General features: G+C 55.2%; 45 protein-coding genes, 1 tRNA gene and 1 pseudogene (1 of these 47 cut by a window edge). 18 read left to right on the forward strand and 29 right to left on the reverse strand.

Going from position 1 to position 46,777, the window contains the following annotated elements; genetic code table 11:
* Positions 1-307, forward strand: partial view of a glycosyl hydrolase family 28-related protein gene (locus tag AC2FFH_RS13485; RefSeq protein ID WP_496844588.1) — the end only. Its footprint begins 1,982 nt before the window's first position; only the last 307 of its 2,289 coding nucleotides appear in the window; the start codon falls outside the window, past its left edge; the stop codon is at positions 305-307.
* Between the two features lie 21 nt (positions 308-328).
* Here AC2FFH_RS13485 and AC2FFH_RS13490 read toward each other — a convergent pair whose 3' ends face one another.
* A complete protein-coding gene (locus AC2FFH_RS13490) occupies positions 329-1,012 on the reverse strand; it encodes a hypothetical protein (RefSeq protein ID WP_496767389.1) in 684 nt (227 codons plus the stop codon).
* A 122-nt stretch (positions 1,013-1,134) separates the two neighbouring features.
* Between AC2FFH_RS13490 and AC2FFH_RS13495 the strand changes: the two genes are divergently transcribed.
* Both AC2FFH_RS13495 and AC2FFH_RS13500 read left to right on the forward strand, forming a co-directional pair.
* Positions 1,135-1,461 (forward strand): antibiotic biosynthesis monooxygenase family protein, encoded by a 327-nt coding sequence (locus tag AC2FFH_RS13495; protein WP_058278712.1) that lies wholly within the window; start codon positions 1,135-1,137, stop codon positions 1,459-1,461.
* Positions 1,462-1,526: 65 nt separating this feature from the next.
* Positions 1,527-1,934, forward strand: a complete 408-nt coding sequence (locus AC2FFH_RS13500) for a universal stress protein (RefSeq protein WP_496725906.1) — start codon at positions 1,527-1,529, stop codon at positions 1,932-1,934.
* Here AC2FFH_RS13500 and AC2FFH_RS13505 read toward each other — a convergent pair.
* Positions 1,919-2,422, reverse strand: coding sequence for a HugZ family pyridoxamine 5'-phosphate oxidase (locus AC2FFH_RS13505; protein WP_496844589.1), 504 nt, complete (start codon positions 2,420-2,422; stop codon positions 1,919-1,921). The two genes, AC2FFH_RS13500 and AC2FFH_RS13505, sit on opposite strands and share 16 nt — an antisense overlap.
* 114 nt (positions 2,423-2,536) lie before the next feature.
* Between AC2FFH_RS13505 and AC2FFH_RS13510 the strand changes: the two genes are divergently transcribed.
* The 3 genes from AC2FFH_RS13510 (at position 2,537) to AC2FFH_RS13520 (ending at position 3,760) form a co-directional block, all read left to right on the forward strand.
* Positions 2,537-2,968 carry an excalibur calcium-binding domain-containing protein gene (locus tag AC2FFH_RS13510; RefSeq protein ID WP_496767385.1) on the forward strand — a complete coding sequence of 144 codons (432 nt, stop codon included), beginning with the start codon at positions 2,537-2,539 and terminating at the stop codon, positions 2,966-2,968.
* A gap of 97 nt (positions 2,969-3,065) precedes the next feature.
* The gene (locus tag AC2FFH_RS13515; RefSeq protein WP_170414756.1) at positions 3,066-3,356 is read left to right on the forward strand and encodes an antibiotic biosynthesis monooxygenase family protein; all 291 of its coding nucleotides are present in this window, start codon (positions 3,066-3,068) and stop codon (positions 3,354-3,356) included.
* Between the two features lie 50 nt (positions 3,357-3,406).
* Positions 3,407-3,760: an MmcQ/YjbR family DNA-binding protein gene (locus AC2FFH_RS13520; RefSeq protein ID WP_496844590.1), complete on the forward strand. Its 354-nt coding sequence runs from the start codon at positions 3,407-3,409 to the stop codon at positions 3,758-3,760.
* Here the strand turns inward: AC2FFH_RS13520 and AC2FFH_RS13525 are convergent.
* The 4 genes from AC2FFH_RS13525 to AC2FFH_RS13540 form a co-directional block, all read right to left on the reverse strand.
* A complete protein-coding gene (locus AC2FFH_RS13525; RefSeq protein ID WP_496844591.1) occupies positions 3,757-4,464 on the reverse strand; it encodes an ORF6N domain-containing protein in 708 nt (235 codons plus the stop codon). The two genes, AC2FFH_RS13520 and AC2FFH_RS13525, sit on opposite strands and share 4 nt — an antisense overlap.
* 117 nt (positions 4,465-4,581) lie before the next feature.
* Positions 4,582-5,274: a hypothetical protein gene (locus AC2FFH_RS13530; protein ID WP_496844592.1), complete on the reverse strand. Its 693-nt coding sequence runs from the start codon at positions 5,272-5,274 to the stop codon at positions 4,582-4,584.
* Between the two features lie 51 nt (positions 5,275-5,325).
* The gene (gene uvrB, locus AC2FFH_RS13535) at positions 5,326-7,512 is read right to left on the reverse strand and encodes an excinuclease ABC subunit UvrB (protein ID WP_496767376.1); all 2,187 of its coding nucleotides are present in this window, start codon (positions 7,510-7,512) and stop codon (positions 5,326-5,328) included.
* Positions 7,513-7,592: 80 nt separating this feature from the next.
* Positions 7,593-8,072: an SRPBCC family protein gene (locus AC2FFH_RS13540; RefSeq protein ID WP_496767374.1), complete on the reverse strand. Its 480-nt coding sequence runs from the start codon at positions 8,070-8,072 to the stop codon at positions 7,593-7,595.
* A 154-nt stretch (positions 8,073-8,226) separates the two neighbouring features.
* On the opposite strand from AC2FFH_RS13540, the gene AC2FFH_RS13545 reads away from it, so the two are divergent.
* From AC2FFH_RS13545 to AC2FFH_RS13560, 4 genes are all read left to right on the forward strand, one after another.
* Complete coding sequence (locus AC2FFH_RS13545; protein ID WP_496844593.1) at positions 8,227-8,538, forward strand: ETC complex I subunit; 312 nt, start codon at positions 8,227-8,229, stop codon at positions 8,536-8,538.
* Complete coding sequence (locus AC2FFH_RS13550; RefSeq protein ID WP_496767372.1) at positions 8,539-9,015, forward strand: GNAT family N-acetyltransferase; 477 nt, start codon at positions 8,539-8,541, stop codon at positions 9,013-9,015.
* 21 nt (positions 9,016-9,036) lie between these two features.
* A tRNA-Arg gene (locus AC2FFH_RS13555) sits at positions 9,037-9,113 on the forward strand.
* A 252-nt stretch (positions 9,114-9,365) separates the two neighbouring features.
* Positions 9,366-10,793, forward strand: a complete 1,428-nt coding sequence (locus tag AC2FFH_RS13560; RefSeq protein ID WP_496767370.1) for a CAP domain-containing protein — start codon at positions 9,366-9,368, stop codon at positions 10,791-10,793.
* Positions 10,794-11,073: 280 nt separating this feature from the next.
* On the opposite strand, the gene AC2FFH_RS13565 is transcribed toward AC2FFH_RS13560, so the two are convergent.
* From AC2FFH_RS13565 to AC2FFH_RS13585, 5 genes are all read right to left on the reverse strand, one after another.
* Complete coding sequence (locus tag AC2FFH_RS13565) at positions 11,074-13,128, reverse strand: adenylate/guanylate cyclase domain-containing protein (protein ID WP_496767367.1); 2,055 nt, start codon at positions 13,126-13,128, stop codon at positions 11,074-11,076.
* Between the two features lie 377 nt (positions 13,129-13,505).
* Complete coding sequence (locus tag AC2FFH_RS13570) at positions 13,506-14,225, reverse strand: alpha/beta fold hydrolase (protein ID WP_496725917.1); 720 nt, start codon at positions 14,223-14,225, stop codon at positions 13,506-13,508.
* The gene (locus AC2FFH_RS13575; RefSeq protein WP_496767366.1) at positions 14,222-15,772 is read right to left on the reverse strand and encodes an ABC transporter permease subunit; all 1,551 of its coding nucleotides are present in this window, start codon (positions 15,770-15,772) and stop codon (positions 14,222-14,224) included. The genes AC2FFH_RS13570 and AC2FFH_RS13575 overlap by 4 nt, the downstream gene beginning before the upstream one ends.
* Positions 15,769-16,833, reverse strand: coding sequence for a quaternary amine ABC transporter ATP-binding protein (locus tag AC2FFH_RS13580; protein ID WP_496767364.1), 1,065 nt, complete (start codon positions 16,831-16,833; stop codon positions 15,769-15,771). The genes AC2FFH_RS13575 and AC2FFH_RS13580 overlap by 4 nt, the downstream gene beginning before the upstream one ends.
* Positions 16,834-16,929: 96 nt before the next feature.
* Positions 16,930-17,895, reverse strand: coding sequence for an ABC transporter substrate-binding protein (locus AC2FFH_RS13585; RefSeq protein ID WP_496767362.1), 966 nt, complete (start codon positions 17,893-17,895; stop codon positions 16,930-16,932).
* Between the two features lie 267 nt (positions 17,896-18,162).
* Between AC2FFH_RS13585 and AC2FFH_RS13590 the strand changes: the two genes are divergently transcribed.
* Entirely contained in the window at positions 18,163-19,047 is an 885-nt protein-coding gene (locus AC2FFH_RS13590) for a LysR family transcriptional regulator (RefSeq protein WP_496844594.1), read from the forward strand.
* A gap of 146 nt (positions 19,048-19,193) precedes the next feature.
* Here the strand turns inward: AC2FFH_RS13590 and cuyB are convergent, their stop codons facing one another.
* Both cuyB and cuyA read right to left on the reverse strand, forming a co-directional pair.
* Entirely contained in the window at positions 19,194-19,910 is a 717-nt protein-coding gene (gene cuyB, locus AC2FFH_RS13595) for a cysteate racemase (protein WP_496844595.1), read from the reverse strand.
* A 3-nt stretch (positions 19,911-19,913) separates the two neighbouring features.
* Positions 19,914-20,927 (reverse strand): D-cysteate sulfo-lyase, encoded by a 1,014-nt coding sequence (gene cuyA / locus AC2FFH_RS13600; protein ID WP_496767354.1) that lies wholly within the window; start codon positions 20,925-20,927, stop codon positions 19,914-19,916.
* Between the two features lie 122 nt (positions 20,928-21,049).
* On the opposite strand from cuyA, the gene AC2FFH_RS13605 reads away from it, so the two are divergent.
* Positions 21,050-21,952: a LysR family transcriptional regulator gene (locus AC2FFH_RS13605; protein WP_496844596.1), complete on the forward strand. Its 903-nt coding sequence runs from the start codon at positions 21,050-21,052 to the stop codon at positions 21,950-21,952.
* 609 nt (positions 21,953-22,561) lie between these two features.
* Here the strand turns inward: AC2FFH_RS13605 and AC2FFH_RS13610 are convergent.
* The 14 genes and pseudogenes from AC2FFH_RS13610 to AC2FFH_RS13675 form a co-directional block, all read right to left on the reverse strand.
* Positions 22,562-24,109: an adenylate/guanylate cyclase domain-containing protein gene (locus AC2FFH_RS13610; RefSeq protein WP_496767350.1), complete on the reverse strand. Its 1,548-nt coding sequence runs from the start codon at positions 24,107-24,109 to the stop codon at positions 22,562-22,564.
* A gap of 6 nt (positions 24,110-24,115) precedes the next feature.
* Positions 24,116-24,481 carry a response regulator gene (locus AC2FFH_RS13615; RefSeq protein WP_496725926.1) on the reverse strand — a complete coding sequence of 122 codons (366 nt, stop codon included), beginning with the start codon at positions 24,479-24,481 and terminating at the stop codon, positions 24,116-24,118.
* An 18-nt stretch (positions 24,482-24,499) separates the two neighbouring features.
* Entirely contained in the window at positions 24,500-27,100 is a 2,601-nt protein-coding gene (locus AC2FFH_RS13620; protein ID WP_496844597.1) for a response regulator, read from the reverse strand.
* A 101-nt stretch (positions 27,101-27,201) separates the two neighbouring features.
* Positions 27,202-27,951: a Tll0287-like domain-containing protein gene (locus AC2FFH_RS13625; protein WP_496725928.1), complete on the reverse strand. Its 750-nt coding sequence runs from the start codon at positions 27,949-27,951 to the stop codon at positions 27,202-27,204.
* Positions 27,952-28,657: 706 nt separating this feature from the next.
* A pseudogene (locus tag AC2FFH_RS13630) lies at positions 28,658-28,747 on the reverse strand (IS5/IS1182 family transposase); the annotation flags it as partial.
* Positions 28,748-28,776: 29 nt separating this feature from the next.
* Positions 28,777-30,012 (reverse strand): tyrosinase family protein, encoded by a 1,236-nt coding sequence (locus AC2FFH_RS13635; RefSeq protein WP_496844598.1) that lies wholly within the window; start codon positions 30,010-30,012, stop codon positions 28,777-28,779.
* A 101-nt stretch (positions 30,013-30,113) separates the two neighbouring features.
* On the reverse strand, positions 30,114-31,874 hold the full coding sequence (locus AC2FFH_RS13640) for a S8 family serine peptidase (protein ID WP_496767344.1): 1,761 nt from the start codon (positions 31,872-31,874) through the stop codon (positions 30,114-30,116).
* Between the two features lie 2 nt (positions 31,875-31,876).
* Entirely contained in the window at positions 31,877-32,389 is a 513-nt protein-coding gene (locus tag AC2FFH_RS13645) for a helix-hairpin-helix domain-containing protein (RefSeq protein ID WP_496844599.1), read from the reverse strand.
* Between the two features lie 171 nt (positions 32,390-32,560).
* The gene (locus tag AC2FFH_RS13650) at positions 32,561-32,962 is read right to left on the reverse strand and encodes a hypothetical protein (protein WP_496767340.1); all 402 of its coding nucleotides are present in this window, start codon (positions 32,960-32,962) and stop codon (positions 32,561-32,563) included.
* Positions 32,963-32,974: 12 nt separating this feature from the next.
* Positions 32,975-33,790, reverse strand: a complete 816-nt coding sequence (locus AC2FFH_RS13655) for a hypothetical protein (protein ID WP_496725933.1) — start codon at positions 33,788-33,790, stop codon at positions 32,975-32,977.
* The gene (locus AC2FFH_RS13660; protein WP_496725934.1) at positions 33,787-34,278 is read right to left on the reverse strand and encodes a hypothetical protein; all 492 of its coding nucleotides are present in this window, start codon (positions 34,276-34,278) and stop codon (positions 33,787-33,789) included. The genes AC2FFH_RS13655 and AC2FFH_RS13660 overlap by 4 nt, the downstream gene beginning before the upstream one ends.
* Positions 34,275-35,207, reverse strand: a complete 933-nt coding sequence (locus AC2FFH_RS13665; protein WP_496844600.1) for a hypothetical protein — start codon at positions 35,205-35,207, stop codon at positions 34,275-34,277. The genes AC2FFH_RS13660 and AC2FFH_RS13665 overlap by 4 nt, the downstream gene beginning before the upstream one ends.
* Before the next feature lie 318 nt (positions 35,208-35,525).
* Positions 35,526-36,395: an AfsR/SARP family transcriptional regulator gene (locus AC2FFH_RS13670; protein WP_496767329.1), complete on the reverse strand. Its 870-nt coding sequence runs from the start codon at positions 36,393-36,395 to the stop codon at positions 35,526-35,528.
* Positions 36,396-37,180: 785 nt separating this feature from the next.
* Positions 37,181-38,776 carry a GMC family oxidoreductase gene (locus AC2FFH_RS13675; protein ID WP_496767328.1) on the reverse strand — a complete coding sequence of 532 codons (1,596 nt, stop codon included), beginning with the start codon at positions 38,774-38,776 and terminating at the stop codon, positions 37,181-37,183.
* A 109-nt stretch (positions 38,777-38,885) separates the two neighbouring features.
* Between AC2FFH_RS13675 and AC2FFH_RS13680 the strand changes: the two genes are divergently transcribed.
* From AC2FFH_RS13680 to AC2FFH_RS13695, 4 genes are all read left to right on the forward strand, one after another.
* Positions 38,886-40,124, forward strand: a complete 1,239-nt coding sequence (locus AC2FFH_RS13680) for a TRAP transporter substrate-binding protein (RefSeq protein ID WP_496725938.1) — start codon at positions 38,886-38,888, stop codon at positions 40,122-40,124.
* A 66-nt stretch (positions 40,125-40,190) separates the two neighbouring features.
* Positions 40,191-40,856, forward strand: a complete 666-nt coding sequence (locus tag AC2FFH_RS13685; protein ID WP_496725939.1) for a TRAP transporter small permease — start codon at positions 40,191-40,193, stop codon at positions 40,854-40,856.
* Positions 40,856-42,214, forward strand: coding sequence for a TRAP transporter large permease (locus AC2FFH_RS13690; protein WP_170561336.1), 1,359 nt, complete (start codon positions 40,856-40,858; stop codon positions 42,212-42,214). The genes AC2FFH_RS13685 and AC2FFH_RS13690 overlap by 1 nt, the downstream gene beginning before the upstream one ends.
* Before the next feature lie 11 nt (positions 42,215-42,225).
* Positions 42,226-43,005 carry an IclR family transcriptional regulator gene (locus AC2FFH_RS13695; RefSeq protein WP_496739001.1) on the forward strand — a complete coding sequence of 260 codons (780 nt, stop codon included), beginning with the start codon at positions 42,226-42,228 and terminating at the stop codon, positions 43,003-43,005.
* A gap of 208 nt (positions 43,006-43,213) precedes the next feature.
* Here the strand turns inward: AC2FFH_RS13695 and AC2FFH_RS13700 are convergent, their stop codons facing one another.
* Entirely contained in the window at positions 43,214-44,131 is a 918-nt protein-coding gene (locus tag AC2FFH_RS13700; protein ID WP_496844602.1) for a DMT family transporter, read from the reverse strand.
* A gap of 75 nt (positions 44,132-44,206) precedes the next feature.
* Here AC2FFH_RS13700 and AC2FFH_RS13705 point away from each other — a divergent pair, with 75 nt between their 5' ends.
* Complete coding sequence (locus AC2FFH_RS13705) at positions 44,207-45,085, forward strand: LysR family transcriptional regulator (RefSeq protein WP_496844603.1); 879 nt, start codon at positions 44,207-44,209, stop codon at positions 45,083-45,085.
* Between the two features lie 215 nt (positions 45,086-45,300).
* Positions 45,301-45,621: an acyl-CoA thioesterase gene (locus AC2FFH_RS13710; RefSeq protein WP_496844605.1), complete on the forward strand. Its 321-nt coding sequence runs from the start codon at positions 45,301-45,303 to the stop codon at positions 45,619-45,621.
* 215 nt (positions 45,622-45,836) lie between these two features.
* Here AC2FFH_RS13710 and AC2FFH_RS13715 read toward each other — a convergent pair whose 3' ends face one another.
* Positions 45,837-46,349, reverse strand: a complete 513-nt coding sequence (locus tag AC2FFH_RS13715) for a carboxymuconolactone decarboxylase family protein (protein WP_496767320.1) — start codon at positions 46,347-46,349, stop codon at positions 45,837-45,839.
* Positions 46,350-46,777: the final 428 nt, after the last annotated feature.

Below are 46,777 nucleotides of genomic sequence, written 5' to 3' on the forward strand. Positions count from 1 at the left end.
TTTCGAAGACAACACGTTCAATGGCATCAACGCAAAGGTGGAAAACCCGTTGCGGATCCGACGCTCGCAACAATCGGCATCTTCGGTTTGGACCATTCCTGCTGACGGCCGGTTGCCCTTTGGCGGCAAGGCACGCGGATGCGATGCGGTTACGGTGTTGGGGCCGCTCAGAAATGCGGGCGGGCAGATCGTTCATGCCACGCCCTATGTCGAGCTAGAGCAGGGCGCAAATCAGGACACCATCCAAATGCGCTGGCCTTTGCCCGTCAGTGGGTCGGTGTCGGCCATCATGCGTATGGAATACTAAGCGGCCCCCATCACGGGCGTCTTAGAATGTATTCCAGATAGCCAGCCTGATGCCCGTATTCTTGCGGGCATCATTGCGTTCCAAGCCCAGAACCCATGTGGTGGGGCTGTCCTTGGTGCGGATCATGATTGAGGGCTTGATCCTCCAGTGCAGGGGGTGGTCGCTTTGGTACGCGGTTTCGATCTGCAGCAGGGGGTTAATAAGGCGCGGGGATGACAGGCCTGCAGTAAGGTCCAACTTGCGATATACCGCATCATGCGTTCGAAATTCCAGTGCAGCGTCAATGGCGATCCAGCCATTGCCCCAGCCGGTCTGAAACCCCTTGCCGTACGAGAGCGTGGCTTTGTACAAGGCCCAGGCTCGCATCTGGCGATGATGGGCACCGATTGCAATCTCGGCAGCAAAGCGCCCTGACTTTTCGAATTCGGCGACAGGCAAGCGGGCAAACACCAGAGCATGCCCATAAATGTCGCGGTGCTCTTCAACGTCCAGGCCAAGCGTTAGCTTCTCCCGCAACCCGTACTCGGCATAAAATGACCCTTTGTAGTCGTATCCGTAATCCGGTTCCTTAAACGCCGTTACGGCAGTCGATACAAAAGCTGCGCCCTTGTCCCGCAACCAAGCGCCAGACCAGGCTGGTGAGGCTGCCAACAACAAAATCAGAAGGATTGAAACCTGGCGCATGCGCGCAGCATCCGCCAGCATGGTTAACGGATCGTTAGGATTTGGCCGAATTCTGCAGGAATTCTATGCCGCTGAATGACAAAGGAAACACAAGACCTTTTCAAAACCTATGTTAAGTTTGAAACAGATAGAGGAGAATCCAGATGCCGAAGATTGCCAAAGACGCCAGCGTCCAGACAGTTATCACGACCTTTGAGATGACGCCCGGCACCTGCCAGGACTTGCTGGAAGCTCTGACGGACGCTTATGCGGAATTCATCTCGAAACAGCCCGGATTTGTCGCTGCGGGACTGCACGTGAATGACGCGCAGACGCGGATCGCGAACTATTCGCAATGGGAACGCCGCGAGGATTTTCTGGCCATGCTGCGCACCACGGAAATGCGAAACCGCAATCGGCAGATTAACGAGCTGTGCAAAAGTTTTGAGCCGGTGATGTATGAGGTGGCCGGGACTTTTGGTGGAGCCTGATCTGAATCAATGCCTAACAGCCTGAGATGGTGCAGGATTCAGGCGTGAAAACGGAGGTGCGCGTCATGTATCACAATATTCTTGTCCCCATTTCCTTTGATGCCGAAAGGGATATCTCGGGGCCGTTGAAGCTGGCCGAAATACTGGCGACATCGGATGCGCAGGTCACGTTGCTGCACGTGGTCGAACACATCCCGAGTTACGCCATTTCCTACATGCCGCCAGAGTATCTGGCCGAGGCACGCAAGGCGCTGCAGATGGAACTGGACGCGCTTGCCGAAAAACTGCCCAACGCCAATGGTGTTCTGGTCGAGGGTCATTCGGGCCGGACAATTCTTGATTGGGCGGTCGAACATAAGCCCGACCTGATCATCATGGCGTCTCACCGTCCCGGGATGCAGGATTTGTTGCTGGGTTCTACGACCAACCATGTGGTGCGCCATGCGGCCTGCGCCGTTCATGTGGTGCGCTGATCGGTCCAGATATCGGTTGGGGCAAGGCGCCATGCCTTGCCAAAGCCGCCGTTCAAAACGGCATCGGAAATGGTGAACGTGACAAACCCGAAATCGGTGAAGTCCGCATAAAGCTTGGCTTTGGGCCTCAGGCTCAGATACCGGGCGCGCAGCGCGGCGTGTTTCTCTGTCTTTCTGGCGACGAGCTGCGCGTTGGCATGCAGCGTCAGCCTTGGGTGCGTCAACGGATCGCCTGTATCACCGGGCTCACCAATCAACAGCGCACAGGCCGGATTGGTGGTCAGTGCCCGGGTATGGTCGGCCAGGGTTGAGATCAACGTGACCGGCCGCGCTCGATCATCCGTTGCAAGGGCTACGCGCGACACAGAAGGTAACGCCGTATCAGGGTGCAACACGGCCAGCGCGCCGAACGTCGCGTTTTCGATCAGGTCGCGGGCCATTTGGCAGGCTGTTTCATCAACCGGGCGATACGGGTCGGTTTTGGTCATCGGTATTTTAGCCTTGGGGGTACATCCGGATGCAACATTATCCGCATAGCGACCTATACGCGAGAGGGACATTCGGGTCTCGGTTTTGCCACAAATCCGGGTTAGGTGTCCGGTATGGCGCTCAATGATTCCGAGCAAGGCTCGAATAAGAAAAACTCAAGAGCCGCAGCGCGACATCGGCGCGCGGATGCGCAGCGCAGACGGGCGCTGTCGCCTTTTCGTATTATTATCATGATCCTTATGTTGCCCGCGACCACTGCGGCGATCGCGGTGGGTGTTTTTTTGCGGACATCAGAATTCGAAGGCCCCGATGCCCTGTTGCATCTGGTGGCCTTGGCTGGCTGCCAGGCCGCCGAAGCCTTGGTGCCGGGGCCGTACTGGGACGGTGAGCCGGGATACCACACGCGCAACGATACGGATGGAGATGGTGTGGCCTGCGGGGCGACGGCTCCTCAGTTCGCAATCCCCCAACCGGCTGCGGACCCTCAACCGGCTGCGACGGCGCCTCAACGGCAGGTGGGTTCGGCCAAGTTCGTCCGGCCCTGATCACCTCGATCCGAAACATTCGAATCTATGCTATAGTGCGCGTGACGCGCCGCTTCGGCCGTCAGTGGGGGATTTCGCCCTGAAAGGGAGGAAAGTCATGTTTGCACGTATTACGCAGTTCAAAATGAAGCCTGGCATGCGGGATGCTGCCGAGGCCAAAATGAATGAATTGAAAGACCAGATTATGGGCATGGAAGGCATGCACAGCTTTACCAATGTCATGAATGAAGACGGCACTGGATTTGTCGTCGCAGTTGTCCAAAGCGAGGAAACATCAAACGCCAACGCATCCAAAGTGGCCAAGCTTTGGGGTCATTTCGCCGAGTTTCTGGAAGGCCCACCATCGCCTGCGGGGTATGACGTCGTGGTCCACTGGGACAAGGGATAAAACCTCGCCCAGCGCTTGCCAAACCACACCCAATCGCCAAAATTGGGCTGATGACCCGCGATGAATTCAACAGCTTTTGTGCCAACCTCAAAGCCACCAGCCATGTGGTGCAATGGGGTAATGCGGATGTATGGAAAGTAGGCGGCAAGGTTTTTGCGCTCTGTGGCTGGAACGACGGCAAGGATGCTTTCACTTTCAAAGCAACCGATCTGGCTTTTGAGGTGCTGGGCAGCGAACACGGCATCCGCCCAGCGCCCTATCTGGCGTCGCGGGGCATGAAATGGCTGCAGGTCTATGACGAACGCGGAATGAGCGATGCGTCGCTGCGCGAGCATATCGTGACGTCCTACGAGTTGGTCGTGGCGAAGCTGACCAAGAAATTGCGGGCGGAATTGGGTGTTTAGCCCTTCATCGCCTGCAGCAATTCCAGCAGTTGTTTTCGGTCGCCGTCATCCGTGTAGTCACCGGTGGCCAGACGCTCGGCAATGCGCAGGCGCAGGCGTTCTTGCTGGGTGCGCACCTCTTCGCCTGCGGTCTCAGCCAGAGTTTTCATGATCATCGCCACCGCTTGTTGACGCTTGGTGGTGGGGTTGGCGATATAGTCGACAAGGCTCTGTTGCCCGGAATCGAGGATGTTTTCGGCCAGATCGCGCAGCTGATCGCCATTGGGCAGCAGCGGGGCGGGGGCGTCCTCGGGCGGCAGAATTTCCGGCACGCTGCGCGGGGTCTCGGCCAGAGCATTTGCGCCGTCGACGAAGGCTTCGGTGATCATCCGCGTGATCTTGATCGCGCGCGGGTCCTTGAACAGGGCGGATGCGATGGCCACGCCGTAATCCGTATAGACCCACGGATTGACCCGTCGCCCACCACGGCCTTTGGGTTTTGAGATCACATTCTGTGATTGCAAATCGGCGACCTCGGCATCGGTCAGCTGAAAGCGATACCCCTCGAATAGGTCCTTGTTACGCGACACGGCCTGATTGAAGGCGCTGACGGATTTTTCGTAGAACTGCGCCAGATCCTCGGCCAGCACCACGCGGGTGCCGCGCACCCGGTGAATGGCGCTTTGGACCTCATGCGTGCTGGGCAGATTTTTGGGTTTCGTCATGGCAACCGATTGGAATCACAATTTGTGATTTCAAACGTGGAGGAATGCGCGCTGGGCTGCAAGTTTGAAGCGTGGGGGAGCGCGATGGATGTATCGGAAGCTCGGTCCACGGTTGCCTTAAGAACTATCCACTAAATTGCGTCGGCTTTGCTTGCAGTAGAACCTGGCCAATTCAGGATTGCCCCGACCAAACCGAGAGTCAGGCGGCAACGAAACCCAGTCCCGCTGCCTATAGCTCCAAAGATAGGGCCAGTCGCTAGAATCACATGCGTAACCATGGGGATTTCTGTTGTCCGAATAACCTTCTCTGGCGGATCGAAAAAAAGAGTATTGCTCGAAGCCTAGTAAGTCGGCTTCTTTTGCTTGTGACGCCATTCGCTCTTTCACAATTGAGTTCTCAATTGAGGCGGGTACAAAAACGGCCAAGATAGAACCTGCAAAAGTGACCAAAACTCGTGTAATCCTTGCGGTCATGAATGCGAGAACCAGTGTTGCCATCAAGACTACTAGGGCGCCCACCAAAAAGTAGTTAAGGTTTGCGGCAACGAGATCTGGAAGCGCATAAAACCAGACGAAGGGCCACAAAAACAGTGTCAGTAGGTGCGAAAATGGATCGCCTATCGGGTTGCCAAAGCACAGTATTGCAGTAATTGAAAACGCAGATGCCAGCAAAAAAATGGATCGAACGATTGTCGGTTCTCGCTTCCCGGTAAAAACACTGAGCCATACCCAAATTGTTGTTATGCCTATGCTGAGCGCGAGAAGAAAAAACAGGCAGATGGCGACTATAGCACCCATGAGATCGAACAACTTTTAGTTAAATGTTTCGATTAAACAGCTCACAATTTGTTCGCTTTAGGGCTACTGCTTCCGCCGCTTCACATTCCCACCCCGCTGCCCCGGCCTGCCAGCCGTTGACCGTCCGCGCGATTTCACCGCGTCCTCCGAGGCTTTCTCGACCGCCCATTGGCGCGCCATGGGGTCGTCGGCGACGGCGAGGTCGACCGCTTCCAGACGTTTGATTTCATCCCGGATGTTGGCAGCCTCTTCGAATTCAAGGTTCTCGGCGGCTTTGCGCATCTGGTCGCGCAACCCGTCCAGATGGGCCTCGAGATTCGCGCCGTGCATCGGTTTGTCGATGGTGGCGGTGACGCGGTTCATGTCGACGTCGCCCTGATAGAGACCGGCCAGAACGTCCTCGACATTTTTCTTCACCGTCGCAGGCGTGATGCCGTTTTCCTCGTTATAGGCGATCTGTCTTGCGCGGCGGCGGTTGGTTTCGTTCAGGGCGCGCTCCATACTGCCGGTGACCTTGTCGGCATACATGATCACACGGCCATCGGCGTTCCGCGCGGCGCGACCGATGGTTTGAACCAGTGAGGTTTCGGATCGCAGGAAGCCTTCCTTGTCCGCGTCCAGAATGGCGACCAGCCCGCATTCGGGGATATCGAGCCCCTCGCGCAGCAGGTTGATGCCGATCAGCACGTCGAACGCCCCCAGACGCAGGTCGCGCAGGATTTCGATACGTTCCAGCGTGTCGATATCCGAGTGCATGTAGCGGACCTTGATGCCCTGTTCGTGCATGTATTCGGTCAGATCCTCGGCCATGCGTTTGGTCAGGGTGGTGACCAGCGTGCGATAGCCATCGGCGGCGACCTTGCGCACCTCGTCCAGTAGGTCGTCGACCTGCATGCCGACAGGGCGGATTTCGACCTCGGGGTCCAACAGGCCTGTTGGGCGGATCACCTGTTCGGTGAAGACACCGCCGGTCTGTTCGATCTCCCACTTCGCAGGCGTGGCGGAAACGAAGACAGATTGCGGGCGCATGGCGTCCCATTCCTCGAACTTGAGGGGGCGGTTGTCCATGCAGGACGGTAGGCGGAAGCCGTGTTCGGCCAGCGTGAACTTGCGCCGATAGTCGCCCCGATACATGCCGCCGATCTGCGGCACGGAGACGTGGGATTCGTCGGCGAAGACGATGGCATTGTCGGGGATGAATTCGAACAGCGTCGGGGGCGGCTCACCCGGTGCGCGGCCGGTCAGATAGCGCGAGTAGTTTTCGATCCCGTTGCAGACGCCAGTGGCCTCAAGCATTTCCAGATCGAAGTTGGTGCGCTGTTCCAGACGTTGGGCCTCCAGCAGCTTGCCCTCGCCCACCAGCTGATCCAGCCGGATGCGCAGTTCCTTTTTGATCCCAATGATCGCCTGGTTCATCGTCGGTTTCGGCGTCACGTAGTGCGAGTTCGCATAGACGCGCACCTGCTCCATCGACGCAGCACGTTCGCCGGTCAGCGGGTCGAATTCCGTAATGGTTTCCAGCTCCTCGCCGAAGAACGAGAACTTCCAGGCGCGATCCTCAAGGTGGGCAGGCCAGATTTCCAATGAATCGCCGCGCACGCGGAACGAGCCGCGCTGAAACGCCTGATCGTTACGGCGGTATTGCTGAGCCACCAAATCGGCCATGATCTGGCGCTGGTCGTATTCGTTGCCGACCTTCAGGTCCTGCGTCATCGCCCCGTAAGTTTCGACCGAGCCGATACCGTAGATGCACGAGACCGAGGCCACGATGATCACGTCATCGCGTTCCAGCAGCGCGCGGGTGGCCGAGTGGCGCATCCGGTCGATCTGTTCGTTGATCTGGGATTCTTTCTCGATATAGGTATCCGACCGCGCGACATAGGCCTCGGGCTGGTAATAGTCGTAGTAAGAGACGAAGTATTCGACCGAGTTTTCCGGGAAGAAGCCTTTGAATTCGCCATAAAGCTGGGCCGCCAGCGTCTTGTTGGGCGCAAGGATGATCGCAGGGCGTTGGGTTTCTTCGATCACTTTGGCCATAGTGAACGTCTTACCGGTCCCCGTCGCGCCCAGCAGAACCTGTTCTCTTTCGCCGTCAAAGATACCGCTGGTCAGTTCCTTGATCGCAGTTGGCTGATCACCAGCAGGCGCGAACTCGGTATGCATGACGAACTGCTTGCCGCCTTCGAGTTTCAGGCGCGCGCGAACGTCATCAGCGGTCAGCTGTGTCTTGTCGGAATGGGCATAGGGCATAGGCAGGCTCCGGGTCAGGCCCTTACATTTGTTCTTATTTTGTCCAACTGCAAGGCCTGATCCGGTTCAGAAACTCAGTTTCAGTAATAGGCATACTGTGCATCGGGGATTTGAACCGATTGCACCTTGTCGGCCAGCGCTTTCAGATTGCTCTCCAGAACCCGGCCCATCATCGCCTTCATCAGCGTTTGACCCATCAGCCAGCCCAGCAGGCCATATTTCATCTGGTAATCCATGCTCCAGACGACTCGCGAATGGCCATTCGCGAGGGGTTCGATGGTGATGGCCGCATGTGCTTGGGTCAAAGGCATCGCCGGCATCTCTGACAAGCGTACGCGATAGCCTTTGTTGACTTGCCAATCGGTCACTTCCTCGACCAGCGAGGTGCCGTTTTCAAAGTGGCAACGCCGTTTCGACCCGACGCCGTTTTGCCCAGTCGTCAGCGCATCCACCGAGGCGACTTGTGGCGCGAATTCGTCGATATGCATGAAACGGCTTAGAATGGCCCAAACGGATTCGGGCCGGGCGTCGATTTCCAGGCTTTTTTCGTAGTGGATCATGTTGCTGTCCTCTTTGTGGGGTTGCGCGATCAATACAGGGCGCTGATGACAGTTTTTGACATCAGAACGTGCGCGGCCGCGACAATTCCGTTCTTGTCCCAGCGCACGCTCTGACGCATAAATAATCTCAGCCAATTGAGGACGGAGAGGCGACATGCGCGCACGGATTTACAAGCCTGCCAGGAACGCAATGACTTCGGGGATGGCCAAGACCTGCAAGTGGGTTCTGGAATACGCGCCCGCGTCGTCGCGTGAGGTTGATCCGCTGATGGGCTGGACATCTTCCGACGATACGCAAACTCAAGTGCGCCTGAAGTTCGACACCAAAGAAGAGGCCCTGGATTATGCCAAAGACAATGGCATCGAAGTCCAGGTTAGCGAACCGCACAAACGCAAACCCAACCTGCGTTCGCGCGGCTATGGTGAGAATTTCGCCACCGATCGGCGCGCGCCTTGGACCCACTGAATGATCGAAATCCATGAGGCCGACCCGACCTCGGACGCGCTGCGCCCATTGATCGAGGCGCATTTCGCCCATGGCGAAACTGCCGGACCTGCGGAAAGCAACCATACCATGGATGCACAGGCTCTGGCTGCCGAGGGCATCAGGTTCTGGGCCATGTTTGACGACGGACAGCCCGTCGGCTGCGGAGCGTTAAAGGCGTTACCTGACGGAACGGCCGAGGTGAAATCTGTTCACATCGCTTTGCAGGCGCGTGGACGCGGTCTGGCGCGTCGGATGATGAACCACCTGACAGATGAGGCCCGTATCCAAGGGATGGTGGCTTTGGTTCTGGAAACAGGTGCGGAACATCTGCCGGAATACGCGGCCGCCCGTAAGCTGTATGAACGGCTTGGGTATTCCTATTGCGGTCCGATTTTTGGATATGAAAGCGACCCAAACAGCGCCTTTATGCGCTTGGCTCTTGAACCCCGGAAGTAAAAACAGCAAGAAGGGCCCAGCGGTCCCGTAGCTCAACTGGATAGAGCAGCTGACTTCTAATCAGCAGGTTGAGGGTTCGAGTCCTTCCGGGATCGCCAACCATTATCCCCATTCCCGGCACCATCGCCGCATCGATCGCCTGATCTAAGCCGCCTTTCGTGGGCAGCTATCAATGTAAACGTGGGAACCTTCTGCATCCAACGGACGCGCGTTCCGCAAAATATCGCCGTTCGCACTACCCCGTCGAGCGAAACTCTGCCGTTTAAGGCTTGCGCGCGTTTTTTCGACTGCAGTTTGTGGAAATCTGAACGAGTTTGCTTCGACGATTGCGCTGAATCAGGGGATGGACGATGTCGCAAGCCAGCACGCTTGAGCGTGAAATGCTTAATTTGATCAATGCAGAACGTGCATCGCGTGGCCTTGATTCTGTGCAACTGGAACTCCGCTTGAACGCTTCGGCCGAAGAGCATAGCCAGTGGATGCTGGAATCCGGTAACTTCTCGCACACGGGTGAGGGTGGTAGCTCGGCCACCCAGCGTATGCGCGATGCGGGTTTTGTTTTGTCCGGATCTTGGGCGACTGCCGAGAACATAGCCTGGCAAAGTCAGGGCGGAGAGCCGGGGTTTTCAGACGATGTCGTCGATTTGCACAACGCGCTTTTGAACAGCCCCAATCACCGCGCAAACATCCTGAATCCGAACTTGGCATACATCGGCATCGGGATTGAGATTGGTTCATTTGGTGGCATTCCTGCCGTCGTTGTGACCCAGAATTTTGCCCGCACCACGGCGAGTGTCCAGTTGGACACTGGCGCAGGATCGGATGCCGGCGGTTCCGATCCGATACCGGTCGTTCCCGATCCGGGCGAACCGGCAGATCCGGTTTCGACATCTTCGCAAGAGAATCTGTCATTTGGCGACGGGGATACCCTTAGAGTGACGCCGGAAGAACTGGATCAAAGTGTTATCAGCGGGTTTGGAGTGGGCAAGTCCCTCGTCATCGAAGGGGTTGAGCTTAGTCGGTCCAACATTCGCTTGACCGATAATTCGAACGTTGAATTCGATGTTGATGGTGACGGTAGGACGGATCTGACGATTTCGTTGGACGGCGGGCAGTCGGGCGGCGACTTTTTTGCCATCACCAAGGATGGAAACACCGTGGTCAGCTATGCTAAATTTCTGCCTGACCTTGCGCCCGGGGTCCGCGTCGACAGCAGCGTGATCGACGGCATCGTGAACAAATCCTTTCTCGAAGGCGATGGCGCGACGGATTTTCGGATACAGATGGTCGACCTCGGAACAGCTGACTTCAACAATGTCCTGGGCGTTTATGATATTCTAAGTAACGGCGAAATCGCGAATGTGCGCCTGCTGTTTGAAAACGCCAATGAAGCGAATGGCGCGGTAGAGCTAAGTAATTTGGCGGACGGAAACCGCCTAGGGTTCTTCATCGTTCAGGATGGTGCAGATTGGGCTAATTCACTTTCAGACAGCGATGACTTGAATTTTGTTGCCAGCAACGGTGGCATGGCAGACGTGGACGACGAATTTGATTTTGTTTTGACGGTGAACGGAAACTCTGCTGGCGTGACCACGTTTCATGCCGAAAAGGCGGCCTTGAACAGTGACGATCAGCAACACGCGCTTTCGGGTGTCGTGTCGGGTGGCCAGTCAATGACCATCGGTTTCGAGGACTTGACGGGAGGGGGCGACTCCGATTTCGAGGATGTCGTGGTCGACGTAACCAGGCTTGAGGATGACGCGCTTTCGGTGGTTTAAGTCTAATTGCCGAGTGCACGCTGATTAACGTGTTGTAATTCACTTTTGGCCCATACCGGTTACTCGGCCAAGTTTAACTATGCTGCGGTCGTGTCCCGTATTCCGGACATTCGCAGCAACTGTGCAGTCCGCGGCGTGCTGAGCTCATAAAACACGCGGCTTGTCGGACTTTCCCGAACGCGGCCCAAATCACTGCCGCTCATGCGCGCAATCAGGTGGTATCATTTCCGCAAAAAAGCCCAGGACTTGAACATCTTAATTTGATCGGATCTGACTACTACTATTTTTTGGTACTTGTAATTGCGCGCCAGTCTTCCGGTGGAGGCCTGTCTAACAGGCTCTGGGCGCGGGCCATCATGGCGACTGAGGCGGGATCTCCGTTTCGTGTTCGGTCCGCAACCTCGAATGCAGCAACAGCTTTTTCAAACCGCCCTGCCCGGTAGTGCGCAAGGCCTTGTTCATAGGTCTGTATCCAGGCAAATGATCCCTCACACCCATCTGCCATCGCTATCAGTTCGTAGACCACCAGCTCTTCAATGCGTCCGAATACGGTAAGCGTGTCCAGTTCGCGCACCACGATTGTGCCGGCAGCCTGTTGTCTCGTTTCCGGCCCAATGAGGATCAGCGTGCCATAATCTTTGTTGGCTCCTTCCAACCGGCTGGCAACATTCACAACATCGCCAATCGCGGTGTAGTTCAACCGCTGCTCTGATCCGATATTTCCGACCAGAGCCTCGCCGCTGTTCAGCCCGATCCTGACACGTAACGGATTGCCGGCATCATCTTCAATTCCGGACGCGTCCACTGCAGCGACAAGGTCCAATGCTGCGCGGCAAGCGTTTTCAGCGTGGTTCACATCCGTACGCGGCGCCCCCCAAAACGCCATCACAGCATCACCCATGAATTTGTCGATCGTCCCACCATTGTGAGCGATAGCCGTCGAGGCTGCGCTGAAGAAGGGCTCCATCAGTTGGGCAATCTTGGGGCCAAGTTTTTCGGACAGCCCAGTGAAGCCCGTGACATCGCAGAACAAAACAGAGATCTGCTTCATCTCTCCGCCTGGCTGTATCTTGATACCTTCAGCAAGCAGCATGCGCACGAGATCCGTAGGTACGTATTTTCGGAATGCCGACAAACCTGCTGCCATGCTAGCAGTGGCCGCAGAAAGATTGGCAAGCTCAGACAGTTTGGACGGTCTGCGCTCAATTTGTTCGACGTCAAAGCGCTCAATCTTACCGAGGTCTTCGGCGATGCGGGCCAACGGATTTGCCACGACTTTGCGGATCAGCCAGATCGCTAATCCGGTTGCGACAACTACCACAATGATCAAAACGTAAATCAGATTGATCAGCGTCTCGTCGATCCCCGAAAGAAAGGCCGCTTCAGGTATGACTGTGGCAACGCGCCAGCCGTAAAACCCCAAAGGCGTCAGCGCCACCGCATAAGGCACGCCGTCAATGACGACACGTTTCGTCAATGTACCAGAGGCATTTGCTTGTGGGTCAGCCAACAGCCTTTCGCCCGAGATCATTGCGACTTCATAAAGCTTGCCCTCGCCCATGCGCGCCGGAGTAACCTCATCCGCTTCGGCATCGGGGACCGCAATAACCTTTCCATCGGCATTCAAGATAAATGCCGCGCCAAATTCGCCGGGCGCAAGCGTGGCAAGAAACCGTGACAAACGATCCGTTTCGATCGCAACTGCCAGAACGCCTTGTCGCGCTCTATTGACGTCTATCGGACCGGCAAAGGCGTAAACGGTTCTGTCACTATCCGGAAGGTCGCGCGCTTCGATCCACCCAGAGGAATTGAGGCCCATGAAGTTTTTAAACCAGGCGTGTTCGCGCGGATCATAGGATGTTTCGGTAAAGGTCCGCTCTTCGAACTGTATGTCACCGGGAATGAAGATGTAGCGGTCTTTCCGCAGCATTCGGTCGCGGATTCCCTCATCGATTTCAATCATCTCAAGCCCGCCGTCACCCAGGCGATGTGACGCGAAAAAATTCCCGTCAGGCCAGCCGAAGAACATCCATGAAATATTCGGCTGCGCCTGCAATTGTGACAGAAAAACAAACTCCCGCTTGTCGGCCTGTCGCGTCGCGATGACGTTCTGAACAAAGATCGTACGAACGGCCGCCCAGGCGGCTTCGGCCGACCTGAGTGTCACGCCCACCTCGATACGGACAGTGTTTGCGATCTGGCCGTTTATTTCTGCCGCAAGCATGCGGCTATTGTCGCGCGCTGTCGTCCACCACAGGGAATGGACAATAAACGTCGACACTCCGATAGACACAGCCACCAGAATTGACACCGCAATGCCTACACTAAATCGCAATTAAATCTCCGCCGAAAAGCTACTTGTTTCAGTATTGAGTTGAGACAGCTAAGAGAGCAAAGTTTTCTTAAACCCAGACCCGAAATCTCACGCAACTGTTAGGCGGAAGCAAAGGACTGTGTTGAAGCGAGCGCCTTAACACTAAATGCCGTATCTAACCTTCGTAAATTTTCCAGACGCTTCGCACTGTTGAACATGCGGCCCTTTTCATACCTTTGCCACACCAAACCCACGACGCGCTGCGGCCGGTCAAACCGAACATTGGCTGCAGGCGTAACAGCCAGAAAGGTCGAACACTCGATGCAGACGAAACAGACTTTCGCCGTGATTGCGTCAATGACAGCTTGATTACACACAGCGTCCACATCGACACCACATCAGATCGAAAAGAAATCCTTTAATACACTGTTAAAGAGCCAAGGCTTTTCCAGATGCGCAGCATGGGCGCATTCCGGCATAACCAGAAGGTTGGCGTTGGGAATGGATTGCCACAATTGTTCGGTCTGGCTCCATGAGTAGGTTCGATCACGGTCACCCCAGACTACCAGTGTTCTGGCCTCGATGTTCTCCAGGTGCTTGACACCACTCCAATTCTCCATCGCGTCAAGCCCATTTAGCATGGTCGGCAATCTGCATTGCTCGGCGATGGCGGCACAGTCTTTGTAGCCATCGGCATATTCCCGATTTAGAAACCAGGTCGCTGCGATCCGTCTGGCGGTGGCCTGCGGTCCGTCCAATTGAGCGCGGCGTTTGGATGTACCGATGGTCTCGAACCTGCCCGGAAGGACTCCTGTGGCGCCGGTACCGTAGAGCACTAATCGCCCTATTCTCTCTGGCGCGCGCGCCTCCATTTCTTGCACGACCATCCCGCCCATCGAATGGCCGACCAGGTTAAAACGCCCGATGCCGCGCGTGCTCAGTTGGCCTAGGACCCATTCAGCATAGTCGCCAATACTGTCCAGCGCTTTCCAACAAGCATTTTCGCCAAATCCCGGCAAATCTAAGCTGATGATCTCGTGCCCGACTGCTGAATCGGCCTGCCCCTGCCATTGTCGGCTTCCGCCCATGAAGCCATGCACAAAAACGACCGGTGTCATTTGCGCCCGCCCTGCACGATACGATCAAGGATCATAGCGCAGAACAGGATCGAGAAGCCAGCGAGTATACCCTGTCCGACATTGGCATATTGCAATGCTTCTAGGACATCTTCACCCAATCCCTTGGCCCCGATCAACGAAGCCACGACGACCATTGCCAGTGACAGCATAATTGTCTGATTGATCCCGGCGCGGATTGATGGGGACGCCAGAGGAAGATCAACCTTGGTCAACAGATACCATTTGTTAGCACCAAAGCTGATTGCCGCCTCACGCACGCTTTCGGGCACACCCCGCAAGCCCAGGACGGTTAAACGCACTACTGGGGTGCCACCAAAAATCATGGTGACAACCACCGCTGCCGGTTTGCCGACACCAAAAAATGCGATTACCGGGACCATGAAGACAAAGGCAGGCATAGTCTGCATAAAATCCATGATCGGCTGGATAAAGGCGTAAAAACGTGGGCGGCGTGCGGCGAACATGCCCAAGGGAATCCCTATGACAATGGACAGACAGGCCGCCGTACCCAATAGGGCCAGCGTTGTCATCGCCCCCTCCCAAAACCCCAAAAGCCCCATATAGGCCAGAAAAGCCCCTGAATAGATGGCCGTGCGGATGCCTGCCGTGAGCCATGTCAAAAGCACGATCAGGCTGGCAATCACGATCCACGGCGTCTGAACCAGGATAACCTCAAGCGCGTCAAGAAGCGCGCGAATGCCAAAGGTCAACCCGTCGAAAAACGCCTCGCTGTTGCGTACACACCATGCGATGAAGTCTTCGACCCCTTGGATGCTGGTCAGGCGAATTGCCGGATCGGTGGGAAAATGGCTGAGCAGGGAAAAACGGCCCGGAAAGCTGTAGTGCAGCATTGCGGCGGTGACGATCAGAAACATGAAAACCGCGCTAAACACAATATGAGTGATTGGCATTGCCGACCGGATCGAACGATCCGACAGCCAATCGGAAAACCGCGCCTCAAGCGCCCAATTGGCCACTATGGATTGCACTGCTTTAACCAGCAACAAGATCACGATCCCGGTTAGAACGATCATAGGGCCTTGGGCGGCAAGCGCATCGGCTTCGGCCCGAATGCCACCGATGTTTTGTTCAAGGGATTCGACCGTGCGCTGATAGACGTCGATCTTGTCCGAGCCGCTTTCGATTGCTGCGGCAAGCTGTTTGCGGCGCAGCTCAAGTGTGCCTTCAATGGATGCTATACGCTGCATGGCGTCGGCGGCCAGTTCCCCAAACAAACCACGCGCGATCTGAACAAAGCCCAGGGTTTCAATGATCAGGAACGGCAGCGCCCAGCTCCACAATCCACGCGCGCCGAACCAGATAGGACCGAATAATCCGGCCATAATGTTGAAGGTCGGTGTGAAGCGGGATGAGGCACCGATCTTATCAAAATTCCGTATATAGTAATCCGGGCTGGTGCGGACAAAGGCACGGATGTTGTCGCGGCGTTCCTCGGCATAGGCAAGGGCAGCTTCGCTTTCTGTGTCTTCAAGTGGGTTGACGCCAAGATCGTTGAGCTCGCTCATGATACTTCTGTTCCTTCGATCACGGTGCGCAGCAAGTCGGCGCGTGTGATGATGCCAACGTCCCTGTCGCCGTCCTGCACGAGTATGGGTTTTTGGTCGTCAATCGCCATGTTGATCAGATTGCTAAGGGTTTCGCCTTCTTCGACCCGTGGAGCATCTCTGTGAACCGGTCCGTTGGCGGCGGTATATTGTTCAAGCGGTTGCATTACGGCGTGGGCATGCACGACTTTAAGCCGCGAAATCCCGGCGACAAAATCGGCAACGTAGTCATCTGCGGGATTCATAACGATATCTTCAGCGGTGCCTATCTGCACCATCTTGCCGTCGCGCATGATTGCTATCCGGTCACCGATACGAACCGCTTCATCCAAATCATGGGTGATGAAGATCGTGGTCTTTTTCAAAATTTTGGACAGGCGAATAAACTCGTCCTGCAACTGGCGCCGGATCAGAGGGTCAAGAGCCGAAAATGGCTCGTCCATCAATAGAACATCTGGGTTTGCTGCCAGGGCGCGGGCCAAGCCGACACGCTGTTGCATGCCGCCTGATAATTCATGAGCAAATTTTGATCCCCAAGCGCCCAGCTCAACGATATCGAGAATGGCTGCCGCCTGTCGCATACGCTCGTTCTTGGCGATCTGGCGGATTTCCAGAGGCATCGCCACATTGTCCAAAACCGAACGGTGCGGCATCAGGGCAAAGTTCTGGAACACCATACCGATCTTTCGGTTACGAAATTCCTGAAGCTCTTTCGGGCCAAGGGCCATGACATCGGTGCCCTCGATTTCGATTTTACCTGCCGTAGGCTCCAAAAGGCGGTTGAAATGGCGGACCAGCGTGGATTTGCCACTGCCCGACAGCCCCATAATGCAAAAGATTTCGCCACGGTTCACCGACAAGCTGACATCGGCGACGCCAACCACCGCGCCTAACTCTGCCAGAATCTCGGCCTTGCTGAGGCCTCGGTCACGGATCGCCTGCAAAGCGACTTGAGGGTTCGCGCCGAAAATCTTCCAGACATTCGAAATTTCGACAACGGTATCGGCAGGTTCAGAGGACATGCGAGACATCTCAAAGTTTGAGGGGCAAAAGCGAAAGGGGAAAGAAGCCGACACCGAATGGTATCAACGGTGTCGGCATGATTAACAGACGCCGGATCAGAGGCCCAACCAAGCGTCGACCCGGTCGGGATTGGCTTCAACCCACTCACGGGCAACCTCTGCTGGATCACGGCCCTTGCCACTGATTTCATAGGCGAAACCGCTGACGTCATCAGCAGTCAGAGCAAAGTTGGCAAAGAATTCCGCAATCGCAGGCGAGCGATCTTCAAGCGAATTTGACCATGCAATCTGAACGTTCTTCAGAGCGTCCTTGGTGGCAACCGAGGATTTGCTGTACCAATCAGGGTCATCCGACGGCTGTACCATCACGTATTTGGCCGGATCAAAGGTCGGCTCGGTCAGCATCTGGACGTCGAACATGTACCAAACCGCGTGTGGTTTATAGCAGTAGAAAGCATAACCTTCGCCTTTGGCGATACTGTCCTTGATGCGCGCGGTCTTGACGCTTTCTTCGGCACGGATCGGATCGATGAAATCAAGAAGGCCATAGTCACGGGTCTTAACCTCGTTGACATTGGCCGAAGCCCAACCGGGGGCGCCAATCCACATCTCACCCTTGCCGTTGCCATCGCTATCCATCGCTGAGGCGACGTCCGGGCGGCCCAGATCAGCAATATCGGTGATGTTCATCTTATTGCCGAAGTCCTGCGAAACGCAGAAGCCCTGGTTTCCTTCATAGGGGTTGGACGACAAGGTTACGGTACCCGCTTCGTCAACGTATTTCTTGGTGAAACTTTCCTGGTTCGGCAGCCAGACATCGGGGTGCACATCAATGTCTCCCTTGCCCTGATCCATCGCCTGGAAAATCGTCGCGTTGTTGCCCGGTACGTATTCAACCTGACCACCGATGCGCGTTTCAACCACAGCACCCAGAAGATGAGCAATCGCCTGTGCGCCAGTCCAGGAGGGCACGCCGATTTTGACCTCTTCGGCGGCGAGAGCAGGTATCGCAAACGCGCCGACTGCAGCCGCCAGACCCAGTGTTTTCAGTTTGGTTCTCATGGTAGTCTCCTCTGTTGAGATGCGCCGTGTTCCGACGTCAGTTTTTTGATCTCTTTGTGCCTCCAACTCATGGCTTTGACCGGAAAGCAATTACCTCCTCATGGCTGTTGGACAGTGGTCCGATGCAAGGCCGGGCCTTCGATTCCTGCTTGAAAGTCTAGAGCAAAGCGAATTCCGCAGGCCAATTCGAACATTTCATCAAACTATTCCAACATTGCATAGTTATGATTACACTCGTCAACCACAGCAGACAGACTGGGACGCACAATGGATTTGAATTGGCTCCGTGACTTTGAATGCCTTGCCCGAACCCTGAATTTTACCCGGGCGTCGGACGAGAGAAACATCACGCAATCGGCTTTCAGCCGAAGAATCAGAGCCTTGGAAAACTGGGTTGGACTTCCTTTGGTTAATCGTGCCACCTATCCTGTGCGTCTGACCGACGCCGGAGAACAGTTTCTGCCGGTGGCCTTGGCTGCGATTTCACAACTGTCCGAGACCCGTCAATTGTTACGGGATGCGGATCGCGGGGACAGCCGGTTCATCCGGTTTTCGGTACTTCACACAATTTCGGTCAATTATCTCGCAACGCGAATTGAAGAACTGCAGCTGCAAATCCCCGAATTGCGCACACGTGTGGTGTCTGATTCCCTCAGCACTTGCTGCGAGCTTCTTGTTGAAGGAGCGGTCGACGTTTTGCTGTGCTACTATCACCATTCAGTCTCGCCATTGATCGATGAGGCGGCATTCGAAAAAAAAGACCTACTAATAGACCGCCTTGTCCCTGTCGCCGCCGCTGAAACAACCCGGGCCAACGGGTGGGATCTTGGCAAGACAGACGGCCCGCCCATTCCACATCTGGCGTATGAGCGATCATCGTTTCTGGGAATGGTGGTTGAGAACACAGTCGAACGGCAAATGCTGAATGCCGAGACGATCTATGTCGATGGATTGGTCGAAACGATCAAGCGGCGGCTTTTGAAAGGCAGTGGATTTGCCTGGATGCCAGAAACTGCGATTTCGACCGAACTTGCCGATGGAGTACTGGTGCCGGTTGGCGACGATACGTGGTGCACCTCTTTAACCATATCTGCCCTGTCTAACCCTGACGCCTTTGATGCGACCGCACGCAAATTGTGGGACCTGCTTTAACGGAACTGCATATTACGCGCTGTTGTTTCGGCGGGCTGCGGAGGAGATGAGAATTTCAACATTGAGCCCATGACGCGCTCATGCAGCTTCGACGCAGGCGAATTCGGCGCCCGGTGAACGGTTGGAATCAAGCAGGCATTCGTTCGCTACCCAATGTCTTTGGAGCTGTCGGCCGTTGCCGCCTCGATGATAGCCTGGACCAAGAGGTCGACTGTATCGCTGACGTTGGCATCCCAAGCGACACTGTCGGAAACAAGCGAAAATTCTGAGCAGGCGATGATTTGCAGGTCCGCTCCGGCGCTGACAAGATCTTTCGAAGCTGCGAACACCGAGTCACGGGCACATGTGCAGGGACCCTTGGCCTTGATCGTACGGATGGCCGCCAGCAGGGCATCGTCTTTCGCAGGCCAGACAACAGACAGCCCGCGTTCTGAAAGAGCGGTATCGAAAAGTCGGGTGTGGCGTACCGCTGGTGAGGCAAGCATGCCGACACAACCTCCGGTTCCAAGCTTTTGTGCGGCGTGATCCGCCGCCAGCTCGACCATGTTTAGCAAGGGGATGTCCACTGCTTCTGTGATTGCCCCGGCATAGTGGTGCGCAGTGTTACAGGGCATCGCCAGAGCCTTGGCCCCGGCGGTTTGAAGCCGACGCGCCATAGTTGCCAGAGTGTCCCCTGGATCAATGCCTGTCCCCTCGATCAGGTGGGCAATCCGCGACGGGACCTGCGGATTCATATCGATCAAAAGGGGAATGTGGTCGTTGTCATCCCGCGCCGGGACGGCCTCCACCAACTTGCGTTGGAGGAGGATTGTCGCCTCGGGGCCCATGCCGCCAAGTATGCCTACAGGACGTAGCGCGCCCATGGCTTAGATATGAACCCAGCGATTTGCGTGGTCGAAGGCAAATTCGTAGCCGCCCAGGGCCGCCGCGCCACCGGTATGAAGGAATACAACCCGCTGATCCTTGAATTCTCCCTTGCGAGCAAGGTCGATTAGGCCCGCTGCGCCCTTAGCCGAATAGCAGGGGTCAAGCAGTATGCCTTCCAACTCGGCGAACATCCGGATCGCCTCAATGCCGCTTTCCGTCGGCAACCCGTAGCCTTCGCCAACATAATCGGTATTGGCCATCACGTCTTCACGCTTGACGATGCCGGCGCAGCTCAGCTTTTCTGCTGTTTTGCAGGCAAGATCATAAACCATCTGTTCCTGTTTGGCTTGCGGTGCCCGCGTGCCTATGCCCAGAACAGGAACCATGGAATTCATCGCGCACATGCCCGTGACCAGCCCGGCCTGAGTGCCTGAAGACCCTGTCGCATGTACAAGCCGATCAATCCGAAGACCCCGCTCATTAGCCTGAGACAAAAGTTCGAAGGCTGCATTTACGTAACCAAGCGCACCAGTCGGGTTTGAGCCACCGCCAGGGATAACGTAAACGTTGCGTCCTTCGGCACGCTTCTTCTCGGCGGCCTTCTGCATTTCTTCAACCATGTTGTGACCACCGGGAAACTTCTCGGTTGTGGCACCATGCAGGTGATCCAACAGGACGTTGCCGTTGGTGTTGTAGTTCCCGTCCTGATAGCCAGTCCTGTCTTCGAGTAGGATATGACAATCAAAACCCAGTTTGGCCGCGAAAGCAGCGGTCTGCCGGCCATGATTTGTCTGGGTCGCGCCTTGCGTCATCACCATGTCGGCGCCCTGTTTCTCGGCCTCGGCCATTAGGAATTCAAGCTTTCGGGTCTTGTTGCCGCCCGTTGACATGCCGGTGCAATCGTCGCGTTTGATCCAGATTTCACAACCCAACTCTTTGGAAAGCCGTTTCATCGGCTCAAGCGGTGTGGGCAGATGGGCAAGATGCAGCCGGGGAAAGCGGGCGAGATGCATAAGAAGACTCCTAATTTTGGCTTTCCTCAACATATCGGTCTAAAATTGCGGCTCCTAATGCGAAATACCGACCATATATTGCAAGAATTGCAAGTTATTGTGGGTTGCTCTATCTGTGTTCCATGCGGCTTGAATGGATAGACGATATCTTAGCTGTGCTTGATGGCGGCTCCTTGGCGCGTGCGGCAGAAAAACGGTTTCTGACGCAGTCGGCCTTTACTCGCCGGGTGCGGCTCATTGAAGACAGCATAGGCGCGGCACTGTTTGATCGCCGCCGCAAACCGGTTACCCTGTTGCCCGGCGTACGGGCGCTTGAGCCCGAGTTACGTGATCTCAGTGCAAGAATGCACAAATTGCGCCAAACCATGCAGACCGCCAGCGATCAGGCTTCGAAATCACTGGGTTTTGTCTGCCAGCATGCGCTGACCACCACAGTGTCGCCGCAGGTGGTTCTGGCGTTGAGTACGGATGGTAACGTTTTGACACGGGTGCGTTCGGGCAACCAGGATGAATGTCTGATGCATTTGATCTCCAGAGAGGTCGATTTTGCGATCATGTATGCGCTTCCGGGTGATGATGCACCCGTACCGGTTAATGCCTTTGAAACGGTGGATCTTGGAACGGACCTTTTGATCCCGGTCGCAACGCCGTACGGCCGCAACAAGGCCAATTCAGCGGTTCTTCCAACGATTAGCTACCCGTCAGAGGTCTTTTTGGGGCAGGTTTTCGCCCGGATGATCAATCCGCGCCTGCCCAAGGACACCACCGTGTCAATGGTCGCCGAAACCGCCCTGACACTGGCGGTGTTGCAACTCGTGCTAACGGATATTGGGGTTGCCTGGCTGCCGCACTCCTTGATTGTCGAACACCTTTCACAAGGGCGGTTGGTGCGGATCGACGACGTCTTACCGTCGCAACTTCTGATCATTCGCCTGGTACGTCTCCGCGAGGCGCAGTCCGAGCATGCTGAACGGGCATGGCAGCGTCTTGCCCAACATCTACAACTTCCGACAGTGGGAAACTGACGATCGAGTAGACGAAAAATTTCGTTGCGCAAGATGTACGTCAGAATACCGGGATCGTCGGCGCAACAAATGGAACTAATAAGAACGGATAATAGAGGTCGAAAAATTCGGGTGAATGGATGGCAATACATCGCTGAAAAGTACAAAAACTTGGGGTACCTGGAGCGCCCTGAACTGACGCGCAGAAATGCGGCGAATAAATGGAACTGTATCATTTTAACAGTGGGTGTTCTCCCGGCCAGGGCTAAAGGTTTGAATGTCTGAATCGTAATGGTTTGCGCCAATTCGTTCACACCGTAGAAGCCGTTAGTTTGGACTCAAAGCGGGCCTCAGGGGTGAGGAAGCATTCAGTGAAAGTGTCTCGCGTCACTGTCGGGTTGTCGTTGTGGGCGGGTAAGGCGGATCGCAGGATCAGTCATGTTCACCGCTCGAAATTCGAAGCGGGGATAATGAAGCCTAACGGTATTCAGTGGATACTGAGTATAGGGTTTTGGACCGCAATCATCCCATTTTAGCAGCACAAATTGGGCCGAACGGCGAAGTTCCAATTCGACGTTTTCAACTATCAAACCGCCGAAACGATTAGGACGCAATGCTGCATTACAAGCCTTAGGATACGAAGTAGGATGTTATCTCACCCACTCCTTTGACAAAATGAGTTTGCGCTTCCGCGTTGGGCAAATGGTCACCCAGCGCATCTTTGGTTTGGGCAGAGATGTGGATGTGCCCCGACCTGCCTGTGGCCTCGAGACGGCTGGCAAGGTTCACGGTTTCTCCCCATACATCATAAATTGACCGTTTTCGCCCGATCAGACCGGCAATGACTGGTCCGGTATGGACACCTATGCGGATTTGCAGCCCCGCGCTGCTTACTGTGCTGTCAGACATCTTCCTTAGGATGTCACGTGCAAAGCCTACTGCCGCCAGCGCGTGGTCTTCGCGTCGCACGGGGATCCCCGATGCCGCCATATAGGCGTCTCCAATTGTCTTGATTTTTTCGATGCCGTGCAGGGTTGCCAGGTCATCAAATGCAGTAAACAATTTTGACAATTCCCGGATTAAGTCACCAGCGTCCATGCGGGCAACCAGCGGAGTGAATTCTACGATATCCGCGAATATTATGGTTGCGCCAGCGAAGCGATCAGCGATGTTCGTCTCACCATCGTTTAGGCGTTTGATAACTGGCGCGGGCAGCATCGAGTGTAGCAATTTGTCTGCCCTGTCACGTTCGTATTTTATCTCATTTGCGAGCGCCAATTCCTTAGCGCGCCAGCGGCTGCGTTCCATGCAGGCATCGACGCGCGCATGCAGCAACACTGGGTCGATAGGTTTTGGCAAATAGTCCTCGGCGCCGACACTAATGCACTTGGCGATTGCGTCGGTCTCGTTAAGACCGGAAACCATGACTACGGGTATTTCGCGCCAAGACGAATCTTTTTTCATATTTTCGAGGACATCGATGCCATTCACCTCTGGCATAAGAATATCCAACAGAACAAGGTCGAAACCCTCGCGGTTTAGTGCCTCAAAAGTTTCCCTGGCCGAGCCGACGGACCGCACACTATGCCCTCTGCGCTCTAGTAACCTGGTCAGGATTTCCCGATTGGCCGCCTCGTCATCAATCACCAAGATACGTCCGGTCAGGGCTTCGCGACCGGCATCAGAGTTCGCAAGGCTGCGTTCAAGGTTGGCCGCAATTTCCTGATCCCGGTCACTGTCCTCAGCGTTATTCTGAATGTCTGCATCACTGATGGTGCTGTCGATCTGTAGCGCCAGCTTGCGCGCTTCGCTCAGGATCGCGTTTATGTCGCTGCAAGCGGAAGGCTTCAGATCTGCCTCGAAATCATCCAGAACCATTTCCGAATACCCAATGATCGCATTGATCGGAGAGCGTAAATCATGCCGTAATTTTGCCTGCGCGTCTTTGTCGGCGGTGACTTGGTGCGCACTTTTCCCTAACAGTTCGACCAACTGAACAAGGTTGCTGGCGGCGGCGCCAATCTTTTGCAAATCCTCTAGCGCAGCCTCTGGTCCTGATCTGCGTACTTCCTCGATCAGCAGATTATGAAACCCAACAATCGCTTCTGACGGCCCATTGAGGTTCTGGGAAATGCGGGTGGCTAATGCCAACTTGTCTTTTCGGGTCTCTGAAACCATGCCGCGCTACCCGTCCAGCAGTTTTTCAATAATTTCCAGCAACCCGGGCAGTTCGATCGGTTTGGTATAGAATTCGTCGCAACCGGCATCCATGGCCTTGTCACGATCACTCTGCATCGCATGGGCGGTCAAAGCGACAACTGGGATAGCGTTTGTATCTGGGTTTGCTTTTATCTGTCTGGTCGCCTCCCACCCGTCGATTACGGGCAGGCTCATGTCCATTAAAATCAGATCCGGTTTATCCGATAGGGCTTGTTCAACGCCGGCCTGACCATCGCGGGCAGATACGGTTTCGTAGCCTTTTCTCTGCAGCCGGCGCGACAGCATATCGAGGTTCATATCGTTGTCTTCCACAATAAGTATCTTTGCCATCGCCTTAATCTTTCCGACTTATGAATAATCTTGTAACTGGCGTTTCAGTGCCGCAATCAGATCACCTCGACCGGTATCTCCTTTGCGGATGACCTCATCTGAATGGGCTTTCAACCAATCCAGTTCGTCCCGCGTCAGGTCCTTGGACGTGGCTACGATAACCGGCAAATCTGCAAGCTCATCAGTTGTGCGAACCGTTTTGAGAACATCGAAACCGTCCACATTCGGCATCATAATGTCCAATACCATCAGTGTCGGTCTTTTGGATTTCAATTGGCTGAGCGCGCCGTGACCGTCTGCCGCCTCGCGTATCGTCCATCCGTTGCGCGTTAGGATGCGGCGAAACAGGTTTCGCGTTGACATATCGTCGTCAACGATCAGCACGTCCTTGTCGCGTCCGGAGGCGATAGCATCCAACGTTGCGATCAGCCGCGCTGGATCAATTGGTTTAATTAGGTGTTCGATCGCTCCGAAGGCAAGGCCCATGTCGCGATCCGCGACAATCGTGGCTAGGACAACGGGCGTTTCGCACAGCTTCGAGTCTGCCTTGAGTTCCTTCAACATAGACCAGCCGTCGCGTTCAGGCATGATAACGTCCAGAAGAATGACGTCAGGCTTTTGCGAGCGCGCGATTTCCATGCCCGCCGCTGCGTTCGATGCCAGCAAGACATCATACCCCTCCTCGCGCACGATTTTTGCCACCGCGTTCCGTGCGTCTTCTTCATCATCCACTATCAGAACGCGGCCCAAAGCAGTGTCCGGTGACGTTTCGCTGTATTCGTTAGTCGACGTAGAAATGGTATCGTAGCGGGCTGGGATTTCGAAAGAGAAGGTCGATCCAACACCCTCTTTGCTATCGACAGTAATATGCCCGCCCATCATACGCGTAAATTCCTGCGCAATGGCGAGCCCTAGCCCTGTGCCTCCGAAATTCCGCGTAGTAGACTGATCAGCTTGCACGAACGCTTGGAACAGCTTGTCGCGTTGCTGCGGCGTCATTCCGATACCTTGATCTCGCACCGCAAATCGAAAGAAATCTGTATCATTTTTCCGGAGTTTAGAGACGAGAAGCTCAATCTTACCACCTTCGGTGAACTTCGCCGCGTTGGACAACAGGTTGAAAAGGTTCTGCCGGAGCTTGGTTTTATCAGTTTCGATCTCGTCAGTGTCTGCGAGATCACAAGAGAGAACCAGTTCATTTCTGTTCTTGCTCACCAAGGGAACCACGGTCGACGCGACTTCGTCCAACAAGGGCCGCAGTGCGAAGCGTTCCGGGTACATTTCCATTTTGCCCGCTTCGATCTTGGACAGATCAAGAACGTCATTGATGAGCGAGAGCAGATGTCGCCCGGATGCCATGATCTTCTCCAGGTCATCCGTCGCAGTCTCGAATCCCATGTCCTGCGCATCCTCGGACAGCATTTCGCTATAACCGATGATCGCGTTCAAAGGAGTGCGCAACTCGTGGCTCATGGAAGCCAGGAACTGGCTTTTTGCAGAGCTGGCAGCGATCGCCTGCGCGTTGGCTTCTTCAAGTTGTTCCTGTTTGGACTTAAGGTCAGAAATATCGCTGTAAACAGCGACCGTGCCCCCGTCGGGGGTCTGGCGTTTTGACACCTGAATCCATGCGCCACCCAGCAAGACTTCTTGGCGATCTCCGTCAGGCCTGCGATGTCGTGCAAGCCGGCTGCTAATCCACTCTTCGTCAGGCACACCATCGGTATCAACCGATTTTCGTTCCAGTTGCAGCCGCAAGATATCCTCGAACCGCGTGCCCGGCCCAAGTATGTCGTCTACATGTGCAAAAATGCTGCGGAACCGGTCATTGAAGAGTATGAGTTGGTCTTCGTTGTCGAACAACGCAAATCCGTCTGGAATTGTTTCAATTGCTGTCAGAATCGTATTGCGCTGCGCACGCGCTTCTTCTTCTAGTTCGCGCCGTTTGTCCTGGCTGTCGCGAAGCGCTCTTAGCGCTTGGGACATCCGGCCCAGCTCATCAGGGCCTTCGGGCGGCAGAGTAACATCCCGTTCACCCCGGATCAGTCCTGAAATCGCGATGTTGATTGCATGCAGCGGCACAACGATCGACCTCAGAGCGCGCCACGTAAGAAGCGCTCCCAATATCACAATGACGACACACGCAATGATCGCTCGGTTCATCGCAGCCTTGGCGGCAACCGTTGCTTCATTTCTGGTTCGGTCGGCGCTTTCAGATAGGTCATCGACCAATTGCGTCAACGTCTTGTCGACGGCATCACTGGCCACTCGGGCCTGTGCCAGTAGAGTGTTTCCCAGCACCCGGTTACCATCTGTGTAAGCATCGGCTGCTTGCATAGAAGTTTCGTAGTAGGAGTTTGCCTGCTCTTGTACACTGGCTGCGGACTTTGGTGCAAAAGCGGCGAGCTGTTCGAGGCTGCTATTGAGCATCGTCCTTGCTTCGTTGGCGCGCCGCTCCGAAAGGGTCAGTAAACTGACAGAAAGATCCGTCAGCCAATACCTCATCTCGCCAAAATGACGGTCGGCCTGGCCAGCTACTTCCAGCCGGTGAAACTCAGTATTTGCGTCTTGTATGCGGGCTTGGTTACGCGCCAGATCGTAGACCATCACAATGGTGCTCACGACCAAAGCGGTTAACAATAGCGCTGACAGTGACCCAATGCGCACCGGAATAGTGTTTTCGGACACCCACTTCCAATTGTTACTCAAACCAGAATCTTGTTTCATCTAAAAAGGGTTATGCTGATTGCACCTGCCAGATCCCCAAGTTGCCCACCTTCCTTTGGGAAACCGGTCACATCCGTTTCACCCGCTGGCGATCCGTGGCATGAAAGACAGGACTCAGAGTAGTATTCGGGGATCAGCATACGGAAAGCGGGTGTTCCTGAAACGTCAGTTTCTTCGAAAAATGGCTGCCCTTCGGCCCAAGAGGAGTCCTTGAACTTTTCCTCGATGATCGCGTTTTCCCAGGAATCCGGACGGGCCATGCGATTGCGGACAAGTTCCGAGGGCGCCGTTACCTTGACCACAGCAGACGTGCCAATTTCATCTGCGAACTGTTCATTTACCAGCCGCGCAAATACGGCTGGAATAAATCCTTTAAATGCCACTCCCTCGGCATTTATTATCTCTTGGTTTGCGTCGATTACCGTGACCATAGCGTCCAGCTGCGTTTCTGTAAGTTTACGCTCTAGTGGGTCCAGCCCATCATGCAGCGGTGGTTCACCGTTAGCCTCCGAGTAGGCCTCAATAACTTTCTCGTAAAACACTTCACCGGACAGCCCTTTGTCCGTGACATCCGGATTGTTGATTAGGTCCTGACTGTTCGACACGACACTTCTACCGGCTCGCAACACCGCTGCTAGTCGGTTGCCCGTCTCAACTTCTTCTGCGGTTTCCGCCGCTACATCATCTGAACTAAGCGGACAAAATGTACTCAAAATGACCGCTGCTGTAAAAATTGGTTTTTTCAATAGACCAGCGCCCCCACGCAAAGCCAAGTGCAGTGACAATAAGCTAGGGTAGCAAAAAAACTCCAAACTGTCCTAGGAATTCGGCCCGCCCGAATTTGTACAGCCAAAATTGGATTGTAATAGGCGACGGTCGATCTGGTAACCGCGCCGCTGGTACGCCAAACAACGTTGCCCGCAAATCAGATGGTGAGCGAAATTTGGTGAACGTCTGCACCGGGTCCGAACTTACCTTGCCTCAATGTGCAAATTTGAGAATTTCAGGAGAGTAGCGCGTTGCGATGTTAATCGTGTGATCAAGTGTATTGATCTGATAGTGTGTCAATTTGCCGGGGAATTCTGGCGTCGCCCAAGTACTTCGTTCCACAAATTCTATGAAGAACGACTTCGAAAAGATTTGAAGCCAATCACCCTCAGAATCTTCATGATCGCAATGTTGAGCAAACATTTCATCGGTTACTGAATATGCAACGAAATCAAAAAAGCTAAATCGCACCGCATCGCTTTCCGGCTTGATTTCAAGAGGGTAAAGGCACTCTGCATCCCCACGCTGACGAATAAGCGGTCATAACAAAGCTGTGGGGCGTGTCCGAAGAGGCGGCAGGGTTCAACTGGAGGCTTGGACCCATGCTTTTGTTTCCATGTCGAACGTTGGCCCACGGTGCAGCATCCTGAACTCAAGACACATTCGACGTACTACGATCAATCGTCATGCCCAATAGATGACGGTTGCCGCGAGAGCGATAGCAGAAAAGAAGGTTTTGGTGCACCGGGCATAGCGGGTTGCCATTCGCCTCCAATACATAATCCAAGAACTCAATGCGGCTTTCACACGTACCGAACCAAGAGCCCTGTATTTCCCAGATTATCGCTTTGGTTGGTGAGATCCAGTGTCGCTGCAGGCGTCACGCTGCCAGGGCTTGGCCGATTGGTTTCAAACACCTCCATAGAAGTGTTCCGCCCCGGCACCGAACCCACAGGAGTATTGGGTAAATAGCCCGCAGCCGCCGGTTTCCCCGCTTGCCAGTCCGCCCAGACTTTGTCCACCATGCAGTGATGGAAGAAGAACGCCGGGTCATTTGGCGACAGTGTGATATCGGCCATTTGCCCGCCGGTCCACATATGCCCGGCGCCATGCGGGCCAAATTCAAGAACATGCCGAAAGCCGCGTCGGTCGCTCGAGTCGAATGGCGTCACGTCGTACACTCTTTCCCGCATCACACGGGCGCGGGTTACGCCTCCGCTTGGTCGTCCGCGATGTTCCCCAAATACCCTTCGCAGAAAAGGTTCATCGACTGATCCAGTCGCGGTGAAGCTTGACCATCCACTCCCAATTGGTCCTGACACGACAGGAAAGCCGATGCGGCGATTCCCCGGTCTGGTCCGATCTCCATCGCCACCCAATATGCGCTCCATCGCGCGGTTCCACATACGCACACCTCCGCGTTGCCCGGGGTCAGTGAACCAGTTCCAGTAAGGCAGCGACACGCGGTCATCATAGCGGCGCAGACGGCTTTCAAAATTCAGGATGAACTGCCTGTGCCAGGGCAGGAACCCTGCGTTTCCATGGATAGCCCTCCTTGCATGGTCAACGACGAACTGCCTGCGTTCATCCGCAGCATTCAGCGCCTGAAGCGCTCCAGCAAGTGCGGCCTGCTCCGTCGCGGTCAGCGCAGTGACATCCTTTCGCAACCGCAAGCGATTGATTGCCGCATCAAGGGCCGCAATGGTATTCTCGCCCACGATTCCATCGACAAGGAAGCTGGAATTGTGCGCTCTGACATTTGTCTGGAAAGCCCGGACAGTTCGATCTGTTTCGCGCCCGAAATCACCATCTGCGCCGAACCTAAGTTGGAAACCAAGATCGATCAGCGCTTGCTGTACCTTGCGAACAGACGCGCCTCGTGCCCCACGTCGCATGGTACGTCGACCATTCAGGACCTGGGTCAGAAAGCTATCGTTTCTGAATCGCGAATGGGTAAATTGGCGTGGCCCGGATTCTTCAAATCCACGCACTTCCGCTGGCCTGTCTCGCATAAGATTGGGATCAACCCAAAAGGTCATGGAGTGCCCCCCATGATGAGCATGGCCACCGGCCTCAGCAGTTCCCATTCGTCCGCGCCGATAGGTGCGTCTGCGATGTCCGAATGAACTTCTGTCATATTTCATCGTACCAATCCTCTGTCTCTTATGGGGTGTGAGGAACTGTGCTCAGCAACACGAAGCGCGGTTTGCGGATCGACCAGACCCGCACCCAGACGCAGACGGTCAACCAGCTTGTGCGCCGCTTGCGGGCGGGCGGTACCAATGATCATTCTGCGTAAATCGTGAATGCCTTGCCCCGGGCCAGCAGCCGATAAACAGGCTGCCAAAAGACCCGCGACAAACGGGGCAGCCTGGCTTGCGCCAGACATATGGGTATGACGTGGTCGCGGGTGGGATTCGCCAAGCGGTGTATTGCGGGCGGCCCGCACCGCCACACCAGGTGCCACAACGTCCGGCTTTGTCCGGCCATCGCGGGTGGGACCAGCCGAGGCAAAACGCGCAGGCCGAGCGCCCACCCGGCCTTGCTGCGCGGCGCCGACTACGATTGAGTGGTAGCCCGAAGCGATCGACCCGATGGTGCAGGTCTGATCGGCCTCGCCGGGGGCCAATCGGGACTGACGGCGCGGGCCAGAGCCGTCCCGCTCGATCCAGACGTCATAGCGCCCGTCGGTTACGACATCCGCGCTGATTTCCACTGTCCAGCGCCCGCCGGGTGCATTCGCGTAGACAAAAATATCGCAGTGATGATCACCCGAGTTCGGCTCAAGCGCGCGATGATAAACCCGTGCAATTTCGCGCCCAAATACGTCGCGAAGGCTGCGTGTGTCACCCAAGGGGACCGTAATCGCCTCTTGTCCTGGCGGCCGCAGACTTACACGCATCCGGTCGCGCGCCGAATAAAAAATCTCCATCTCATTGTCGGTTGGGTCGTGACGGGAAATATCCCACCCGATCCAGCGCATATGGCCCGGAGGCAGCACTCCTGCGGCATGACAATTGGCCAGGAAATAATTGCCTGCAGATTGCACAATAGCTGCATCGTCCCGCTCAGTGACAAAGGCATCAAGTGCACGTTCCACCAGGCTGGTGCCGTTCTTTGCTCCTCCCTGTCGACCGAGGCTCATGTTAATGACGCAACCTCTCCCCCGGCTCAGGCGACGAATGAAATCCACCGCTTCGATGATCCGCGCAGAATTTCCAAGATCTGAAAGCCCGCCCAGACGCGCCGCCGAGAGATGTACGAACACCAGATCAGCCTCTGGGGCCAATCCGCCTTCACCATCTGAACGCGGCGAACCGCCAGCAATATCCGCAACGTGCGTTCCATGCGCGCCCCGCCCCCGATCCGCGTCACCGGGATGGTAGTCAAGGCGTTCATAGGGCCGAGACGTTGTAAGTGCTCGGTCGATCTCTCGCCGGGTAATGACGCGACCGTATCCGTATGGCTTCGGCTGCACGCCGCGCGACGGTTCACGTTGATCCCACAATGCCAGTACCCGACTTTGACCTGCGGCGTCTCGAAAGGCCGGATGAGCAATATCAAACCCCCAATCGATCACTCCAAGCACAACACCTTGCCCACGGTGGCGCGGGTGGGCCTGACGGGTGGGCGCGCGCGTACGCGAAAACACCTCAGGCGTTGGAGGTGTCTCTCGACTTTGCCCAAAGACACGCGCTGCTTTCAGTGATTTTACCGATGGGTGCGACCAAACTTGGAAAATGTCGCCGCGCCTGAGCCGAACCGTCAGAATGTCGCCGAACCGTGTCACCGGTCTGACCCATTTCTCTGGCACTTTGGCTCCAGGGTGCAGGCGGAGGATCGCCTCGACGCTGTCGCGCCGCCGCCCGCTGCCCAGAAGTTCACGCAGCGCCGGGTCCATGGCTAGGGTTCCTCGAGGATCTGCTGTGCTTCGTTGCGCCAGCTCTTGGCCTGAGTGGGCGCATCGATATCCCGATCCAATGCCTCGACAGCGGCATCGTCCATGCCTGCGAGATGGCGCAAGTCTTTGACACCATGTTCCCGAAGCCGTTTGGCAATTTTCGGGCCTATCCCTTTAATCGTCGTCAACTGATGCTCTGACGCTCGCAAACTCTTTAATGCGTCATGAAGTGCAGTTTCGTGGGCTTTCAGGCCCGCGCTTAGTTCTTCGATCTGATCGACCGAAACACCAAGAGTCTTTGCAATCTCGTCGCGGCTCATCTCGGGCACCGCCAAAATGGCGCGGGCCACCTGGTCAACATCATCGTTTTCGATCTTGTGCTGACGAAAAAGCTGCATCACCCGCGCGAAGGCCTCTCGCGCACGAAAAGCGGTGGCCACTGCCTCGATCGTCGCGCGCGGCCTGGGCAATTTTCCCGAGCTAAAGAACCGACCTTTTGGAAGCGGTTTGGGCACTGGCGGCGACGATTTCAAAGGCCCGCCGAAGTCACCAGGTTTCAGGGGCTTGTGCCGTGCAACCGGTTTAACATCCTCCAGACGTATCAACTGACACCCGCACATGGCCGGTCCTCCTGCGTAAAAGAAAGACAGGGCGACAGCGCCGCCCTGTCTGAAAGCATTTGATAATCAATCAGGATCGGGATTGGATAAATCTCCGGGGCCACCAGCAGGTGGGTTTTGAGGATCGTCGTCGTCTGGATCTCCAACACCGTCAGGCCGTTTGTCGGGATCCAGCGCCACTGTTTCAGCGAGCCGCTGAACAAGCGCATCTACCTGAGCTGGCGTGACCGCTGTGCCACCGGGCATCTGCTCAAGCAGCCTCACGCCATTCTCCAATGCCTTGTACCATTTGGAAGCCTCTCCAAGGGCGGTGTCGCGCGCCTTGGTCACTTCGGCGTGGCTTTCTGCGATACGCTGGAGCCCCATGACACCGAGCACCCCATCACGGGAGGCCAGAAATGCCTCGGTCGTTAGATCCGGGATCAGATCGCGTGTGGCTACGATATTCAGTAGTGCTTTCTGTCGCATTTGTTCACCCCCTTAGTTCCGGCCCAAGAGAAGGGCGTACATCAGCGTGTCATCCCCGCCGCCTGACTTGCCAAACGCGCCGGAAGCCAGGATCGGCAACAGGATGTCCTGCTTCTTGAACGTGATCTCGGCATCGATCTCCTGACCAGCAAGAGCCCCTGCCGCTGCACCCGAAAGCTTGATCTTTTCGGCCTTTGGTGCACCACCTAACAGCCCCAAGAGGCTGGAAGTCTGGGCTTGCCGCTCAAGTGTCTTGACCGACTTGCGCAGCGACGAAACCTTGCCGTCTAAGTTCTTCGTGGCAGACGCTATTCGCTTGGATAGAGCGTTGTGGTTCGCCTTTCGCTCCTTCATGGCGGCTGCAAACCGTTTGTTGGTAGAAGCGATCAGCTTGTTTACCTCTGCCGATGTGGCAAAGCTCTTGCCAAAGCGCACCCGCATGCGGCGGCCATTTCGCCCACGCATTGTGGTCGAGCGTGACCCCTTGACCTTGCCCATGCGACGCCGGCGGCTGAACCTGCGAAATCGCGGGCGACGGAAGGAGCGACGGCGGCGGCGACGGCGGCGACGGCGTTCAGGAAAGTCCTCGCCGTCGCTTTCGAAGTCATCAGCCATGTCCAGCATGTCGGTGTCTTCATCATCGTCGTCGTCGAACTCGAACATTTCGTCATCGTCGTCGAAATCTTCATCATCGTCGTCGTCGAACTCGAACATTTCGTCATCATCGTCGAAATCTTCATCATCATCGTCGTCGAACTCCGCGACTTGGCTCTGAGCGAGCGCAAATCGCAAAAGATCGTCCTGTTCCATCAATCCTGATGAGCTCATGGGTCAGACCTTTCCTTCTGTTGAATGACCGTGGCGTCTATGGTCAATGGATGCGCCACCTTGTCGGAGACGTGAGGCGAAGGACGCCGCCTCGCACGCCGTCTGGGACGGCGGCGACGGTTTCCTTGGTCCACCATCACTTCGAGAACCGGGACAATCAAAGCCCTGAAACAATCAGGGTCGGGTAGGAATGTGCCGGGGCTTCCGGCACCTTGCCCGCCACAGTCTTCGCAGTCTTCGCTGTCGCCCCAACATGACGGGCACGCGCCTAAGGCACAGGCCAGCATGTCGAGCTGTGCACTCATGCTTTCGATCACCTTCTCGGATCGGGCAGCCTCTTCGCGCCAAGCATCAAGATCAATAGCTGCAGGCGTTTCGTGAGGCTGTTCTGCCTGAGCAGCCCCGGTGAGATGCGCCAGAATCTCTGCCTGGTCGATCTCACCCGAACTCGTCAGCGCCTTTAGCAGTATTTCGTTGAGCGCGGTCATGTGTTGCACCGGCAAATGGCTTCACCGGTCTCGGGGCAGGGGCCGGCACGCTCGCCGGCGTCCTCGTCAATTCCAATCATTTCCACCAAAAGCGCAAATGCATCTGCAGCGCTTTCGAAATCCTCCGCTTCGAAATCTGCGGAAAAATCATCAAGGTCGATTCCAGCGGCTTCTGCTTCGCTTAGCGCCTCGGTCAACCCTTCAATAAGCCCTGCGATTGCAACGGGTCCAGACATCGTCTCGCCCGAACGGCCTACGACTTCGCGCGAGCGCCCGCCAATGAGGCCCGCCAAAATCGACTGAATCTGTGGATTTCGTAGAATGGCTCCTGCCTGCTGACCGATCGATGCCAACCCTGCTCTGCGGCGTCCGCGTCTTCTGGGACGTGCGCGACGGACTCGACCACGCGCAGGTCTGCGCGTCATCACCGAACGCCCACGCCGCGAAGGCCGTCTGCGCCCACGTCTGGACCGCCCACGCGATCCGAGCTGCCCGGCAAGTGCGCCTACGCCCTGACCAAGCAATCCACCAACAGCACCGCCGATCGGGCCGCCGATCGCTGTGCCAACCACCGGGGCGACGGTGCGTACGACTGGTGCCGCAACCTTGAGCGCCTTGCGCCCGAACCGGGCCAGGCCCCGCCAAAAGCTCTCCAGTTCTTCGGGGCTCATGCCTTCGGTCATCTGAAAAAGAAACTCGTTGACCTCAGTGTCGTGGGCATCAGCAATCTCGGCAAAAGCCTCGCGCGCGACATCTTCCGGCGAGAAGCCTGCGTCGAAAATCGCGCCCCACTCGGCGTCGCTTTCCATTTCCTCCGGGAACGCGCTATCAGCATCGATAAACTCTGGCGCGAACTCTTCGTCAAAGAAGTCTTCAAAATCGTCTTCAGCCGGTGCATTCCAAAACCGGTTTCGTGCATCGCGGGACATGTTGATCATCCTTGCTCTCTTGCGCAGCATTTGCCGTTCTTCCCAGACATTGCATGGCGCAATCACAGGCCAATCACGACGCAATCAAGCAAACGATCACAAAAGGAGGTTTGAGAAAAAACCTTAGTGGGAGCGAAGGAGCTGGGCGGAAAAAAGGACACGGCCGCTGGCACAGGCATTCAGAGCAGGTAGATCAGCCTTTTCGGGACTGGCCTGCATCGCCTCAACACTGGCGACTTCGGGACGACGTTGTTTAGTTTGTGAGTGGGGGGCGATATCTCGCAGCAAAAGAGGCTTGGAAAGTATGCTAGGGCAGTTTCACTCGTCCAAGCGGTCTAACTCGTCTGTCAACGCTGACAACTCTAGCCGTAACTCGCTCACCAACCCGTGGAGCGCATCAACGCGCCGCAAGGCCGCTCTGATGCGCGGATCAGTTGCCGGCTCAAACCTGAAACCTGGCCTGGGCACCGGTAGATCTGCCGATTGAAGCTTTTGCGCCAAAGCCACCGTATCCGGTGACGGGACGACACCAAGCTCATCGCTCAGAACGGTTTTGAGTATGTTGAAATGCTGGATCGCGTTGCCATTCTGGCCAGACATCATGTCAATCTTCATCAGCCAGCGCGTCGCGGCCTCGTCATAGGGATTGTCGCGCTGGAACTTCTCTGCGACCCATCGAGCCTCTGCCAGTCGATTGGTTTCCAACGCGGCCTCGATCGTCTTTTTCAGAAACCTGAATATCCGCGCCTGCGTCTCGTGGCGCAACTCTTCTACCCATTCAGCTTCCACCCCTTCTGCAAAACGCCCGATCTGGATTTCACCTGCAAGAAGACTCTCAAGCGCAGTGTTCCCGCCCTGGGCCAGCATGTCGATATCAACGATATAGCCGGCATCATTGCGCAAAGTCAGTGTTCGAGGTGTTGAATCAATAAGCGCAGAAGGGTCAGTACCTGCCGTTTCCACTACTTTCTTCAGGCGCCAGACCTCGGTGTTCAACGCGCGCCGTGCTTTGTCTGGATCCTTGTCAGGCCAGATCCAGGACATCACCTGACGGCGCTCAACCGGATGCCCCGGGCGGTTCCCCAAGGCCGCAATCAGCTCTTTCGAGCGGATACTGGTAATTGGTAGGTTTTCACCACCTTGAGCTTGTATCTCTACGCGGCCGAGAACACGAACCATGCCAGACATGACAATACTCTACTTCTTATTGCCTCCGGACCTATCAACGAGGCGAAAAACCGGTGAGAGCGAAGCCATATCCAAAGGTCAAATGTCCCATTGGTTCCGGCACTCAATCTGATGCTGGTTGGGAACTGGGCTTCAAAAAACCAAGTAAAGCAAAGCTGAACGATGTTTGCGGATCGTCGTCAAAATGAGTGCAACGTTTACGGAAGCCTCAGCCCTCGATAGTCCGGACTGTTGGAAATTTTTTTATGAGACCAGTCGGAGATGGATGGGTTCCCGACACCTGCAGACCTCATTCAATTATTGTAGTCATCCCTACCGTAAAGTTTGTGCGATATCAATTTTGCAATCTGACTTCAGCGATAACTCACTCATTTCAGATACTGATCTTGTTAAGGAAACTCGAAATTCCGCAACTCGGTTTCACCAGCTTTTGTTTCAAAAACTGTTACATTCCAACCGCGCTCTTTTCCTACGGTCGCGGCCCAAAGAAATAAGTCTCAGCCGGTTGCAGACAGCCATTACCCATTGTCGTCGATCTTGAGCAGTACAGCGTGACTAACTTTCCAATCATATTGGTCAAAAGGCCGACCTTGGCATTCTCAATGCCATCTCTGTATTTCTGTCCAACAAGTAAGCCGCTTTTTGATCCGTATAGCTAAACGATTCAAAGCAGACTTTCGTTGTACCGCGATCAACGTGCGTGTTTGTGCCAATTTCTGCGACGTGTCCCAACTTGCGGAACTTACCTATGTCGGACCGGCATAACGATACGTAGTGCCCAAAACTCACTTGTTTGCGCTTAGCAACTCACTGGCTTTTTCTCCGATCATAATCGCTGGCGCATTGGTATTGCCGCTGACGATTTCCGGCATGATTGAGCAATCGGCGACGCGCAGATTTTCGATCCCTTTGACCTTCAGGTTTGGGTCCACAACAGAGCTTTCCGAGGTGCCCATCGCGCAGGTGCCTGTCGGGTGATAAATTGAGACAGAATTCGAGCGCGCCCAATTTAGAGTGCCTTCATAGTCATCGCGCGATAGATCCGAGGTTGGTCGGAACTCTTCAGAAATCTTAGAAGCCAGTGGATTATGCCGGGCGATGTCCCGCGCGATGTTCACGCCGTCGACGATCGTTGTGCAATCAGTTTCCGTCGACAAATAGTTTGGAATGATCTTGACGTAACTGGCCGGATCGGGGCCATCCAGACGCAGTTCTCCGCGGCTTTCCGGCCTCAGCTGACAGACGGACATTGTGAAGGCTGAAAACGGGTGCACGCCCTCTCCGGGGCTGTCGGCAGACCAGGGTTGAACGTGGAATTGAATGTCAGGAGTCTGAACTTCGGGGCGGGTTTTCAGAAATCCGGTGGCCAGGCTGGCCGCCATTGTCATGGGTCCGGCCCGGAATAGTGCGTATTTCAGCGCGATCCGCGCCTGATTGAACAGGCTACGCACTTCATCATTCAGCGTTGGCTCGTTGCATTTGAAAACCAGGCGTGCCTGCAAGTGATCCTGCAGCCCTTTGCCGACGCCGGGTAGCGAGTGAACGGGTTCAATGCCGTTGGCCTTCAGATGATCTGGATCTCCGATGCCTGATAACATCAAAATCTGAGGTGAGTTGATGGCACCACCGGACAAGATGATTTCGCGGCGCACTTTGATCAACTTCACTTCACCCGACCGGTCGCGATAAAGAAGTCCGGTTGCTTTTTTTCCGTCCAGTTCGACCTTGGTCACCAATGCTCGGGTAATGATGTTCAGGTTCGGCCTGTTCCTGATCGGTTTGAGGTATGCAACGGCGGCACTGCAACGACGACCATTACGAGTGGTCAGTTGAAAGTAGCCAACGCCTTCCTGATCGGCCCCGTTGTAGTCAGGATTAAACGGGTAACCCGCCTCTTGGGCGGCGGCGACCCAGGCGTCACAGATTGGTCGCTGAATGCGCATGTTGGATACCGACAGCGGGCCGCCCGTACCGTGAAACGCGTCTTCGCCGCGTTCCTGATCCTCGCTGCGTTTGAACAGAGGCAAGACGTCATCCCATCCCCAGCCAACGTTGCCCATCTGACGCCAGCGGTCATAGTCCTCTTTCTGACCGCGAACATATAAAAGCCCGTTCAACGAGGATGATCCACCAAGGACCTTTCCGCGCGGCCAATCGATCGAGCGTCCATTCAAACCCGGATCTGGTTCAGTGCGGTAACACCAATCCAATGAAGGGTTATGCATGGTTTTGAAGTATCCAACCGGTATGTGAATCCACGGGTTGGTGTCAGGTCCGCCAGCTTCCAACAATGCCACTGTTGTGCTGGGGTCAGCGCTTAGCCGATTGGCAATGACACAGCCCGAAGAGCCTGCTCCGACGACTGCATAATCCACCTCCATGACGGTCTCCTCCCAAGGTAACTGAAAAAAACACTATGCAAATTGCTGGAACTATACTAGCATTTTTTGATACAAAACGTCTCAATAATTGCGATCAGGGAGGTAAGCAATGGAGATCGGTAAGAAACTAAGCGGTGTCTCACGGCGGGATTTTTTCCGTGTAGCCGGGCGCTATGGCATGAGTTCAACGCTGCTGGCAGCGGGTGGCTTTGGCGGCGCAATGAGTTTGGCCAATTTGGCGCAAGCTGCAGAATCAACTTATGAAAAAAGGTTCTCGAAAGAACCCAAGCACACGCTGAAATTCGGTGCATCAGGTTTCAATACGCGCAACCTGCTGATCGAACGGGCAGGGGCCATCGAATTCGCCCGAGATCTGGAAGAACGCACAGACGGTGAGATTCGGATCGAGTTCATTGGCGACAACCAGATCTGCGGACAGCTGAGTTGTGTTGAGAAGACGCAGCAGGGAATCGTCGACATCTATGCGGCGTCGACCCAGAACTCTGCGGGCGGTGCGCCATATCTGAACGTGCTGGACTATGCCTATATGTTCCCCAGCAGGGCGGCCCAATATCATTTCTTCTACAGTCCCGAAAGCCAGCGCATTCTGCGAGACCCCCTCGAAAAGCGCCACGGGCTGAAGTTCCTGTTCACCCATTGTGAACTGCGCGGCCTGCAAATGGGCTCGACCTTCTCTGACAAACCTACAGTCACCAAACTGGAAGAACTGTTCGGGACAAAGAACCGTGTGACAGGGACACAGCTAGGCCGGATCGCCATGCAGCTACTGAACCTGAATCCGGTACCGGTGGCGTGGGAAGAAACCCTGGATGCCCTAAAAACCGGCCTGATTGACGGGGCGGAGACCTGGGCATCAGCCGTTGCATACGCGAACATGGCTCCGGTCGTTTCCCAATCTGTGAACCTCAAGTTCTTCTGCGGAACCGAACACACGTCGATGTCAGCCAAGGTGTTCGACGGACTAGGTGGAGAGCTGCAGGACGCCGTTATGGAATCGTCCTATTTCACACAGGCCCTTATTCAGGGTGCGAACGAAGCTGCACTGCTGAACACGGTCGGTTTCTCGGATCCGCAGCTGCCCAACACGATCTTTGCCGAAAACGGTGTTCGTGCGGCGTTCCTGGCTGACGATCAGATCAAGCTGGCCGAAGAGATGTGCGCGCCGAACTTCAATCCTGAACCATGGGCGCAGTGGCGTGAGCGACTGAACAAATGGGCAGGTGGCATCGACACCTATCAGGAAATCTACGACATCGCGCGCGAAATTCCGGCAGACACACTGCCCGAAAACGTTGAGCCCCGCCGTTGGTGGAAAGGCGCGGCCTGATCTAACATTTCGAACCGGCCCCTCGTGGGCCGGTTTCTCTAAACACCGACTGGGAGGACGGGGTTCATGTCATTTTGGGCAGATATCGGGGCAATTTTCAGCGCCTTGCTCACTCGCGATTCATTCGAAATCCAATCCGCATTGGAATCTGACGCCGCCTGGGTTGTCGGCACTGTTGCCGCTGCGCTCGGCGGTTTTCTCGTGATGCTGATCTATCGCAAAGTGCCCTTTGTTGAACGCCACTTCGAACGGTCGATCATGGTCTATTCCTATCTGGCCATTGCGTTGATCATCTTCTGGGGTGTGATTGATCGCTTTGTCTTCAACGATCAGGAACCCTGGTCCACCACCATTCCTCCGCTTCTGTTCATGATAATGGCCTGGTTTGGTGCGTCCTATAATGTCCGCTTGCGCACGCATCTTAGCTTCAGCGAGTTTCGCACCGCGATGCCACGCGGCGGTCAACTGGCGTGTTTGTTTTTGGATGCCATTTTGTGGTTCATCTTTGCAGTAATCGTCATCGTGACCACAACACGCCTCGTGGCGCTGTCGGCCTCGAACTTCCAGATCGTGCTTGGGACAGACAACATCATGCAGTGGTGGTTTCTGTTGGCCGCGCCCGTGTCCTTCTTTCTGATGGTTGGCCGAGTGTTTCAAAACCTTGCTGACGACTTGCACAACTGGAAAACCGGAGAGCCGCTGATCAAGCAGGCCGTGATAGGGGCAGACTGATGACAGACGGAACTTTAGTTACACTTATTTCGCTGGGCGTGACGTTTCTGTTCATGTTGGGCGTACCGGTACTGCTTGTCATCGGATACTGGGTGATCGGATGCTCATTCGTTCTGGGCCTGACACTCGACAACATGGGTGCAGAGCTGCTGAACGTGTTCAACAAAGGCTTCGCCCTGTTGGCGATGCCGCTGTTCATCCTGACCGGGGACCTAATCAACAAGTCGGGGATCGCGCGGCGGCTGAGTGATTTTGCCTATTCCTGTTTAGGCTGGATACGCGGCGGGCTGGCTATGGCATCGCTTGGGGCATGTGGATTGTTTGCGGCGATTTCCGGGTCGAACTCTGCAACGACCGCAACCATCGGTTCAATGCTGCACCCTGAGATGGTTAAAGGCGGCTACGACGAACGCTTTAGCGCGGCCACGGCGGCGGCGGGCGGTACGGTCGGGATCATCATCCCGCCATCCATCATCTTTATCGTCTACGGGTTCTTGATGAACCTTCCTATTTCCGAGCTGTTTGTCGCCGGTATCCTGCCTGGCGCGCTGATGGTCTTTGGCATGCAGTTTGCATGCTGGATCATTTGCCGGATCAACGGCTGGGGCCACTTGATCCCGCTGCAACTGAACCGGATCCTAAAAACCGCCTTTGGCGCCTGGCTTGGGTTCTTTGCCATCGGGCTTGTGCTTTGGGGCATTTATACTGGCAAATTCTCCCCCACCGAGGCTGCGGGCGTCACAGTTGGCTTCTGTGTGATCGCCGGATTGGTCAGTTATCCGATCAACAGAATAATGGGTGCGCGCGACGATGTTTCACCCACCGAAAAGAGCTTTGCTGAAATGTTCGTCGTAGAAGGGTTTACGATCCCTGAGATACCTTCGATCGTGATCCGTTCGGCCCAGATCACCGGCATTCTGGCCCCTCTGATTGCGATCTCGGTTGTCATGCAACAGATCTTGTCGTTGCTTGGCGCACAACAAACGATCGGAGATTTCGTGACTTCGATGGGGGGATATTACGCGGTTCTGTTCACATCGATGGTCATTGTCTTCTTCTCAGGCATGGTGCTGGAAAGCTTGCCCGTGACGATTATCCTTGCGCCGATCCTCGCACCAATTGCTGCGTCGGTGGGTGTGGACCCGATCCACTTTTCGGTGATCTTCCTTGTGGGTGCATCGATTGGGTTTATCACGCCGCCTTATGGTCTGAACCTCTATGTTGCGTCAGGTGTGACAGGCGTGCCGTACTTCCGGTTGCTGCGCTACACCGTTCCGTACCTTGTGGCTCTGCTCTCTGTATGGATTTTGGTTTCTCTGGTGCCTGATCTGGCCTTGATACTTCTGCCAAACAACTAGAGTTTAGCGGAATGGCAAACGCAGATACACGAGAGAAAGAAACCCAAATCCCGACGAACCTGCGTTTGCTATTTCTCCTTGAAGAGGTTGCAAGGCGCGGTGTCGCAGTCAAACCGTCAGACCTGATTGAATCATTGGGTCTGGCAAAACCAACGGTCCATCGGTTGCTGCAAACGGCCGAGGCCGAAGGGTTCCTTCAACGAGACCTCGATGGCCGATCGTATGGACCCGGACCACGGTTGCGAGAGCTTTCGGTAAACACGGTGTCATCGGAGCATCTTCGAACTGCTCGTCTCGCGATCCTTCGGGGCGTCGCCGACGAAATTGGCGAAACCTGCAACCTCGCCATCCCGGATCGGGAAGGAATGATTTATCTGGACCGGGTGGAAACGGAATGGCCCTTGAGGATTCAATTGCCGATTGGCACTCAGGTTCCGTTTCATTGCACTGCCAGCGGAAAGATGTACCTGTCCACGCTTCGTCAAAACACGCTGGATGGGTTTCTTTCCGCCCGTAAGCTGAACCCGAACACCCAAAAAACAATAACTGACCCAGAAGCATTGCGCGCAGAAATCTTGGGTATCGCCCAAAAAGGATACTCAACGGACGACGAGGAATTCATGCCCGGGATGACCGCAATAGCTGTCCCCGTCCTGGATAAACACAATCGGCTTGTGGCAACATTGTCTGTTCACGCGCCAACCCAGCGTCACGAAATGCAAAGTTTAGTGCAGTTTCTGTCGCTCTTGCAGTTTGGAGCAAGCAAATTATCGGGATTGCTTTCGTCATAGAAAAGCGTCGGGATTTAAGCTGCCCTTTGAAGCGACACAAATCTGATCGTTTCTTCTGCCAATTACCCTTTGGGAGATTTCGGCCCTCGGCCAAGCAACGATCTACCGTTATTGCCCCGGATGTTTGAACACGTTGAGGTCCGCTGCGACAGCCAGCAATCAATCTACGAAAAACTGTCTAGCCGCCTGTTTCTTGGCATATATAATGTCATCCTCGGTTGGTGAGTGAAACTCCGGCTATCACCAGCGCACCGCCCACCAGCATGGAAACCTCAACCGGTTCGCGCAAGATAGCCGCCCCAAGGGCTACCCCGAAGACGGGGACGAGATTGGTGAATACTGCCGTACGCTCAGGTCCAAGCGAGTGTACCCCCCGATAGTACCAAACAAATGGCACGACTGTTCCACCAATGGCCAGATAGATGATGGCCAAAGTGCAGGTGAACGTGGGCAATTGCGACAGTTGCACGGGACCGGCGAGCGGCAACCCCAATACCAGAAACACAAACCCAATTAGTGCAGCCCAGGTGGTTGCCGCCAGTGGCGAGAGGCTTCCTAAGGCTTTGCGTCCAAGAAGCGTATAGCCCACCCAACTACCCACCGCTGCCAGCATGAACAATTCTCCCTGCCCAAAACTCTGCCGGACGTCAGTCATCAGTCCGGCAACGTCCCCTCCGCTAATCACGATCACGGCCCCGGCTAGTGCCACACAAATCCCGGCAACTTGCGCAATCGGTAGGAGCCGTCGCGTAATCAGCCCCCCGGCTAGAGCCACGGCTATCGGATTGAAGGCAACAAACAGTGCCGTTCGCGAAGCTGGCATCTCAGCTAGAGCGGCAAAGAAGAACAGGTTGTAAAGGCAGACGCCGGACAGTCCCAGAAGCCCCATCAACACGCTCTGCCGCCAGGTGAGGCGGGGCAAACCACCTTCCGCTTTCCAGACAAGATAAAGCAATACCAGAGACGCCAGGCCAAACCGAGCAGTTGCCGCGACCAGAGGGGGCATTTCACCCGAAACGACGCGGCCGGCAACAAATGTGCCGCCCCACAGGAAGGCCACCATTGAGAGCCGGACGCAAAGCAAAGCGCTCTGCGACGCTATGGGATATGACAGGGCTTGGGACATGGAAACACCTAAAACATCGGATTGCCCATGCCGAATTTCAGTTATACTATGTTATAGTCAAATGAGTATTTACTTATGACTTTTGGCCAGCTTGATATTTTTGTCACTCTTGCCGAAACGCGCGGGTTTACGGCTGCTGCATTGCGACTTGGGATAAGTCAGCCCGCAGTGTCTCATGCCCTCAAGAGTCTTGAGGATGAGCTTGGCATCACGCTTTTTAATCGCACCGTCTCCCCAATCGAACTGACCCCGTTGGGCGAACGACTTCTATCCCGCGCACGCGAAATTCTTGGGCTAGCCGACGCTATGCATCAGGAGGCCTCGGAATATCGTGGAGTGCAGACCGGCAGACTGCGCATTGGGTCTTTTGGTGCAACGTCATCATTGCAGATATTGCCGCGCCTTCTCGAAGCATTTCATGCTGCCCATCCCGGTATCGAAGTACTGATTGAAGAAGCCGCTGACGATGAGATTATCCGTTGGATCGAAGACCGGCGCATTGATCTTGGTTTTGTCGTGTTACCAGATGAACGCTTCCGGACCTGGCCTGTGGCACAGGACCAGTTTGTCGCCTTGGTTGCTGCTGATAATACTTTGGCCAAGCAATCCTCAATCCGATTGGAGCAACTGTGCGAAATGCCATTCATCATGCCGGGTTCTGGTTCTGCCCGGATCATCCGTCGTCTGTTCACGCAGTCCCGTCTTAGCCCAAATGTGCGGTATCGGACATCGCAGATGCTAAGTACTTTGACCATGGTGGCACGCAATCAAGGCGTCTCGGTCGTGGCCGAGATGGCCTTGCCGCCAACGAACGGAAAAGAGGGCTGGGTCAGCAAACCGCTCAATTCAGTCAGGACACGAAAGATTGGGCTAGCGATGCATCCGCACGCAACACCATCCCCTGCGGCGGTCGCTTTTGTTGAGGTCGTAAAAGAAAGTAGAGACGATCTTTGACGACGTGTGCAAGGGAAAGAAGCGACATCTCGATTTGAACTTTTGATTCAATTCGAACATAAGAAAACACCTCTTGAACTAGAGGATTGCCCAGCACAGCGGACATCGGTGTTCCTCATTGTTGACTATCGAATGTCTGCTGTGAGCCCAGAACTGATCTTTGTCGGAGGCCTCCAGGACTGTATGATCCCCGAACTATATCTGGGAGTGAGTTGATGCCAGCGATGATTTCCTTTCGCTCTGTAGTTGACCCGTCTGACTGTGATTCTCTCGGTCACATGAACGTGTCCCGTTACTTTGCTGCTTGCTCAGACGGTGTTTTTGCCATCCAATCGGAAATGGGACTGACGGCAAATGATATGCGAGACGGTCGACGACTTTCATTTGCCGTCGTCAACGCACAAAGCGACTTTCGTGCCGAACTGTCTGCAGGTGATGCGATAAGGTTGGAGACATCTGTCATCGAGATTGGCTCCAAGTCTATGACATTTAGACATCAGCTTATCAGGTCAGAAGGAGAAACCATCGCTTTCTAGACAGTTTTCAAATGTGTTCTATTGAGCCTAGAGACCCGGAGAGCTGCTGAGATTCCAGACGAGGTCCGTTTAACAGCGGCACATTGGTTGGAACCAGAGACATAAACTTCTGAACCATCGGCACTACCGAACTTTGCATCCTTTGCTGGACTCGCATCACGTACGGTTGGGTTTTCTCAAAGCTCCGGTTCGGAGCCCCAAGCCAACCCATTTGGTCACACATCGAGCCCGTTGGCCCTGCCGAAGTCAGTATAGAATGACGTACTGGTCAACTTTGCGACGGTTTCCCCATCAATCGTTTCAGGGTCCCGAGCAACTTTGCTTATACCTGTCCCCTCAACTAGGCGGTTCACCAAGTTGAACACACCACAAACCTGTACCGCATCAAACAACGCACTCTCCGACCACCCGGCTTCATAGACTGCCCGTGCGTCCGCCTCGGTCATACGGGAAGGCGATAGCGTGAGCTTTTTTACAAAAGCCAGGACGGGCTTGAATCGTTGATCGACGGGCGCTGAATGAAGGTTTTCCATCAGCGCTTCAACCAGTTTTGGATCAATGCCGTAGGCGTGGGCAAATACAGTATGCGCATCGTGACAATAGGAGCAGGCATTCAACCCGGAAACGTATGCAGCAATTAACTCTCGTTCGGAGGCGGAAAGCTCACTCGCTCCTCGCATCACAAGGCTCTCGTACTGGCACCAGAGTGAAAGTTTGTCCGGAAACATTTGAAAGACGCTGCCAAGCGTTGCGTCCTCGGGAAGGGATGGAAATAGCCTCTTCAATTGATGACCTCTAAAAACAATGATGCCTAGGCGTACGTGTTGCCCGGATGGCCGCATGGATTTAAGTCTAACAGTATTCGCTTGATCGACAAATGACTGCTTAGTCCGGAGGCTGTGTGAAAACTCTGACCGTTCGGCGAAACATGCCGAAAACTCCTTTTATGTGCATTCTCTCGCGCTTATGAGAGACCATTCGCACAGGCGCTGAAAACGAGCGCGACGAGAGAGTTCGTGGGCCCGAGTTTTCACACAGCCTCTCCGCATAGCGGACATCGGCCCTCCTTATTGTTGACTACTTGACGACATTGCTCAGATCCATGCCGGCGCCTTTGATTACGGCTTCCAGATTGTCCAGGGCCAAGGCGATCTGC

Source organism: Ruegeria sp. YTSC003 (assembly GCF_059609785.1).

Excerpts from the sequence above, each read along its gene's own strand:
- AC2FFH_RS13515 (WP_170414756.1), top strand. The coding sequence starts at position 3,066 with ATGTTTGCACGTATTACGCAGTTCAAAATGAAGCCTGGCATGCGGGAT.
- AC2FFH_RS13710 (WP_496844605.1), top strand. The coding sequence starts at position 45,301 with ATGCCAGCGATGATTTCCTTTCGCTCTGTAGTTGACCCGTCTGACTGT.
- AC2FFH_RS13635 (WP_496844598.1), bottom strand. The coding sequence starts at position 30,012 with ATGACCTTTTGGGTTGATCCCAATCTTATGCGAGACAGGCCAGCGGAA.
- AC2FFH_RS13585 (WP_496767362.1), bottom strand. The coding sequence starts at position 17,895 with ATGAGAACCAAACTGAAAACACTGGGTCTGGCGGCTGCAGTCGGCGCG.
- AC2FFH_RS13540 (WP_496767374.1), bottom strand. The coding sequence starts at position 8,072 with ATGATCCACTACGAAAAAAGCCTGGAAATCGACGCCCGGCCCGAATCC.
- AC2FFH_RS13675 (WP_496767328.1), bottom strand. The coding sequence starts at position 38,776 with ATGGAGGTGGATTATGCAGTCGTCGGAGCAGGCTCTTCGGGCTGTGTC.
- AC2FFH_RS13655 (WP_496725933.1), bottom strand. The coding sequence starts at position 33,790 with ATGAGCTCATCAGGATTGATGGAACAGGACGATCTTTTGCGATTTGCG.
- AC2FFH_RS13695 (WP_496739001.1), top strand. The coding sequence starts at position 42,226 with ATGGCAAACGCAGATACACGAGAGAAAGAAACCCAAATCCCGACGAAC.
- uvrB (WP_496767376.1), bottom strand. The coding sequence starts at position 7,512 with ATGCCCTATGCCCATTCCGACAAGACACAGCTGACCGCTGATGACGTT.
- AC2FFH_RS13670 (WP_496767329.1), bottom strand. The coding sequence starts at position 36,395 with ATGTCTGGCATGGTTCGTGTTCTCGGCCGCGTAGAGATACAAGCTCAA.
- AC2FFH_RS13680 (WP_496725938.1), top strand. The coding sequence starts at position 38,886 with ATGGAGATCGGTAAGAAACTAAGCGGTGTCTCACGGCGGGATTTTTTC.
- AC2FFH_RS13560 (WP_496767370.1), top strand. The coding sequence starts at position 9,366 with ATGTCGCAAGCCAGCACGCTTGAGCGTGAAATGCTTAATTTGATCAAT.
- AC2FFH_RS13490 (WP_496767389.1), bottom strand. The coding sequence starts at position 1,012 with ATGCTGGCGGATGCTGCGCGCATGCGCCAGGTTTCAATCCTTCTGATT.
- AC2FFH_RS13610 (WP_496767350.1), bottom strand. The coding sequence starts at position 24,109 with ATGGTTTCAGAGACCCGAAAAGACAAGTTGGCATTAGCCACCCGCATT.
- AC2FFH_RS13640 (WP_496767344.1), bottom strand. The coding sequence starts at position 31,874 with ATGGACCCGGCGCTGCGTGAACTTCTGGGCAGCGGGCGGCGGCGCGAC.
- AC2FFH_RS13650 (WP_496767340.1), bottom strand. The coding sequence starts at position 32,962 with ATGCGACAGAAAGCACTACTGAATATCGTAGCCACACGCGATCTGATC.
- AC2FFH_RS13660 (WP_496725934.1), bottom strand. The coding sequence starts at position 34,278 with ATGACCGCGCTCAACGAAATACTGCTAAAGGCGCTGACGAGTTCGGGT.
- AC2FFH_RS13665 (WP_496844600.1), bottom strand. The coding sequence starts at position 35,207 with ATGTCCCGCGATGCACGAAACCGGTTTTGGAATGCACCGGCTGAAGAC.
- AC2FFH_RS13570 (WP_496725917.1), bottom strand. The coding sequence starts at position 14,225 with ATGACACCGGTCGTTTTTGTGCATGGCTTCATGGGCGGAAGCCGACAA.
- AC2FFH_RS13520 (WP_496844590.1), top strand. The coding sequence starts at position 3,407 with ATGACCCGCGATGAATTCAACAGCTTTTGTGCCAACCTCAAAGCCACC.
- AC2FFH_RS13615 (WP_496725926.1), bottom strand. The coding sequence starts at position 24,481 with ATGGCAAAGATACTTATTGTGGAAGACAACGATATGAACCTCGATATG.
- AC2FFH_RS13605 (WP_496844596.1), top strand. The coding sequence starts at position 21,050 with ATGCGGCTTGAATGGATAGACGATATCTTAGCTGTGCTTGATGGCGGC.
- cuyA (WP_496767354.1), bottom strand. The coding sequence starts at position 20,927 with ATGCATCTCGCCCGCTTTCCCCGGCTGCATCTTGCCCATCTGCCCACA.
- AC2FFH_RS13495 (WP_058278712.1), top strand. The coding sequence starts at position 1,135 with ATGCCGAAGATTGCCAAAGACGCCAGCGTCCAGACAGTTATCACGACC.
- cuyB (WP_496844595.1), bottom strand. The coding sequence starts at position 19,910 with ATGGGCGCGCTACGTCCTGTAGGCATACTTGGCGGCATGGGCCCCGAG.
- AC2FFH_RS13690 (WP_170561336.1), top strand. The coding sequence starts at position 40,856 with ATGACAGACGGAACTTTAGTTACACTTATTTCGCTGGGCGTGACGTTT.
- AC2FFH_RS13715 (WP_496767320.1), bottom strand. The coding sequence starts at position 46,349 with ATGTTTCCGGACAAACTTTCACTCTGGTGCCAGTACGAGAGCCTTGTG.
- AC2FFH_RS13545 (WP_496844593.1), top strand. The coding sequence starts at position 8,227 with ATGCGCGCACGGATTTACAAGCCTGCCAGGAACGCAATGACTTCGGGG.
- AC2FFH_RS13590 (WP_496844594.1), top strand. The coding sequence starts at position 18,163 with ATGGATTTGAATTGGCTCCGTGACTTTGAATGCCTTGCCCGAACCCTG.
- AC2FFH_RS13685 (WP_496725939.1), top strand. The coding sequence starts at position 40,191 with ATGTCATTTTGGGCAGATATCGGGGCAATTTTCAGCGCCTTGCTCACT.
- AC2FFH_RS13525 (WP_496844591.1), bottom strand. The coding sequence starts at position 4,464 with ATGACGAAACCCAAAAATCTGCCCAGCACGCATGAGGTCCAAAGCGCC.
- AC2FFH_RS13705 (WP_496844603.1), top strand. The coding sequence starts at position 44,207 with ATGACTTTTGGCCAGCTTGATATTTTTGTCACTCTTGCCGAAACGCGC.
- AC2FFH_RS13505 (WP_496844589.1), bottom strand. The coding sequence starts at position 2,422 with ATGACCAAAACCGACCCGTATCGCCCGGTTGATGAAACAGCCTGCCAA.
- AC2FFH_RS13500 (WP_496725906.1), top strand. The coding sequence starts at position 1,527 with ATGTATCACAATATTCTTGTCCCCATTTCCTTTGATGCCGAAAGGGAT.
- AC2FFH_RS13700 (WP_496844602.1), bottom strand. The coding sequence starts at position 44,131 with ATGTCCCAAGCCCTGTCATATCCCATAGCGTCGCAGAGCGCTTTGCTT.
- AC2FFH_RS13580 (WP_496767364.1), bottom strand. The coding sequence starts at position 16,833 with ATGTCCTCTGAACCTGCCGATACCGTTGTCGAAATTTCGAATGTCTGG.
- AC2FFH_RS13575 (WP_496767366.1), bottom strand. The coding sequence starts at position 15,772 with ATGAGCGAGCTCAACGATCTTGGCGTCAACCCACTTGAAGACACAGAA.
- AC2FFH_RS13550 (WP_496767372.1), top strand. The coding sequence starts at position 8,539 with ATGATCGAAATCCATGAGGCCGACCCGACCTCGGACGCGCTGCGCCCA.
- AC2FFH_RS13510 (WP_496767385.1), top strand. The coding sequence starts at position 2,537 with ATGGCGCTCAATGATTCCGAGCAAGGCTCGAATAAGAAAAACTCAAGA.